Raw genomic sequence first — 56991 nt, forward strand, 5'->3', positions numbered from 1 at the left:
AGCGGGTGGTAAGCTTGATCCACTTAAAATTCGTGTGGCTGATTTATCAAAAACAGAACAAGACCCAATGTTAGCGAAGCTACGTAGTCAACTTCGTGCTCGCGGCATCTGTAAAAAGCCAAAAGAGAAATTTGGTATTACCTGCATTTATTCTATCGACAACCCATTTTCTAGTGCAGACGTCTGCCCATCAGCTGGCCTTCGCTGTGGTGGTTATGGTTCCGCAGTAGTGGTGACTTCAAGTTTTGCCATGATTGCTGTGGCTGAAGTTTTGAAAAAGCTCGATTTAAAGAAAGCCTAATTTAAATATTGAAAAGGCATGCGCTTATGCGAGTGCATGCCTTTTATTTTTGAGAGAAACTATTTAATCATATAGCTCTATAGTGTCGTGTTTGGGCTGTGTTGGAAGCTGCTGATCGTAAAATTTAAAACACCATAAAAGTAGAACAACGACAGTAAAGATGGTGAAACCTTTAAAATACTTCATGAATAATTCAATCAAGTGAGTGGTCTTGATAAAATTCTAGCGAAGGCAATCTATCTAATCTAATATAGAAAATAGACCTAATAATCTAATTTTGAGATGGTAATGCTCACATTAAAACAATTCCAATATTTTATAAAAATTGTAGAAGAAGGGAGTTTTACTGCTGCTTCAGAAAAGCTCTTTATTGCTCAGTCTGCTTTAAGTCGACAAATGAAGCTATTAGAAGAAGAAATTGATTTTCAGTTATTTGATCGCACTGATAAGAAAGTAAAGCTTACAACGGCAGGAGAGGTCTTCTATAAAAAAATAAAAAATAATATGCACTATTTAAATGAAATTATTGGAGTTTCTAAGAATATTGCTGAAGGAAAAAATCGCCAGATTAAAATTGCTCACTCGAGCAGTATTATTATGGATGAGAGAAAGATTCATATATTAAAAGAAATTAGCTTAGCCAATCATATAAATTTTGAGATAAATACTTTGTCGTCTGAGCATCAAATTCTAGCTTTAATGAATGGTGAAATTGATATTGGTTTTATTCGGCCGCCCGTTCGGCACACCTTAGAAGACATGAATGTTCTTAAATTATATGAAGAGCCTTTAATGGTAGCTGTCCATATTGATCATTCCAAGTTTACTAAAGAAGAAAAGGTTTATTTAAAAGAATTAAAAGATGAGCATTTTGTAGCTACACCTTATGCGGAAAGAGGGGGCTTAAGTTATTTGGTGGCAAATCTGTGTCTAGCTGCAGGATTTACTCCGCAAAAAGCCCCAATTCAGTCTCGTAAGGTTTCGCAGCTACAATTGGTTTCTGCAAATTTGGGAATTAGTATTGTTCCCCAAGAGTTTGAGAAAATATTGCCCCATCAGGTCAAGCTACTACCTTTGGCAGATTATTTGTCACTTTCAGAAGTTCAGTTGGTCTATAGAAAAGATCATGATGAAATGATTCAACGCTGTGCCGAGCAAATTCATCAAATGTTTTATCTTAAAAATGAATTAGCCTAATCTGTAGTAAGTATAAGTAACGCTATCATCTTTATAGACGTCATAACTGCTTTGTTTAAAGTCAGAAACCCATTCACTGCCTGTGTAACCAGCAATATGTCCATAAACGTGATTGCGGGTTCTATGAATGATGTAAATGTCGCCTTCTTGTGGCTCATCAAAAGCTGGATCAATTTCTTTATAGCCAATCTTTTTCAGGGTATCACCCCAATCAGATGCTGCAATTGGATGGTTTTCAACATCGGCACCAGCAGACTCAAGTGCAAGACGAATGCTACGTGCACAACGAGCTTTACTGCGTCTAGAGGTAACACTTTCTAATTTTGCTACGAATTTTTCTACATCTATGGCTGGAGGGGTGTTGCTTTCAGTGCGGTGATTATTGGGTTTCATGGTGAAGGGATAAGGAAGGCTTGGTGTGCTGTGTGATACAACAATCGCTGCCTGATTTGAATCCTGATACATATAGTTATCAGCTACTTGTCCGTCATAAATAATCATCGTGAAATCTCTACCCGTACTACCTATATCCGTATTTAGAAAATCACCACCTACCTGTGGCGTTCAGAGATACTAATTGCCCAAACTTAAAAGTTTTGTTTATGTTATGTAATAACGTATCTTTTTTCCAGTTTTTATTTCTGACTGAGAAAAAAAGCCTAGTTAAAAGGGTGGCTGAAATCAGTGAAATTTAATTACTTGATATTATTCATTTTAAATAATTAATCAGAGTTTAAATTTGAATATTTTGAGCCGACATTTGCGAATATACTCAAAATCTAAGTCTCTGATTTAAAATGCCACATTTTCTTACAATTTAAGGGCGCTGAGCGCGCTTAAACCTGATGCTCTTTTACATATTCTTCAGTACGAATGATGGCAGCTTGCATGTTTCGAATTGCATTCTCTACATCAGCTAAAGTTTTCGCATTTCCACCGCTCAATGCCTGACGCCATTTACGTGCACCCGGTAAGTTTTGAAATAAACCTAAAATATGACGGGTAATGATAGAGAGTGGTGCACCCTCAGCCATACGTTGCTCAATATAAGGCAGCATTTGTTCCATAATATCGAAACGGTCTGGTGCTTCTAAGTTCCAGAGTTGGCCGAGCTCAGCAAGTAGGTAAGGGTTGTGATAGGCTTCACGGCCAATCATCACGCCGTCAACATGCTGTAAATGAACTTGAGTTTCAGCAAAAGTTTTAATCCCACCATTAATTTCAATAGTTAGATGTGGACGTTCTTGCTTTAAACGGTAAACATCTTCATAGCGTAGAGGTGGTACTTCGCGGTTTTCTTTCGGAGACAAACCTTTCAATATTGCAATACGGGCATGGACGACAAAGTGTGTGCAGCCCGTTGCCGCAACAGTATCTACAAAGTGCAGCATTTCTTCATAAGACTGTATGTCATCAATACCGATACGATGCTTTACCGTTACAGGAATATTCACCGCTTTTTGCATGCTATGAATACATTCAGCGACCAAGTCTGGTTCTGCCATTAAGCATGCACCGATTTTATTATTCTGTACACGGTCACTTGGGCAACCTACATTCAGGTTGACTTCGTCATAGCCCCAGTCTTCAGCCATTTTTGTACAAGTGGCAAGTTCTTGTGGGTTTGAACCACCGAGTTGCAGTACGATCGGGTGTTCTTGAGCGTTATAGTCCAAGTGGCGTTTTGCATCGCCAAATAAAATCGCGCCTGTCGTTACCATTTCGGTATACAGCACAACGTTTGGGTTAAACAACCTTGCAAAGAATCGGTAATCCTTTGTAGTCCAGTCCATCATTGGGGCAACTGAAATACGAGGTTGTAACGATTGAAGTGATTGCATAATCAATAGACCCAAAAGTCGCTAAATTAAAGAAAGGGCAGCATTATACGGGGTTTAGCCTTGAATCGACAGAGGCTTTTAGCCGTATAATTTATAACCGACCTTGAGTTGGGGATAGAAAGATGATTTTTAACAAGTTAGGTTATGACTGAGTCAGCTGCTTTTTTTGTAAGAAAGCATCAAATTAGCTAATAGTTAATCGAAAGCCAAACTTATAGTATTAGTATGTAAGTTCAAAGAATAGAACTTATTTCTAAAAATAGATTTTATATAAATAATCAATCGTTTATCTAAATATATACTCATTAGGATAATTTATATATTCAAAACTGAATCATAGGCTTATAAAACAGTATTTAGACATTACTAGATGGGATAGGGTGTATTCATATTTTAGTAATTAATTTCTCTAAACTTTAATTAAAAATCTAAAAAAATCCAAAGTTTTGATAAATGTACGCAGCATAAATTTAAGTAATTGTGTAATATAAAGACCTTTATGTCTATTTTCTAATTTAAATTTAAGAATTATATGGTTGAGATCGAGTTGCAGCATGGGGTTGTTGGGGTAAAAGATTGATTCAATTAATACAAATTTTAATGATTCATTTGGCTTATTGGATTAATAGAATTGAGTTAAACCAGACGAAATTATTTTATTCAATATAAATAAGGCTACTTATCTGCCATATAAATATGCTTGGAAGCGCACCACATTGTGCTAGGTCATGCAAATTATTGAGTAGGTTAAAAAGATTCAGCTAAAAATATAAATTAAGACACGGGGAAATTCATGCAACAACTCATTACAGGTGCAAATCTCACTTTGAGCTGCCCGCAATTTGTTTTGAAAGTTAAAACAATATTACCTTCTGATATTGGTTTGGATGTGACTGCATATCTATTAAATTCTCAAGGGAAAGTTCGTGGTGATGCAGATATGATCTTTTATGGTCAAAAGCAAACACTAAACAGGAGTATAGAATTAATTGAAACTACAAATGACAGGTCTTATGTAGGCCAATTTAATATTAATACACAACTATTAGATCTTGATATTAATAAGTTTGCTGTATGTGCTACGGTCGATAGTCAAGGTGCACTTAATACAATTCAAGATATTGAAATTGAATTATGGGAAAAGGGGCAGCTCACTGCTACAGCGATTGTAAAAAGCGCTGAAAAAAAAGAAAAAGCACTCATTTTAGGCGAAGTTTATCGTTATAAAGATCAATGGAAATTCCGTTTTGTGAATCAAGGATTTAATGGTGGTCTAAAACCATTATCTGAATATTTTGGGGTTGAAATTAGCGATCAACCTATTAGTCCTGTTTTAGACACTCTGCCTAAAACTCCATCAGTCTCTCAACCCAAAATTAATTTAAATAAAATTACGCTAGATAAGCGTAATAGCCAGATTAGTTTACAAAAACAAGATCAAGACTTTGGTGAAATTAAAATTAATCTCAATTGGAATCAACGTCCTCAGCAGACTCAATCGGGTGGATTCTTTAAAAAGTTACTTAATCAAAATCAGGGAATTGACTTAGATTTAGGCTGTTTATTTGAGATGAAAAATGGACATAAATCAGTTATTCAAGCCTTGGGTAGTCAATTTGGTGATTTTGATAGTTTTCCATTTATTAAATTATCTGCTGATGACCGTACTGGCGCATTAAAAGAAGGTGAGTGGCTCAGGATTAATGGTAAACAGTGGCAACAGATTCATCGCGTAGTGTTATTTGCTTTTATTTATGAAGGTGTGCCGAATTGGGCAAAAACAGATGCTGTCGTGACAATTTATGTACCTGATCAGCCTCCTATAGAAGTTCGCTTGTCAGAAGGGCAACCTTTAGGTATGTGTGGGATTGTTGAGTTAGTAAATAAAGGCGGAAGTATTCAAGTTCAGCATCATGTACGTTACGTGCGTGGACATCGAGAATTAGACCAAGCATTTGGTTTTGGAATGCGTTGGGTTGCTGGTAGTAAATAAAATTTATCTATTTGTAAGTTTTTAAACTATTGAATTTAAAGTATTCAAACGAGGAGAAAAAATAAAATGGCAATTAGTTTAAATAAAGGTGGAAATTTATCCCTAAGTAAAACAGATCCTAATTTAGTTAGAGTTTTAATTGGATTAGGTTGGGATGAACGTGCAACTGATGGTGCTGCGTTTGATTTAGATGCGAGTGCATTTTTACTCACAGCTGGTGGTAAGGTTCGTGGTGACCATGATTTTATTTTCTATAATCAGCTTAAATCACAAGATGGTGCAGTAGAACATACAGGTGATAATCGTTCTGGACAGGGCGATGGTGATGATGAAACCTTACTGGTAAATCTTTCAAAAGTTGCACCTGAAGTTGAAAAAATAGCAATTACCGTAACGATTCATGATGCGAAAGCAAGAGGTCAAAATTTTGGTCAGATCGCAAATGCATTCATACGAGTAGTAAATCAGGATACAAATGTAGAAGTTGTTCGTTTCGACTTGGCTGAAGATTATTCAACAGAAACCGCAATGGTATTTGGAGAAGTCTATCGTCATAACGGGGAGTGGAAATTTAAAGCGGTCGGTCAAGGTTACTCTGGGGGATTGGCTGCAATGTGTCAACAGTATGGTATTCAGGTTGGCTAAAATTATCATTTCAATAAATAAATGATGAATACCGTTAAATTTTTATAAAAGGTAAAAAATGAAACATTTTCGTTTCTCAATTTTTTTTAGCATGATCTGTTTAGGATTGGCAGCGTGGTGGGGCTTTACTCATGGGCCAAATGCAGGGTTTTCAATGATGCTTAAAGCATTATTGATTACTGGTGTATTGGCCGTTATGGAAGTCTCCTTATCTTTTGATAATGCGGTTGTAAATGCTTCAGTATTACGGAACTGGGATGAATTCTGGAAAAAGATTTTTCTTACAGTAGGGATTCTGGTTGCTGTATTTGGTATGCGTTTAATTTTCCCTTTATTAATTGTTGGCGTAACTGCAGACATGGGAATGATTGAAGTTGCTAAGTTAGCATTAAATGATCCTAAAGCATATTCCGAGAAACTGTTAGCTCACCATGCTGAGATTTCAGCTTTTGGTGGCATGTTCTTGCTTTTGGTATTTTTGAACTTCTTATTTGATGATGGCAAAGATACTCATTGGTTCCACTGGCTGGAGGCACACCTATCTAATTTAGCTAACATCCCTGCAATGTCTGTATTTGTATCGCTCATCGCTCTACTTATTATGGCGGCATTTGTACCTGTAGAACAAAAGTTAATCGTGATTGTGGCGGGTATTTGGGGCATTGTAGTTTACATCGGTGTTCAAGTAATTGGTCACTTACTGGAAAGTAGTGATGATGAAACAAGTGAAGAACAAGCATCAGGGAAGTCTACTAATCTCGTTAAAGCAGGTATTGGTGGTTTCCTTTATCTTGAAGTTTTAGATGCTTCATTCAGTTTTGATGGGGTTATTGGTGCATTCGCGATCACGAATGATGTCGTCATTATTATGCTTGGCTTAGCAATAGGTGCAATGTTTGTTCGTTCAATGACCATTTATTTGGTTGAACAAGGTACGCTAGAAGCCTTTATTTATTTAGAACATGGTGCACATTATGCTATAGGCGCGTTGGCAGCAATTATGTTGTACACAGGGACAGGTGGACATGTTCCTGAGGTTGTAACAGGTTTGATTGGTATCGCATTTATTGCGTGGGCGGTGTTGTCGTCAATTGCTTATAGTAAAAATCAAATACAAACTTCATAAGAATTTTTGAAAAGACCATTTATATGGCTTTTATCAAACAAATGAAACAAACAATCAGTCAAAGTTTATAAGGAGTAACACATATGGCGATTAGCTTAACTAAAGGCGGTAACGTTAGTTTAACAAAAGAAGCACCTGGTATTACCAAAACAACCGTAGGCCTAGGTTGGAACCCACGTGTGACTGATGGGGCTGCTTTTGATCTTGATGCAATTGCTTTTTTAGTCAATGAAAATGGTAGAGTTCGTGCGGATCATGATTTTATATTTTTCAATAATTTAAAGTCTTCTGATGGTTCTGTTGTTCATAATGGTGATAACCGTACAGGAGACGGTGCAGGTGATGATGAAACATTAAGCGTGGACTTAAGTAAGGTTCCTGCTGATGTAGCAAAAGTAATCTTCGCTGTCACAATTTATGAGGGACAGACTCGTAGTCAGAATTTTGGCCAAGTTGCTAATGCGTATATTCGTGTAAGTAACGATGCGGGCGGTAGCGAAATTGCACGCTATGATTTATCTGAAGACAGTAGCACGGAAACGGCTATGATCTTCGGTGAACTTTACAAACATGGCAGTGAATGGAAATTCCGTGCAATTGGTCAAGGTTTTGCTGGTGGTTTAGGACCTTTAGCTGCATCTTATGGCGTTGCGGTTTAAGTTTGAAATTACATCAAGGCGACATATTTTGTCGCTTTGATGGCGAAAATTCTATACTTTATATAAAACAATTACGATTTTTTGAATTAAAATGATGAGTTGGGGAAAATCACATGGGTGCAAATCCAGTCAATCTTTATCTTAATCCTCGTAAAAAAGGGGAATGTTTTTCTTTGCCTTCTGAAGTGGCAACAATAAAAGCAGAATTTTATCAATTTGAATGTGATATTACAGATAAATTTGAAAACAGTTTTGATATTTGGGAAAATTGGGAACTTGATGCACAAAGATTTTTTTATAATAAATACTCTGATTATCGTTTTTATGTCAAGATGACATGTGATTATATCACTGAATATCATAAATTTTGTTGGGGGCAAACCACTTCTAATGCAGTTGAATTTAATCAGACTCTAACTAGAGGACGAATTCATCTTTTTGCAGGGAATTGGAAGCTATTTAAACAGCATACAATACAAGAATTATTAAATCATCCTGAAATTACACATCTGAATTTGGGCAAACATTCCCTAGCATTACAAAAATTCTGTATTCAAGATTTATTTAGAGAAGACGAAGATTATTTAGCTGCTAACTTAATGTATGTTGGGGTAGATGGTGATTCTGTAGGGAGTTATCAAAAAATATTGATTCAAGGAACAAAAAAGACAGATAAAAATACTTTAAAAGTAAGATGTTTGATTGATCGTGAAGTCGAGCAGATTTTAGCGGGATTTGAATATGCAATGACTCAGGAAAAATATCAAAAATTATTAAAAGCAACTAAGAAAAATGTTAAAGAACTAGATGAATTGTATCAGCACGTTTTAGCCTTTTTAAAAAATGCTCAAAAACAAGGGCAAGATATTCTTTATGTGCCAACTTCAACTAAATTAGATTTAGATAACTTAAAAAGTATCTAAGCACTTATGTTGTTTTGTTTCTAAATATGAAACAAAACAACATATAAAGAAATTTGAGGTAAAAGGATGCTGAATTTAATTCGCGGACAAAAAATAAAATTAACTGATCTCTTACAGGGGCAATCCTCTTTTTATATTCAGGTTCAATATCACGCGGATTTTGATCTAGATATTGCTACTTTTGGACTTGATTCACAGTATCGTTTAAGTGATGAACGATACATGACATTTTATAATCAACCTGAAACACCATGTCAGGCTGTATGTTTGTTAGAAAATCATAATAAATCTAATGAATTTAGAGTTGACCTTCAAAAGATTCCATTATCCATAAATCATCTGGTTTTAACTGCTGCAATTGACGGTTCTGCCATCATGTCTAAGGTGCAGAAAATAACTGTCAAAATAATGAATTTACAAAATCAGCCTATTGCTGAATTAGAACTAAATCATCATTTATTTGATCAGGAACGTGCCACAATGTTAGTTGAAATCTACCGTAAAGATGGATTTTGGCGACTGGCTGCGATTGGGCAAGGTTTTAATGATGGTTTAGCTGCATTAATTCGCCATTTTGGTGGGGAGGTCGCAGATGAAGACGTTGTACAGAAAGAGTCTACAGTGCAACAATCGAGTGTTGAGCTAAAGAAAAAACTGTCACTGGAAAAAGCACAGAAAACAGGTAACGCTTCAATTATTGATCTAACTAAAAAATCTCTGGTTCAGTTAGAAAAAAAGAATTTGCTTGGTGTAACGGCAAGAGTTGCACTGGTGCTTGATGCTTCAGGATCAATGGATTGGCAATATCGCCGTGGGGATGTACAAAAGGTGGTTGATCGTTTGATGCCATTGGCAATCCATTTCGATGATAACGGAAGTTTTGAATGCTGGGCATTCGCTGCAAAAACGATACAACTAGATGATGTTGTTTTAACGAATGTTAATAATTTTATTAATACAACTCATCAAGGCTGGAAAAATTGGTCGGTTGGAGCACGGTACAATGAAGAAATTCCAGCAATTGAAGCTGTAATTAATTATTTTCAGAAGTTTAATGATCAAATTCCAACGTATGTTTTGTTTATTTCCGACGGTGGGGTTGGAAGTCGTCGGCAAATGAAAAAAATATTATCTCAAGCGGCTACGCTTCCAATTTTTTGGCAATTTGTTGGAGTTGGAGGCCGTGATTACGGAGCACTTGAAAAGCTGGATGACATGTCTGGCCGTATTGTTGATAACTGCAATTTCTTCAATTTAGACCGAATTGATAGTGTGTCGGATGAGCACTTATATGAATTGTTATTGCAAGAATTTCCTGATTGGTTAAATGCTGCTAAGCATCATCGAATTGTTAGAGATTAATAAAGGTTAATGAAATGGCACACTTTAGTTTAGTGGGTTCACCCGAACCATTCTTACATGTTGCAATGCGTCGAGGGGATCGAATTTATTGTGAAAGTAATGCAATGGTTATGATGGAAGATGCTCTGGAGTTAAAGGGACGATTACAAGGTGGCTTAATGCAATCCTTATTCCGCCGATTTGCTAATGATGAATCTTTATTCCAGCAACATATCGAAGCTGTACGTGGAGATGGGGACTGCTTATTGTCTGCTTCACTAGATGGTGATATGCAGATTCTTGATGTTGGCGCAACTCAATATATCTTAAGTGATGGTGCATTTGTTGCCGCACACGAATCAGTCGATATCAAAGCAAGATTAAATACTAGTCTTGGAGGAGCTTTCTTTGGCAATACTGGTGGTTTCCTTGTTATGGAAACCAGTGGGCAAGGTCAAGTTGTGGTTTCTGGTTGTGGAACCTTGTTTGAACTAGAAGTAGAGCCGAATAAAGAGGTTATTATTGATAACGGGCACGTCGTCTGCTGGGATTCGCGTTTAAATTATCATTTATCTGTTTCAACTTCACAGAATAGTGGTTTTCTTGGCAACTTGGTGAATAGTGTAACTAGTGGTGAAGGCATGGTATTGCGTTTTTCTGGTGCTGGTAAAGTCGTCATTTGCTCAAGAAACCGGAACAATTTTTTACAGTGGTTGATGTCTAAATTGAACCGTCAACAGTCTCATTAAAAAATAAAAGTAATCATTTTTATAGTCCTCATTGGAAGATCCATAATATGGCAATTAATTTAGAAAAAGGTCAGAAAATCAATTTGCAAAAAGCAGATGGTAGTAGCCTTCAACAAGTTTTCTTGGGCGTTGGCTGGGATGTAGTAAAAAGTAAAGGTTTTTTTGGTTTTGGTGGCGGCGGTAATATTGACCTTGATGCTTCAGTCATTTTATTTGATGAAAATAAAAAAATGCTTGATGTTGTCTATTTTGGACAATTACAAAGTAAAGATGGGAGTATTCGTCATTCTGGAGATAATTTAACAGGCGCTGGAAGTGGTGATGATGAAGTGATTCGTGTCAACCTTAATCAAATTCCAGCGCAAGTAAAATCTTTGGTGTTTACTGTTAATAGCTTCCGCGGTCAAACTTTTGAGAAAGTGGAAAATGCATTCTGTCGTTTGGTTGATCAATCAAACAACCATGAAATTGCAAGTTATAAACTTTCCTCGCAAGGGGCGCATACAGGCCTGATTATTGCAAAAATTTATCGTCATAATGATGCATGGAAAATGCATGCAATTGGTGAAAATGTACATGGACGTACCTTTCAAGATATCGTTCCTTACGTTTTACCTCATATTTAATTTTGTATTTGACTCAGTAGCTTTTCCACCATTGTTCAAAGCAATGGTGGATTATAGAAAGATGATTTTTAACAAGTTAGGTTATGGCTGAGCCAGCTGCTTTTTTTGTAAGAAAGCATCAATCACGCTAAACAAAATACAAAACACAACGAGTCCCACACCAGCAAGGCATGTCATGCTCCACCCACCATGATTCCATGCAAAAATTCCTAATGCTGAACCGGCTGCGCCACCAATAAAGTAAGTGGTCATATAAATAGCATTAATACGAGATTTAGCATCTGGACGTAAACGGAAAATAATACTTTGGTTACTGGTGTGAACAAGTGCGAGTGCTAATTGAATTAAAGCAAATCCGATAACATAAGCGAAGAGTAGAGTTTGTCCGAAGTAGAAGCAGATCCAGCTGACTAAAAATAGCCCGCAGCCCATCCATGTAAGTAATTTTGTATAGCCTTGATCGGCATATTTACCAATATAGCGCGTTGATAATGCACCAAAAATACCAACTAGAGGAACGAGTCCGATAAATAGATCTGGCAAATGGTGTGCAGAGGTGAGTAGTAGTGCGATAGTGGAATACAAAATACTGACTGCTGCAAATGCGAAGGCACCAGTAAGCGCTCTTAATAATAGTCGCTTCTCTTGCTTTAAAAGCTGAGCCATAGAAACAAAGATTTGCCCATAGTTCATTTTCATACGCAATACATAAGGCAGGCGACTTTTTAAAGTAAATGCCAATAGCAGCATTAATATACCGCTGACGACATAAACGACTTTCCAATGAAAAAGATTGGAAAATAAGCCAGCTAGACTGGTCGAGAGTAGAATCCCGACCAATAACCCGCTCATTAAAAAGCCAATAATCTCACCCGTTTTTTCAGGTTTGACCGTCATAGTTGCAAGTGGAATAAGAACTTGGGCAGCAACAGAAAATAAGCCTGCTAAAATTGTACCGATCCAGAGCATAGGCAAGTTAACAGCAAACGCAGAAGTAAATAAGCCAACTGCGCAAAGCACCATTAAAAATGGAATAGCCTTAGCTTTATTGACGATGTCACCCATCGGAACAATAAAGAGTAGACCGAGGGCATAAGACACTTGAGCAAATGTTACTGTTAAAGCGGCTTGCGCTTGAGTTACTGCAAACTCTTGCTGAATAGAGTGAATTAGTGGTTGACAGTAATAATTCACACCTGCACATAAGCCACATGCTGCTGCCATCAACCAAAGCAAAGGTTTATTTTGACTGATATCTTCAGGGGTAGACATGATGTTCTCTCAGTTTTATTAAGTATATGCCATTGCTTCAACTTCAATAAGCATGCGTTCTAATGCAAGGCGTGGCACAGGAATGAGCGTGCAGGCTGGAAAAGGATGATTTTTCCATAGATTTTGCATGATTTTAATTAAAATTTGGTGTTTTTCATCCGAGTGGTCAACAATTAAAACTCTTAAAACCGCAATATCAGAAATTTTTGCATCTGCCGCAGTTAAAGCATGTTGAATGTTATTAAAAATTTGAGTGGCTTGTTCTTGAAAATTTGAGCTCAGCTCACCTTTTGAATCTTCACCACCTTGACCGGCAACATGAATAATATTGTTAAAATTTTGGACTACGGCAACATGACTGTAAGCATTCGGTGTTGGATTATATAAAGTAGAGGGATTTATGATTTTAAAAGTTTCTTTATTCATTGGAACTCAACCGTTCAGTAAAATTTAGATGAGTATCCAACCTCAACTTAAGTTGAGGTCAAGCAGATTTAGTGTTTTAGTCTTTTCTTTCTAAGCGTAATCATCATGACACCTACAATATTGAGTAGGCAGCCGACCCATTGCCACATATTAAGATGTTCATTTAAGAAAAGAACGGCAAGTAAAATTGTTAAAACCGGTCCAATCGATGCGATCATTGCAGATTGTGATGCGCCCAGACGTTCAATGCTTTGTATGAGCATAACGGTGGGTAATACGGTGACTAAAAAGCCTAAGCCGACCCCATACCAAATGACGCTTGAGGGAAGTTGTAATATAAGCTGAATAGAGTGAGGTGTACTCAAAGCGTAATGCGTTAATGCACCAATACAGGCGATAGTAAGCGCTAAGCCTGTGAAATTCCAAGAACCAAATTTTTTAATTAATGGTGGAGTTAGCAGTAAATAACCAGCAAAGGTTACAGCACTTGCAAATACAAAACTTGTTCCTAACCAAAAGTTGCCCTGAATTGGTGCATTGTTGTGCTCTTGAAGCATCACTAATACGGTTCCACCATAACTAAGAAAAATGGCGAATAAACTTTTTACATCTAATTTTTGTTTGTAGAGCAGGCTTGATGCGATCACGGTAAGTGTTGGATATAAAAATAAGATAATCCGCTCTAAAGAGGCGCTAATAAACATGAGACCCATGAAATCGAGCCAACTAGCGAAGTAGTAGCCTAATAGACCAGCAAAAATTAAAAGTAGCCAATCCTTCTTTTTTATGCCCTGATTATGATGCCTATTGAACCAGCAAATGAGTAGAAAGAACGGTAAAGCGCTTAACATGCGTAAAGCCATCAGGACTGTACCGTCTACTAATGGAGAAAGGGCATAAGTCTGTTTAATAAAGATTGCTTTTGTGCTGAATAGAAAAGCAGAACAAAGCGCAAAAAAAGACCCAATTTGAAACGAAGATAAAGAAATTTTCATATACAGGACTGTATAAGAGAGACTATTGTCTGTAAAAAAAGAAAATCTTCCTATATTACACTCTAAGTTAAATATCGTGAATCATCAGTTCAAAATATGGGTATTTATTAAATAAATAGTGGGTGGTATTTTCAAAAAGTTCAATTAGAATCCAAATTCTGTACAAAGAATACACATGGGGGAAACATTGCAGTTTGCAATGTTTTTGACAATGAGAAATTAGCTTGAGGAACGCTCATGCAGATCGGAATCCCAACCGAAACTGTCGTCGGTGAAAATCGTGTAGCTGCTACGCCAGAGACAGTAAAGAAGTTGATTAGCGCTGGTCATAGCGTTGTGATTGAACGTGGTGCTGGTGTAAAGGCTGCGTACATTGACAGTGCTTATGAACAGGTCGGTGCAACCATTACGGATGATGCCTATACGGGTAGTCAAATTATTTTGAAAGTTCGTGCGCCACAAGGCGGGGAAATTCAAAAACTTGCAGCAAATACAGCTGTTGTAGCAATGTTTGATCCTTATCGTAATACCGAGCTAGATCAATTTGCCAATCAGCAAGTATCTGCTTTTGCTCTGGAATTGCTTCCTCGTACGCTTTCTCGTGCACAAAACATGGATGTGTTGTCTTCTCAGGCAAACTTGGCTGGTTATAAATCAGTTTTGCTTGCTGCTGCCGAATATCAACGCATGTTCCCAATGCTTATGACTGCTGCTGGTACTGTGAAACCTGCACGTGTTGTGATTATGGGAGTTGGGGTTGCAGGCCTTCAGGCGATTGCTACTGCAAAACGCTTGGGTGCAGTTGTTGAAGCAACAGACTTACGTCCTACAGCCAAAGATCAAGTTGAGTCTTTAGGTGGTAAATGGTTAGACGTACCAATGTCTGAAGAAGAGCAACAACGTGCGGCAGATGCAGCAAAAAATGGTTATGGCTGGATGCCGGGTGAGCAATACATTAAAGACCAAGCTGCGATTGTAGATAAAGCTGTTTCTAATGCCGATATCGTGATTACAACCGCATTGTTGCCAGGTCGTGATGCGCCGCGTCTGATCAAAGCTGAAACTGTTGCCAAGATGAAACCAGGTTCTGTCATTTTGGATATGGCAGTTGAAACTGGCGGTAATGTTGAAGGTTCTAAAGTGGGCGAGACTGTTTTTACAGAAAATGGTGTGAAAATTTTGGGTGTTCCAAATATTCCAGCAACTGTAGCAACAGAAGCTTCTGCTTTATATGCACGTAACGTTTTTAATTTCGTAGAAACTTTATTCGACAAAGAGAAAAACTTTGCGATTAATCAAGAAGACGAAATCCAAAAAGCCCTATTGGTCACTCATGGCGGTCAAGTGCTGCTTAAGCGTGGTTAAGGAGATTTCTCATGGTTGAAACTATTACAATTTTCGTCCTTGCCATCTTCGTAGGTTATTACGTTGTTTGGGGTGTTACACCAGCTTTGCATACGCCACTTATGGCAGTAACTAATGCATTGTCATCAATTATTGTTGTTGGTGCGATGTTGCAAACTGTAGGTCTACCTGTTTTAGGTGTAGATGCGAATGTTGCATTTCAAAGTGTGAATGTGGTGAGTGTACTCGGTGCAATTGCAGTATTTTTAGCAAGCATTAATATTTTCGGTGGCTTCGCAGTAACTGCGCGCATGCTGGAAATGTTCAAGCCTAAGCAAAAGAAATAAGAGGGCTTTGACATGGAATTTATTCAAGCAAATGCAAACTGGTTGTACCTTGTAGGCGCAATCCTCTTTATCTTGACACTTCGGGGCTTGTCTGGCCCTAAAACAGCAATTCAAGGTAACCGCTACGGTATGATCGCAATGGCGATTGCTGTTATAACGACCTTCTTTGTTGCCAACAACCCAGTCATCTGGATGATCGTTGGGGCAATGGTGTTAGGCGCAATCGTGGGTATTGCACGTGCACGTACAGTGCCAATGACACAAATGCCTGAAACTGTTGCGCTTATGCACTCATTGGTGGGTTTAGCTGCTGTCCTTATTGCAATAGCTGCAATTTTACATAACAACCAATTAACTGCACTGTTTGCTCAAAATGAAGCGGCTTTGACTGCAGCTGGCGTACAACATGCACACATGAGCAAGGTTCATCTATTTGAATTGTTTGTAGGTTGTTTCGTTGGTGCGATTACCTTTACTGCATCTGTGTTCGCATACGGTAAATTGGCTGCGAAAAAATGGGCTAAAACAATTTCTGGTGCATGGGTTAAACCTGTTCAAGCACTTATCTTTATTGCGATGTTGGCTTGTGGTTTCTACTTCTTTACAACTGGCAACATGACTGCTTTCTGGGCAATGACAGCACTTGCACTTGCATTTGGCTGGGTATGGATTGCACCAGTAGGTGGTGGTGATATGCCTGTAGTTGTATCGCTTCTTAACTCGTTCTCTGGTTGGGCAGCAGCAGGTATTGGTTTTACCCTTGAAAACAACATGTTGATCGTTGCTGGTTCGCTTGTAGGTTCATCTGGTGCGATTCTGTCGTACATCATGTGTAAAGCAATGAATCGTTCAATCATCAACGTATTGTTTGGTGGTGCGATGGGCGGTGCGGCAGTTTCTACAGCTGCTAAAGGTGAACAAGTTCAACGTAACTACCGTTCAGGTTCTGCTGATGATGCTGGCTTCTTAATGTCAAATGCAGACAGCGTTGTGATTGTACCGGGTTATGGTATGGCGCAAGGCCGTGCACAAAATGCTGTAAAAGAATTGTGTGAACTTTTGAAAGAACAGGGTGTAACGGTTCGCTTTGCAATCCATCCGGTTGCAGGTCGTATGCCTGGTCATATGAACGTACTACTTGCTGAAGCAGACGTAGCATATGAAGACATCTTGGAAATGGATGAGATTAACTCAGATTTCCCAGCAACTGACGTAGTACTTGTCATTGGTGCAAACGACGTTGTAAACCCAGCTGCAAAAGATGACCCAAGCTCACCGATTTATGGTATGCCGATTCTTGAGGCTCATAAAGCGCGTACAATCATGGTGATTAAGCGTTCTATGGCAACTGGTTATGCAGGCCTTGATAATGACTTGTTCTATAACGAAAAAACAATGATGATCTTTGGTGATGCTAAGAAAGTTGTTGAAGATATGACTAAAGCAATTAACGGTACAGGCCACTAAGTTGCTTTGATACAAAAAACCACCTTCGGGTGGTTTTTTGCTTTTTGAGATTTAAAGAAACTTTTCTACTAAGTCCATTGATTGTTTGTAGAGATCACGTGCCAGTTGCTGGTTTTTGGCATGTGAAGATTTCCAGTCAGGCATATGCGCACTGACATATTTGCCGTTGTGGTTTTGCCATGAGTCTCCAATCGCCATCTCTGTTATGAGCTTTGCCGGAACTGAAGTTGGCACTAAACCTACTTTCATGGCTGCATAAACTGGTTTTGGTAAATCACGATAAATATCAGAAGCAACCCCACCAGGGTGTAATGCATTGTTGGTAATTGTGCTACCAGCTAATTGTTCAGCTAATGCATTACTGAATAGTAAGTTTGCAAGCTTGGATTGCCCATAATAGAACAGGGGGTTGTAAAAACCTTCTGCACGAAATTTATTAGGTTTAATTGAACCAACCCAATGAGCAATAGATGCAAGATGAACAATACGCGCTTGAGGGGATTGTTGTAAAACTGGGAGTAACTTTTGAGTAAGTAAGAAATGACCTAAATAATTAACGCCAAATTGCTGTTCGAAACCATCTACTGTGAGCTGTTTTGTTTTTGCAAATAACCCAGCATTATTAATAAGTACATCAAGATTGCCATATTTATCTGCAATTTCATCTGCAGCTTTTTTAGTTAACTCAAGACTATTCAAATCAAGAGAAACGATATCGACTTGCCCTTGGTCAAGTGAGCGCAGTTTGTTTTGTGCTTCTTGAGCTTTTTGAGGGTTTCGACACGCCAAAATGACATGTTGTCCTTGTTTTACAAGTTGTTCTGCTGTGGCAAAGCCAATTCCTGTGTTGGCGCCCGTAATGAGTATTTTCACTTTTTAGTGCTCCAGTTATGCTATTTATTGATGAGACTTTAAGAATGGTTATAGTGCTGTAATTTTGACAATTTGTCATGTCAAATTTAAAGATGGCTGATGACTGACAGCTTTTGGACTTTCACTTAATCTCTATAATCAAAAAATGGAGGTATTTATTTTTATTTAATTTGATGGAGAGGTTATATTGGCTATTTTTTACTTTAACTGGATGCTAAGAATGATAATATTTGATTGATATATAGTAATTATTTAAGGAATTTAAGTGGTTAAAAAAATAATATTCTTTTTAATCTCATTTATCAGTTTTTTCTTTTCATCGGTAACTTTGGCAGAGCCTCTTGAGGAAGTAAGTGAAAAATATGCAAATTGTTTGATGGGGCAAGTTGGGGCTCAAATAAAAATGAACAAAGATGAAAATGATATTGTTGAAGATGCTTTCTATAAATGTAGACAAGAGGAAAAGGTATGGATGGGGGTAACTGATATAAAAAAATTGGCGGGTGATGATTATAAAAATATAAGTGAGGAGCAACTCAAACTAATTTCTGAGCTACAAAGTGATATCGTAAAGAAAATGAAGATAAATATGACTGAGGAAATGCTTAAAGTTATTCGAGAAGAAAGAAAAGTTAGTACACAATAAACTGTAGCTGGTAATGAAAAATAGCACCTTCAAGAACTAAAAAAGCGGCTCAAAAGAGCCGCTTTTTTTAAAAGCAAAAATTTTATGCGACTGACTCTGGGGCAGTACGCCATAAGCTTTCTAAATCATAGAATTTGCGGGCTGTCGGTAGCATCACGTGTACTACAACAAAGCCAAGATCAATTAAGATCCATTCGGCATCTCGTTCGCCTTCAACGCCAATCGGGCGGAAACCAGCTTTTCGAGCTTCTTCTGCAACATTATCAGCAAGTGCTTTGACGTGACGAGTAGAAGTACCACTCGCAATAACAATAGCATCAGCAACGTTGCTAATAGAGCTAACATCTAACTGTAGAATATCTTTTGCTTTTACATCAACTAAAGCGTCATGGACGACTTTGAGACAAGCTTGTACGTCTTTATTTGAGGTGTTCATTGCGAAATCGTGAGAATTAGACACGCTGGGCGATGGTTCTAAATTCATATAGGGTATATTTTCCTGACAATTACTCACTATCTAATATAGTGGTTTTCACTCAGAATTTCAAACGAAACTAGTAACAGTTTATATATTTACATCATCGGAAAAATATTTGTTTTTCCATGTAAATGACTGATTTGACCCGTTTTTAGGTTTGTATTCTGCCGCAATGTAGCCCATATAAGCACTTTGTTTGATCCAAGAAAATATTTGTTCGTAAGGAATCTGGGCTGTATCGGGTTCATGGCGTCCTGGACAATCTGCGAACTGAATGTGACCAATTTGGTGAATATTTTCTTGTAACCCTTCAAGTACATCTTCACCCATCATCGCCATGTGGTAACAGTCATATTGCATTTTTAAAGCAGGGTGATTGACTGCTTCTAGCATTTCTTGAGCTTGAGCAATGTTCTGTACTAAAAAACGTGGCATATCTGTGCCATTAATCATCTCAAATACAGGTTCAATATCGTGTTCTGTGAGTAAGTCACAGGCCAGCTTTAAGTTGCTTGCAAGAGTTTTAAGGCAAGGAAGTAAATCTGAATCTTGAGGTTGCTTACCTGCCAAAATATTGACACGTGGTACTTTTAAAGCGGTGGCATAACGAATAGCTAATTCTAATGCTTCACGAAATGCTTTTTCTTGGCCTGGTACACCTGCCAAACCATTTCCACCTTGCATAAGGTCTCCAGCAGGAACATTAATTAAGCATAAACTGAGGTTATAGCGTTCAAGTTGGTCTTGAATATCGGAAATGGTAAGTTCATATGGGAATTGGATTTCTACATGTTCAAAGCCCTCTGCATGGGCTAATGCAAAGCGTTCAATTAAAGAAACTTCGGTAAAAATCATGGATAAGTTAACGGCAAGACGACCCATATACAAACTCCTTTTATTATTGCTCTACTACTTGAATCATAGTAGCTAAATCTTTCTCGGCAAAGCCATTTTTTTGGTGAGTTTGTAGCTGTAATAGAGCTTTTTGTGCAACAGGGATGTCTAAATTAACATTCTTAGCTAATGTTACCGCGTTGTTAAGATCTTTAGATAATGTTTGAACTTTCCACTGAATAGGCTCGAATGTATGAGTTGCCATGCGTGGCGCAAGTATTTGAAAAGGTTTTGAGTCGGCAAATCCACCAGCTAGAGCGGGGGCGAGTAATGTCGTGTCTACACCTGCGCGGTCTGCTAGTGCTACAGCTTCCGCGATAAGAGCGCTATTCGCTGCCACAATGAGCTGATTGCAAATTTTAGTGGCTTGGCCAGTACCAGTATCACCCATTCGTGTTACACGTTGGGAAAGTACATTATAAACAGGGCTTAAAGCTTCAATAGTTTGGGCATCTCCACCTGCAAAAATGACAAGTGTGCCTTGTTCAGCACCAGCTGTACCGCCCGAAACAGGAGAGTCAATCCATGTCACGTGTTGTGAAGCAGTAGCTTGAGCGAGTGCTTTTGTTGCAGCAACAGACAAACTTGAGAAGTCCACAATAGTTTGACCAGCTTTTAAGTGAGGTTGAATTTGTTCAAATACAGCTTGCACAGCTTTATCGTCAGCTAAACAAGTTAAAACTACAGGGTGTTGTCCGATGTTCGAAAGATCGAGAGCATGTGCGCCGATATCAATAAGTTCTTCACAAGCAGATGCTGTTCTGTTCCAGACAGCAACTTGAAAACCTGCTTGAATAAGACGGCTAGCCATACGGCTTCCCATAAGCCCTATGCCTAAAAAGGCAATAGGTGTATTACGATCAAAATTCATCTTCAAAGCTCTTATCTATATTGGCGTGGTAAAAATTTAACTTCCGGATGTTTGTCTTTTTTACGAGCGAGTTTGCTATTTTTACCAAGTAATAGTTTAAGTTGCCAGATTTTTTCTAGACGCAATGATTTTTCTGGTTGATGTTCCATTGCATCTAATACACGTTTTGCAGCAGTCAATGCATCTGGTGAGCGTTGTAGCATTTCTGAGGCAATCGCATTCGCTTTTTGTAATGGATTTTCGTTTAAGTGCGTTACAAGGCCAATATCTTTTGCATAATTTCCGTCAAACACACGCGCAGTTAAGGTGAGTTCTTTGGCAAGGTCTACACCAATTAAACCTTTAAGTGAGCGGGTAAGCCCCATGTCGGGTACTAATCCCCAGCGGCTTTCCATAATTGACATTTTGGTTTCTGGATGGGCAATACGGATATCGGCAGCCAACGCAAGTTGCATTCCCGCGCCAAAGCAATAACCTTCAATCGCTGCAATCACAGGTACAGGCAAGTTTTGCCAAATCAAAAATGCTTTTTGGAAAAGGCTTTGTCCTGGTTTTACAAGCTCCCAAATCGCAAATGCAGAATTTTTAGGATTGTTGAGGTCAGATAAATCAATTCCGGCACTAAATACTTGTGCTTCGCCAGTCAAAATTACACAGCGGATCTCTCGGTCTTTTTGTATGGCTTTAGCCGTTGAAACAAGTTCTTTGAGGAGAGCGAAACTCATGGCATTACGTTTATCCGGACGGTTTAGATAAACTGTCGCAATGCCATTATTCTTTTCAATACGTAAAAGTGCCATGAAATTCCCGCTTATTTTTTTATCGATAAGCGGAGCATAACATGGCTGTAAATTGGAAACATGACAGGTCAGTCATGCCTTTTTTACAGGTTCTTTTTAGTCCGGTATAACTAAAATTTGGTGAGCTGCACTCTCTACTTCTTTAATGACAAGTCCTAATTCATTGAAGCGCTGTGTAACTTCTTCAATAAATCCATCGTCAGCTCTACGGCGCTCTTTGCGTAACTTAGAAACAAACTGTTCAAAGTCACCAGTAACTTGTTGAAGTTTCGGTGTGCCAACATAGCGAGTTGCACCATAGAGGCGGTGTAATACATGCTCAAGTTGAGGGAAGTCTTCAAGTTCAATGAGCTGCTGCATTTCATCTAGCTCGGTTGGGAAACTGTCCACCAACATTTTAAGTAAGTCTTGGGCAAGGTCTTCTTTGTTTGCTGCCAATTGTAGACTTTGCTGCCAGTTTAATATTTCTGGGTCTAGTGCCTCAGCAACAACATGATGATCTTTATCTAAGGCTTGTGCAGTGAAATTGTTTTTAGTCCATTGCGTTAAAATCTGAATGATTTGCTCCATTTGAATTGGCTTGGTGACATAGTCATTCATACCCACTTTAAGAAGCTTTTGTTTTTCATCGGCAAGGGCATGGGCTGTTAATGCAATAATTGGAAGCTGCATTTCTCCATCTAGCGTTGATTCTAAAGAGCGGATCGCGCGAGTAGTATCAATGCCTGACATAACCGGCATTTGAATGTCCATAAACACCAAATCAAACGGTTTAAGCTTTTGATCAATGCGTTCTTGGATGATATTCAGCGCTTCTTGTCCACTTAAGGCTTTAGTGGTTTTAACATTTAACTCACCTAATAGTGCCTCTAAAACGATTAAATTCGGTAAGTGATCATCGACCGCTAAAATATGTAAGCCCTGACCATTAAAGTCTTGTTGTTCTTCTTCAAAAATAGGTTGGTCACTTAATAATTGAATAAGTCCACTGCGGCTTAATGGTTGATAAAGAGGGCGAGCACGATATTCGGTGAGCATGTTTGGCTCAAGTGTCATTTGGTAGCCGTAAACTGCTAGGTTACCTTGATAACGGCTACGAATTTCTTTAAGTAGAGCTTCTGTGTCACCGCTATGATCAACAACAAGCCATGTATTATCTTTCTGGTCGAGGTGTTTTAAGCGGCTAAATAAGTCCAAAATCGATTGAGTTTCGATATGTGGAACTTGATAATTTTCAAGATAGTAACGTAAAACACTTGCCGTTGCTGGATGTGCTAAATAAGACACGACTTGTAAATGTTCGAAGTGAGGATGTTCTATCTCATGTTCTTCATCTACAGCAAACTGTGCAGTAAACCAGAATGTTGAACCTTTTTCTGTTGGCGCACGCTCTTGGTTATCTTCAAAACCAATTTGACCATGCATGAGGTGAACCAGTTGTTTGGAGATCGCGAGACCTAAGCCTGTACCACCAAATTGACGTGTAACAGATGCATCGCCTTGCGAAAACGACTCAAATAATTTTTTACGGTCTGTGCCGCTTAAACCAATACCACTATCTTGAACACTAAAATGAAGTAAGCATTGACCAATGTCATCATGCTCCATACGGACACGAACAATAATTTCACCATCTGGCGTGAACTTGATTGCATTTGAAATTAGGTTGGTCAAAATTTGTTTAAAGCGTAAAGCATCCCCAATGACTTCTTGAGGAATGTTGTCTGCATAATAAAATGCCATGGCAATATGCTTTTGGGCAGCCAAAGGTGACAACATGTCCATGACATCGAAAATGGCTTCTTCTAAATCAAACGGTGCTGTTTCAAGTTCTAGTTTACCTGCATCAATTTTTGAGAAATCTAATACATCGTTAATTAATGCCAATAAGTGGGCAGAAGATTTCCGAATAGTTTGTAGATAGAGATTTTGTTCGTTACTCAGGTTTTGTTGGCGAAGTAATAAATGAATAAAGCCATCAATACTGTTAAGCGGCGTACGAAGCTCATGACTAATATTGGCAAGGAAAACGGATTTTGCCTGATTTGATGAAATGGCTTGGTCACGTGCCTGACGGTAAGTAATGTTTTGAACTTCTAAAGTGTCTAATGTTCTGCGTAAGTCTTCTTCGGTTTGTTCTGTATGTTCTTTAAGCTCTAAAAAACTAAAATGTAAGCGTTTTACTACGTTTGCAATATCACGTTGGAGTAATCGTAATTCGCCTGTACTGTTAATGATCATGTGCTGATCTAAAGTATCTGCATTAAGTCGTTGTAATTGCATTCGAATTTCGTACATCGGTGCAACCCAGCGGCGAGAGAAGAAATTTAGGCAGAGCAAAAGCAAGAGTAGCGTCATTAGGCTGGTAATGACTAAAGCAATCAGAATACGATAGCGTGCTAGCTCTAATGGCTGATTGTCCATTTCAATCACAAGCCAAACAGGAGTTTTTCCTGTGGTATTAGTAACTCGAATACCATAGATATTGTTATGGTTGTAAGAAATAGGGCCGAAGAAACTACTGCTTTGTGTAAAGTTCGGCCAGTAACGATTATCTCGATAACCCACACTTAAGTATGTTTGACCATTGCTATCAATTAAAGCAGCACGCTTTAAATCTTTTTCACTGAACATGCTTTGCATAATGTTTTGTGCATGATCATATTCATCGGGTTTTAGCTCTACCAATGTGTAGAGGTTTTTGGCAATTTCATTATAACGAGCCAAAATAGCCGAAGCGTGATGGAGCTGCTGTTGTTTGGCCGAATGAGATGTTTCAGTTAAAACCAGAAATGCGCCAACCCCTGTTAAAATCATCATGGGCACAAAAATAAGAGCAATCAATTGCCCATATGCATGATTCAGACGTAAGCGTTTCGATAAGGTTTTATTGAAATTAGACATGGCTACATCAGATTGATCTCTCTGTAGGGCATATTATCACGCTTTATTTTAAAACAGACGGCATTTTATAACTGACCGTGCTTTAATCACTTTTATTAAAAAGCATAGTGAAATGGGTGCAGTACCGATCATTTTTTCATACAATAGTGCCACCCCGATTTAGGTGTTGATCATGAGTAATACACAACCTGATTTTTTAGCCGACGAATTTTTGTTAGATCACTATGTAGGTAAAACACCTCTAGTCCGTTTGCAGCGCTTGGCTTGTCATACGCAAGCAACGGTTTTAGCAAAATTGGAAGGTAATAATCCAGCAGGTTCTGTAAAAGATCGTCCCGCCTACAACATGATTATGCAGGCAGAAAAGCGTGGTCAAATTAAACCAGGCGATACGTTAATTGAGGCAACTAGCGGTAATACAGGTATTGCGCTGGCTATGGTTGCGGCAATGCGTGGCTATAAAATGAAACTTATTATGCCAAATAACATGAGCCAAGAACGTAAAGATGCGATGCTGGCTTATGGTGCAGAACTGATTGAAGTGACTCCCCAACAAGGTATGGAAGGCGCACGTGATTTAGCTTTGCAAATGGAAAAAGACGGCAAAGGTCATGTTCTAAATCAGTTTGGTAATCCTGATAATGTCGAAGCTCATTACCTTACAACAGGCCCTGAAATCTGGAAACAAACTGGTGGTAAAATTACTCACTTTGTAAGCTCAATGGGTACAACAGGTACCATTATGGGTGTTTCAAAGTATTTAAAAGAACAAAATCCGGACATTCAGATTGTGGGTTTACAGCCAGCAGACGGATCAAGTATTGCGGGTATTCGTCGTTGGCCAAAAGAATATTTACCCACAATTTTTGATAGCAGTCGTGTAGACCGAATTATTGATATTCCTCAAATTGAAGCTGAAAAAACCATGCGTAAATTGGCACGTATGGAAGGTATTAGTGCTGGTACATCTTCAGGTGGTGCGGTTTGGGCATCAATTAAGATTGCAGAAGAAAATCCGGATGCTGTTATTGTTTGCATTATCTGTGACCGTGGCGACCGCTACTTATCTACAGGTTTGTTTTCAGTACAGGACGATAACTCATAATTGAGAGAAAGAATGCGTTTCCCAACTTTGGTTTTTGACATTGAAACTTTAACTGATTTAAAAGCGGGAGCGCATTTATATCATCTTGATTTGCCAGAGGCAGATGTCGAACAGGCACTCACCAAAATCCGCCGTCAAGAATCAGGCATGGATTTTCAGCGTTTACCATTGCATGAAATTGTTTGCATTTCAGGTTTATGGGTTGATGAATCGGGCTTTCGATTATTTTCATTTAGTCGAGAGCACTATTCAGAGGCTGAAATTTTACAGAAATTTTTATCTATTTTTGATAAGCGCCACCCGACTTTAGTAAGTTGGAATGGTTCACAATTTGATTTGCCGGTTATTTTGTTCCGTGCCATGTATCATGGTCTTTCTGCGCCGGGCTTGTTTGATCAAGGTGAGCTTGATAGTCAAAAACGTTTTAATAATTACCAAAACCGTTATCACCATCGTCATATTGATTTAATGGATGTTATGGCAATGTTTAATGGTCGTAATTTCCAAAAGCTTGACGATATCGCCTGCATTTTAGGTTTGCCGGGTAAGCGTGGTGAATCGGGTTATCATGTTCCTGAATATGTTCGTAATCAACAATGGTTAAAATTAACCAGTTATTGTGAAGGTGATGTACTCAATACATGGTTCATTTATTTGCGTTGGCTAGTACTAAAAGGCCAATTAAATGCAGATGAACATAATCATTGGATTAGTTCGAGTATTGAATATTTACAAACTATGCCTCAACAGGCCGATTTTCTTGAAGTGTGGCAACGTACTTCGAAATACACCGAATTTACGTCTCACTATTTTAATCCTTTAGATTTTTAGGTTCATTCTTTGAAACAGCAAGCCAAATCTCGCAAAGCTCAACAACCAGAATATATTTTTCAGGTTGAAACTCTTTCTCATGAGGGGCGAGGAATTGCGCACTATGGTTCTCATCCAGATCATCCGGCAGATAAGCATGGTAAAAAAGTGTTTATTCGTTATGCGTTGCCTGGAGAAATGGTAAAGGCTCAAATCACGCATGAAGCTAAACGTCTTGAAGAAGCTGAAATGATTGAGCTTTTAGCTGAACCTTCACCAAATCGTGTAGAGGCAGTTTGTCCTCATTATCGTATTTGTGGTGGTTGTAGCATGCAGCACATTCATCCAGATGAGCAAATTCGCTTAAAGCAAAATGTACTCCAGTCACATTTACAACACTTTGCGGGTATTCAACCTGAACAATGGTTAGAGCCAATTCGATCTTTACAAAGTGATTATCGTCGTCGAGCGCGTATAGGTGTGCGTTATTTGCCAAAACCGGATCGTTTGATTCTAGGTTTCCGTGAGCATCATAGTAATCGTTTAACTTCTATCCATACTTGTAGTGTTTTGGATAAAAAGTTATCAGATAGTCTGCCAGAATTGCGTAATTTACTCCAAAGTCTAAAGGGCAAAGCACATATTGGTCATATAGAATTAGCAAAAGGTGATAATGAAACGTCTTTATTGGTTCGTCATGTAGAAAAATTAAATAATTCTGATGTCAACCAATTAAGACAATTTGCGTTACACAAAGGCTGGCAATTGTATTTACAACTCAAAGGCCCTGAAAGTCTTCGTCGTATTGATGAAGAGCAAGGTGCTATGCGCTTACATTATGCTTTAAATGCATTTGAGGTAAATTTTGCTTTTTCGCCATTGGATTTTACGCAGGTCAATGCGACAGTAAATGAACAAATGGTACAATTGGCATGTGAATTGCTTCAATTACAAGACGGTGAAAGGGTGCTAGATCTGTTTTGTGGATTAGGTAATTTTTCGCTTCCACTTGCACGATGTGTTGGTGCAAATGGTCAGGTTGTTGGTGTGGAAGCTAGTGAAGAAATGGTGCAGCGAGCAGCAGACAATGCAAAATGCAATAATTTGGTGCAAGCAACCTTCTTTTCACAAGATTTAACAAAAGATTTTTCGCATCATTCTTGGGCAAATCAAGGATTTGATGCATTATTGATTGATCCTCCTCGTGCCGGTGCATATGAAATTATGCAGTATGTACCAAACTTTGGAGCAAAAAGAATCGTTTATGTATCATGTAATCCAGCAACACTAGCAAGGGATGCCGGTGTTTTGGTTCAACATGGGTACCAGTTAAAAAAAGCAGCGGTTATGGACATGTTTACGCATACAGAACATGTTGAATCAATTGCTTTATTTGAAAAAATTCAAGAGATAAACGATTAAAAACATGAGTTACATATCTAGGAGAATGGTATGGTCACAGTACGTGAACAGTTACCTGAACAACTAACTGAGTTGTCAGAGGAAACGACTGTAGAGCATGCCGCCGAAACACAAGTCGGTTTAGCCTCATGGTTGGATCGGGTTCGTGAAATATTAGATGGGGCAGAGCTTAAACAACTCGAAGAGGTTGCGCATTTAACCCTGCAAAAAGAGTTAGATTCAACGGTTAATCATCGTTCCAATACATTTGCTACTGGTGTTGGAATGGCTGATATTCTGGCGCATTTACATGTAGATGAAGATACTTTATCTGCTGCGATGCTTTATCGTAGTGTTCGTGAGGACATTACTGATATAGAAGAAGTGAGGCGCAAATTTGGTGAGCAAGTCTATAACCTTGTCAAAGGCACTTTGGCAATGGGTAAGCTTTCAGAGCTCATTGAAAAAAATAAACGATTAGAAGACCATTTTAATAATAACCAGCGGGAACATTTAAGCGGCATTTATAAAATGCTGATTTCTGTGACGGAAGATGTTCGTGTTGTTTTAATTAAGTTAGCCGAGCGTACTTATTCTTTACGAGAGCTTGCAAACTCATCACGTGAGCGTCAAGAGCGTGTCGCACGTGAAATTCTAACTATTTATTCTCCATTAGCGCACCGTTTAGGTATCGCACAGCTTAAGTGGGAACTCGAAGATTTAGCTTTCCGCTATTTGGCACCAGACCGTTATAAAGAGATTGCTTCTTTACTCAATGAAAAGCGTTTAGAACGTGAACATTATATTCAGTTCGTGATTGATCGCTTAAAGAATGAATTGGCGTCTTACGGTATTGAAGCTGAAATTACAGGTCGAGCAAAGCACATTTATTCGATTTATCGAAAAATGAAAAGTAAAAACCTGAGTTTCGATCAGCTTTATGATATTCGTGCCTTACGTGTGTTGGTCAATAGCGTACCCGAGTGTTATCACTCATTAGGTATTGTTCATCAAATTTGGCGTCATATTCCACACCAGTTTGATGACTATATTACCAACCCGAAAGCAAATGGTTATCGCTCATTACATACTGCTGTAATTGCTGAAAATAAATCTTTAGAAGTACAAATTCGTACTCATGAGATGCATGATGAAGCAGAATTAGGCGTGTGTTCGCACTTTAACTATAAAGAAGGCTCAAAGAATACCGACCATTCTTTTAACCATCGTTTACATTCGCTTCGTGCTGTTTTAGAACATTACCAAGAACGTAATGAAACCACAGTACATCAAAATGAAGACGAGACAGAAGGCTTTGATCAGCTTCAAGACTTTGAAGGTTTTGAAAAGATTTATGTTTTCAGTCGTGATGGTGATATTAAAGAATTACCACGTGGTTCAACTGTTTTAGACTTCGCTTATCATGTACATACAGAGGTAGGGAATAAATGTTATGCAGCGCGTGTTAACCAGCGCTACGTGCCATTAACCTATACGCTAAAAACAGGTGAGCAGGTTGAGATTTTAACCAAGAAAGACCGTGAACCAAACCGTGACTGGTTGGTGAACTCTCTAGGTTATATCAAGACATCTCGTGCACGTGACAAGCTACGTCACTGGTTCAGGCAGCAAGATCGTAGCAAGAATCTTGAAGTCGGTCGTGAGTTGCTGAACAAAGAATTGTCTCGATTGGCGATTCACCCGAAGAGTATCGATCTCAACGACTATTCATCACATTTTAATGTGAAAACAGGCGATGATATTTTGGTTAATCTGGTTAGTGGCGATATAAGTCTGCATGCCTTGATTAACCAGATTAATCGCCAAATGCATCTTGATCAGGATGAGCCTGAACTGGTACTTAAGCCAACATTAAACCCGCGTGCCAGCCATACTTTGTCTGCACATGGTATTTTGATTGATGGTTTAGACAACGTAGAGCTACATATTGCTCAGTGTTGCCAGCCAGTCCATGGTGAATCAATTGCGGGATATATCACGTTGAATCGTGGCGTAAGTATTCACAAAGTCTTGTGTTCTGATTATCAGCGCATGATCAAGCAAGAGCCAGAACGTGCTGTTGAAGCTGATTGGGAAATGCAGCCAACTCGTGGTCAAAGTGTTCAAATTGTAGTTGAAGCTTATGATCGTCGTGGTTTGCTCAAAGACTTAACTCAAGTGATTTTCTCTGACCAAATTAATATCCGTCAGGTAAATACAATTTCTGAGGCTGATGGTATTGCCAATATGAAGTTGCTCATTGAGGTGAAAGGTTTGGCTCAGCTTTCACGTTTGTTGGCTCGTTTAGAGCAGCAACCGGGGATTATCAGCGCACGACGCATGATTCAAGGTGTTTAACTAAATTGAGAAGAAGGCCGTCAATTGACGGCATTTTTTATTTACCAATGAATTGGTTTTTCGCTAGAACCAGCGGGAAGATCAGCATCTGATAAAGGAGAAGAATTTACTTGATTATCAAAACTATCCGGATTCTGAGAAAAGTTCGGTCTTAAAGATAAACCACGTAATACATCATTAACCACTTGATCTGCAAAAATTTCTGCACTAGATGGAAGAGTGTCTTGGGTAACTAAATTACCGATATTTGTTTGAAGTGGTTGCTTGATAGAACCAGCTGCTGCAATTTTACCTGTATTTACTTCGATTACACGCCAATTGAGTTTGATCGCATCTCGTTCAGCGGAAACTGCACCGTAGAAAGATTGACCTTGTACAGTACGAGCCTCATTAATTCTACCTACAAGGATATAGTCCGCACCTACTTTTTGGGCTAATCTTGCCATTTCTGCTGGAGCACCATCCCATGCAAGGAATGCATTTTCTGTTGCCATTTCATCAACATAGTCCCGACTCACTAAGCTGAGCTGTTTTGAATTTACCATTTGTGTGCCAATGAGGTCCGCTACTTCTTGCACGAACTCATATGGATTTTCCTCTGAAGCTAAGTTAAATTTTGACTCAACAACTTGAAATGGAAAAACAGCAATTCTACGTAAATGTTGATCAGCTACACTTGATTGATATTTAGCAATATAAGCTCGAACCCGGGCTTTGTAGTTTTTACCTGAACCTGAAACGCTGAGAACTTGAAAGCGATTGATAGCGCCGGATGATTCTGTTTGAACACTAAAAACAGGTGAGCTTTTACCTTGATATGACCAATGCTGATTTGTCATGACCATATTAACTTCTTCGGCCATTCCTACTTGTGGGCTGACTTTGGTTCCATTTACAGATTGGGCTGCGGTGAGTAAAGCTTCTGCAATAGCTTGTTGTTGTGTTGGTCCACTACCAGAAGCTTCTTTCATAACTTCTTGTAAAGCGGCAAAACTTGAGGTTGCAGTTAGACTTAATAGAACTGCACAAAATATTGTTCTCATAAAGGCTCTTTTTATTCATATAGCATGGCAACAGGTAAAAAGTGCCATGCTAGAAAGTAATTAACTAGAAATGCTTATAAGCCGAAAGTTGATTTCTTTGCAGATTTACGAATTTCTTTTTCACTGGTCCACTCCACAATACCAGTTTTTAAATTCAGTAGTTTTAAAGTGAATTTGTAGTAAACATCACTTTTTCCACCTGAATTTTTTACAATGCTAGATAAATTACCATTTAGCATATATTCAGCACCAATCTGTGAACCAGCTTGTACAGCTGTGCGTTTATCTACCATTCCACTACGTTGTTGATAAGCCATTTGATCTGCAACAGCACCTACAGAAGTCATATCTACAAAACGGAATTTGCCAGAATTAATTAAACGGTTTTGAATGGTATCGGTGATAGATTCAGTATCGATATGTTCTTGGGATTTATTCTTGATCTTATCAACGAATAAAACTGGACGACGATTTTTAGTCATATCAATAATTGGTGGGAAAGCCAGCATGTCATCCACCATTTTTGTGGAAATTTGCTGTAAGTCTGTAGAACCAAAATCTTTGGTTAATGTTTCAACAGATTGCGCATCGCCATAACTAACACTTTGTGAAGCACAGCCTGAAAAAAGTGCAGCACTGCTGATGGTCGTAATCAGTAATAGTGATTTAAATTTCATTTAAATATCCTGTTTCTATATTCCAAATAATATTGTGAATTTTATGCAGGGAAACTAAGGATAAAAGTTTAATTTCCCATGGGGGTTAGTCTTTTTTCATATAAATCAAAACATCAACTGCACCAGGATTAGGAGCAACCGATTGGACTGTTTTAACTTCGCGACCTTGTAATGAAATAGGTTTCCAAATAGCACCTTCTGGATTGATCTCCGTTCCTTCTGCATCAAACCATACAATTTTGTATTGGAAACTTTGCGCATAGAACCAACCATTCTTTAGGGCAAGAGATGCTCGTTTAATATCACCTAGAGTCGTCATGTTGACTCGACTAACACCAATACGCGTAGCTAAAATAGGATTATTAGTTTGGGTACGTACCGCACTATTACCTGTAGTAGGGTCAGTTTTTGTTTGCAGAGCATTAGGAGCTGTACAACCTGTAAAAAGTACAGATGTAATTGTGAATAGACTCAAACAAATTATGGTCTTTTTCATTTTGAGAATCCTTTAATAATTAATGAGTAATTGAAAAACTATCTGTTAAAATTTCTTGATTTGCATCAATGCCATGAATAAAGACGGTTTGATTTGGTTTAACATCAATGCTGATTTCTTGAACCGTATAAGCATTTCTAAGCTGGATAGTATGTGTACCTGCGGGTAATGTGATGCGAGCAAATTGAGCATTACCTGGTAATGTATTCCACGCACGTACATCGGCTTTTTCTGAAGCAGTGTTGTAAATATTTCCAGCAATTTGACCGATAGCGCCGAGACGATTTCCGAGTTCTTTTTGAACCATATATTTTGCTGTCGTGCGTGTAATCTGCGTAGCCATATTGGCTGCTACGTTTTCTTTTAGCGTTTTTACTGCTAAAGCACCTATATCTGTTAATGTCGATGTATTCGTCACAGATCTACCATTTACTAGAACCTGAAGACTTGCTGGGCTGCTATAAGTAGAGGGGTTGTAACTAGCAAAAGAAATATTGACCAAACCATCTGGAGTTGGGAGAGCAAGAGTATTCGAGATTTTTTGCGGTACTAAACCCTGTTCTAGAAAAATAACAACGGGATACTGTCCAGATTTTTTATTAGAAGCTGAATCTAAACGTTTAACATCATTTTTAATAAATTCATTGGGTTGTAATTCATAAGCTTTTTTGAAATCGACGAGAGCATCATTTTCTTCTCCCAAAGCTTCCCAAAGTGTCGCAGCCATATAAAAGGCGTAAGCATTTTGATAGGTGTTTTTAACTTTCCCAGCAATTGTATCTAATCCAGCGAAAGCTTCATCTAGACTCTCGGAAGTATCTGTTCCAGCTTTCTGTTTAGCTTTTTCTGTTTCTTTAGTATGGGCAAGTTCAATTTCTCGTTGAATACGTTGAGCAATACGCATTTCAACTCCTGCACTCTCGGTATTATTCAGTGCTATAAAATTAATTGCCTGATAGACATGTGCTAGTACTTGTTCATACTCTGGAATTTTATAAGGAATCACACTGTCATTGCTCACAATTGAAAGAGCTTTGAATCCAAGTTCAGAGGCACTTATTTTCGCTTTATTATTGCGCTGTTCTAATAAGACAAATGCAGCTTCAAAAGATTTTTCACTTTCTTCATATTGATGGTTTGTCTGTTGTAATCGGGCTTTTTCAAGTAAGTAAAGTGCAGCATCACTTCCTTTCGCTTTTTTATCTAAGAATTTGAGCGTTTCTTCTGTAATTGGTTGTGTGACATTTGCACGAAAATTCTGTGCGGTTTGGTTGTAGTCATCAAAAAAGCCAGCGTGTGTGATTGAAGCAAGGGGAGTGAGTAAAAAAATATTAAGAAGTGTTTTATGGAGTTTAAAATGTCCTTTTTGGGGAATAATTTTCACAAAAAACACCTATAAGTTTACAAAAATAAACGCAATATAATTTTATAAACTAACCATTTCAATCATTTTTTTTATTATTAAATCTTTATTTTTTTAATAAAATTATTTATAAAGTCTTATGGAATATAGCTTTGAGTTCTATTTTAAAAATATTTTTTAATGATTTATTTGTTTGTAAAACAAACTAATTAAAATAATTTTATGTAAATCAAAGAAAATGAAAGTATATTTTTTATGCATCATAATTTTAAATAATTTCATAAAGTAGAATAGGTGTTAAATTAATGAAATTATTACTTTTAATTAGTCTACTTTTTAAACATTGGAAGGTTTTTCTAATTAATACAATTTATCTAAATAAATAATCTATAAAAAAGGCCATCAATTGACGGCCTTTTTTATAAGCTACTTTCTCGATAAATAAATATTAGTTAACCGATTTAAAAACTGTGGGCTTATTGTTGAGAGTTGATAAAGCAATTTGGTTTTTATACCAACTGGAGTGTGCGTAGGTGTCCAGAAATGAGCTTTTTTCTCGACAAGTGAAAGCACCTGTTGAGCAATATCGTTGGGTGTTAAATCGACTCCCATGTTTTGAATACTGCCAGCATCCATATTATTGACCATCGCAGTTTGTACAAATAACGGCATCACATCTAAAACACGAATACCATATTTTTTCCATTCCACATCTAAACCTTCGGTAATTCCTCTAACTGCAAATTTACTGGCCGAATAAGAAATGAGATCAGCTTGTCCGTAAATTGCAGAAGCTGATGAGAGGTTGATGACTCGTGCAAAAGAAGCTTGTTTTAAATAGGACAGTGCAGCATGGCAACCGTTAATTACACCGTTTACATTAATATTGATTGTTCTTTGGTGTGAATTGATATCGATGTGTTCAAAGGCCCCAGAATATAAAATTCCTGCGTTATTCACCAAAATATTAAGCTCGCCAGCCCAGTCGGTAAATTCTTTTAATATAAGTTGCCACTGGCTGTAATCACTAACATCTAAATAGCCAGCGCATGCATTGGGACCTAACTCTGTTGCTAAGCTTTGAGCAAGTGATTCGTTAATATCATAAATGCCTACTTTATATCCTTGTTTATAAAATACTCGTGCAATTTCTGCTCCAATACCTTGAGCTGCGCCACTAATCAGAATGCTATGTTTCATCTTTTTTTCTCTTTATCGTTACAATATGACGAATGATTTGCCGCTTTAATTTTGATCCTAGCAAATTAGAATTGTAAATTTACTGACCGACTTTTTAAACTTGAGGGTTACCATGGATAAATTGCTTAAAATTATGCAAGAGCTACGTGAAAAATGTCCGTGGGATCAAAAACAAACCCCAATGTCACTAACTAAATATGCGATTGAAGAAGCATATGAAGTCGAAGCTGCCATTCGTCAGGGCGATATTGATGAGATTCGAAATGAGTTGGGTGATTTGCTACTACAAGTTGTATTTCAATCACAAATGTTTAGTGAGCAAGGGGCGTTCAATTTTCAAGATGTAGTTAAGGCAATTAGTGAAAAATTAATAAGACGTCATCCACATGTGTTTCAAGCTGATCAATTTAATAACTTAACACCCGAACAAGTCAGTGAGCTATGGAAACAAATTAAACAACAAGAAAAGCAAGGCAAGCCGCAATCAAGATTAGATGAAATTAAACATGGTCCTGCACTGTCTCAAGCACAGGAAATTCAAAAAAATGTTGCAAAAGTCGGTTTTGATTTCGAAACAGTAGAAGATGCTTATGCAAAACTAGAAGAAGAACTCGGTGAGTTCAAAGAGGCGCTCAAAAGTCAAAATATTGATGAAATTCAAGACGAATTTGGAGATTGTCTGTTTTCATTAGTCAATGTAGGACGTAAACTTAACATTTCAAGTGAAACTTCACTTTTATCAACCATACATAAATTTAGAAGTCGTTTTGCTTTTATTGAAGAGCAAGCCATAAAACAGCAAAGAACATTAGAAGACATGACTTTGTCCGAGATGGATGAATTGTGGAACCAAGCAAAACGACAATTACATTCAGGGGAAAAACGACATGCGATACAGCATGAGAATTTGGAAAAATAATTGTTTTATTTTAATGATGTTGTGCTTAGGCGTAATTTCACCTTCGGTTTTTGCTCAATCTTTTGATCAAAACTTTCAGGAATGGAAGGCTAAACAGCAGATGTACGACCAAAAGTTAAAGGTCTCTAAGCCTTCTCATTCATATGGTTCTAAAAATTCTTATACTAAGAGTTCTAATGACTCTACAGGGCAAATTCACTTGAATCAGGCCACTGTAAATGAGTTTCAGCAGTTAAAAGGCGTAGGTGAGAAAAAGGCGCAAGCGATTGTAGAATATAGACAGAAGAACGGAAGTTTTAAAAATATTGACGAAATTAAAAACGTCAAAGGAATCGGCCCCGCTATTTTTGAAAAAAATAAATCGCGTTTAGCCTTATAAAAGTTCTGTTCGTCAATTATCATTTCCTGCGCAATCTAAAGAGAATCAAATTGCCCTTTGTGTGTGTTAGAGCTATGATTAGCGACAACTTGTTATTTACGTCCTGACGTAGGAGACAGCGTCTTTTGCAAACCTTGCGAGCGTCAAAATGTGGTTTGTCCACAGCCCAACTTCCTTCTTCGATTTTAGATGTGATCGATAGTCTGAACAAAGCAGGCTATGAGGCTTATATTGTTGGGGGTGGTGTCCGTGATTTAATGCTAGGACTCAATCCTAAAGATTTCGATGCAGTCACCAATGCAACACCTTCTCAAATTAAAGAAGTTTTTGGTCGTCGATGCCGAATTATTGGTCGTCGATTTGAATTGGCACATGTCTATTCAGGGCGTGAGCTAATCGAAGTTGCGACTTTCCGTGCCCCTCCTAAAAAAGCAGTCACCAATGCTTCCGGCATGATTTTGCGTGACAATAACTGGGGAACAATAGAGCAGGACTTTGCTCGACGCGATTTTTCTATCAATACGCTTTACTACCAACCACGTAAGGGTATTGTGCTCGATTTTTGTAAAGCAATTGATGATGTCAAAAATAAGACTTTACGTTTATTGGGTGATCCTGCACAACGTTTTGAAGAAGATCCGGTGCGTATGCTACGGACATTACGTTTTGCAGCGAAGCTAAATTTCAAGATTGACTCAAATATTCTCGATATTTTTGATGTTGAGATGACACAATTGCTGCGTGATGTTTCTCCGCACCGTTTATACGATGAGTCTCAGAAGCTTTTCACAATGGGTCATTTGGCACGTGTATTACCAATGCTAATTGAATTTGGCGTGTGGAAGCAGCTTTTTGCTGATATTCGTCCAGATCTGACGCCATTTATTCAACGCGCTGCAAAAAATACAGATCAACGTATTCAAATTGGTAAAACCATTAACCCAGCATTTTTCTATGCGGTTTTATTGTGGCAGCCATTTTTAGAACGCTGTGATTTTTATTTAACAAAAGGTGTGGTTCCAGCAGAAGCTCGTGCGCAGGCCGGTTTAGATGTTTTAAAACGTCAAGCCACACGTACAGTCATTCCTCGTTTTGCTGAAACTTTTATTCGTGAAGTTTGGGAAATGCAAACCCGATTGCTTAATCCAAAGCCACAGCAAATTGAAGCATTGGCAAGCCATGCGCGTTTCCGTGCAGGTTTTGACTTCTTATTACTTCGTGAAAAGTCAGGTGATGACACAACGCAAGGAATGGGGAGTTGGTGGGATGCTTACCAAGAAATGTCAAATGACGAAAAAGAAGCTGCGATTAGCCAATATAATCGTCAAAAAGCGAAAAGTCGTCGTAAGGTTGCTGCTGAACCGATTGAAAGCAATAGAGTTGATGTAGAAATTGAGCCATTGGTAGACGTTCCAGAACCTCGAAGCCGTCGTGGTAAGAAAGAACGCTCACGACAAGAGCAGTCTGTTGATCGCTTTATGGAAAAATCTTCTGCATCACAAGCTAACATGACGAGTGATCACCCCATTTTAAAGCGCAAGCGGGTACAACGTGATTTGAGCCAAGTTATTTTTGGGCCTACACAATGACAGTAACCACGTATATTGGCTTAGGAAGTAACCTAGGTGACTCACGCCAGATTTTGTCTGAAGCAATAGCTAAGCTTAAATCTATTGGTGAAGTGAAGGTCTCCAAACTGTATCAAAGCCCACCCATGGGTCCTCAAGATCAACCTAACTATCTAAATGCAGTCGCTCAGCTAAAAACCGAGTTACTTCCGCTTGACTTACTTGACCAGCTCCAGCGCTTTGAACAGGAAGCTGGGCGTGTGAGACTACGTCATTGGGGTGAGCGAACTTTAGATCTTGATCTACTGATTTATGGCAATGAAAAAATACAAAATGAGCGCTTAACTGTGCCGCACGTAGGAATACTGCAAAGAGATTTTGTTGTGATTCCTTTATTAGATTTAGATGCTGATTTACATATTAATGATCAGCCACTTAAAAATTTAGAACTCTTACAGCAGCCGACGCTGACTGTACTTGCTGATGAGTCTTGGGCTTAAGCCTGACTTATACGTTCTGCAAACTCCTGTAGAGGATACCATCATGATTAGTCTTAGTGACTTAAGAAAATTTAAAGCCGAAGGACGTAAGTTCTCTTGTCTAACTTGTTACGATGCAAGTATGGCAAAAGCAATGGAACTTGCTGAAATTGATACTATCTTAATTGGTGATTCTCTTGGAATGGCAATTCAAGGTCGTGATTCAACGTTACCTGTAACTGTTGAAGACATGGCTTATCATACGGCGGCGGTGCGCCGTGGTAACCAGCATGCATTGATTATGACTGATTTACCATTTATGAGTTATGCCACTTTAAACGATGCTTTGCAGAATGCGAAAACAGTTATGCAAGCTGGTGCCCAGATGATCAAAATCGAAGGCGGTGCATGGCTAAGTGAAACGGTACAAGTGTTAACGCGTAATGGTGTACCTGTATGCGTTCATTTAGGTTTAACACCTCAATCTGTGCATGTATTTGGTGGTTATAAGTTACAAGCTAGAACACGTGAAGCTGCGGATCAACTGATTGCTGACTGTACGGCTGTTGTTGAAGCTGGAGCGGCGGTACTATTGCTTGAATGCGTTCCAGCACAACTAGGCCAAGAAATTGCTGAGCTGTTCCCAAATACTCCAGTGATTGGTATTGGGGCAGGTAATGCGACTGACGGTCAGGTATTGGTTGTACAAGACATGTTAGGTTTGACGTTTGGCAAGGTTGCACGTTTTGTGCGTAACTTCATGAAAGAACAGTCTGGTGAAACAGCTATTTTAGATGCTTTTAAATCTTTTCATGCTGCTGTACAAGATCAGTCGTTCCCTGCCAAAGAACATACTTTCAATGTTGAGCTGTAATTCATGAAAACAGAAACCACTATACAAGGCTTAGCTGCTTCTTTAAATCCTGCTAGAGCTGCACGTAAAATCATTGGTTTTGTCCCAACTATGGGAAATCTACATGAAGGCCATCTCACACTTGTTCGTGAAGCGAAGAAGTTATGTGATGTTGTGGTTGTAAGTATCTTTGTGAATCCGACCCAATTTGGTCCGGGTGAAGATTTTGACAACTATCCACGTACTTTGGAGCAAGATAGCCGTCTACTTGCAGATGTTGGCTGTGACATCGTTTTCGCACCTTCAGTCGAGCAAATGTATGGTACACAGCCTCGTTTAACTAACATTAGTGTTAGTCAAATTACGGATGACTTGTGTGGTAGTTCACGTCCAGGACATTTTGACGGTGTAGCGCTGGTTGTCACAAAACTCTTTAATATTGTGCAGCCAAACTATGCTTTCTTTGGTCAAAAAGATTATCAACAGTTAGCTGTAATTCGCCAGTTTGTTCAAGACTTAAACATTCCGTTAGAAGTTATTGGTGTGCCTATTGTTCGTGCGGCAGATGGTCTGGCATTGAGTTCGCGTAATGGTTATTTGACACCTGAACAGCGTCAAACGGCACCAGTCATCTATCAAGGTCTAAAGCAAGCTGAAGAACAATTACATCAGGGTAAGGATTTGCAACAAGTCTTGGCAGATTTAAAAACGTTGTTGACAGACAATGGTTTTGTTGTGGATTATGTGGAAGCTCGTCAGTCAAATCTGTTACCTGTTACTCAATTTGATCGTAATATTGTGTTGTTTGTTGCGGCTAAGTTGGGTGGGACACGTTTAATTGATAATTTACAAGTTGCCTTTACATCTCAATAATACATAAAAGGACAGCCATGCCATGAAGCGTATACTTATCGTGACAGGACAGTCTGGTTCAGGAAAATCTTCAGCTCTTCAAGTGTTGGAAGATTTGGGCTATTACTGTATTGATAATTTACCTTTGGCATTGCTGCCTGAAATTGTGGCAAAGCTAGATCATGAAAATAATCTTGAACAACTCGCTTTAGGTGTAGATGTCCGAAGTACACGGGCAGATATGCAGGAGTTCGATCATGTTTTTGAGCAACTACAAAAGCATGGTACGGTTGATGTGATTTACCTGACGACACAAGATCAAGATTTAATTGCTCGATTTAGTGCTTCACGTCGCCCGCATCCGTTGGCGAACCGTTTCAAAAGCCTTTTACAGTGTATTCATGAAGAAAAGCAGTTGCTGATTCCAATTCAGTTCCGTGCCACTGTTCATATTGATACCACAGATAAAAGTGTTCATGATTTAAAACATATCTTGCTGTCAAAATTAGGGCAGTCGGATAACCTGATTGTTATATTGCAGTCATTTGGTTATAAACATGGCATTCCTTTAGATGCTGACTATGTTTTTGACGTACGGCATTTACCAAATCCACATTGGGATTTAGAATTACGCCGTTTTTCTGGTTTAGATGAGCCAGTAAGACAGTTTTTAGAAGCAAGTCCGCAAGCAAATGAAATGTTTGAGGACATACACCACTTCTTAAAAAAATGGTTGCCTGCATTTGCTGAAGGGCATCGTCACTATATGACGATTTCAATAGGTTGCACAGGCGGCCAGCATCGTTCAGTTTATATGGTAGATAGACTAAAACAAGCACTTGAGGCAGAATGGACTGTTCAGGTCTTACACAGAGAAATGAAGCACTGGTCATGATAGACACAACTGTTGATGTAATTAATAAACTCGGTTTACATGCACGTGCATCAGGAAAACTGATAGAGGTCACTACGAAGTTTCGTTCGTCAATTCAGATTGGTAAGGGCGATCATTTGGTAGATGCAAAGAATATTATGTCGTTACTGATGTTAGGTGCAGGTAAAGGGACCACTTTACGTTTGGTCATTGATGGCGCTGACGAAGAACAGGCATTAAACGAAGTACAGGCGTTATTCGCCGCAAAATTTTATGAGGCAGATTAATCGTGGCACGTCGTCCCCAGCGTTATACTGAAGAAGATTTTGATTCTTTAGAAGGACGTGCAAGTAAAACCGAACAGAAAAAAGCAGTTCAACGTATGGCTGCTTTAGGTGAGCAGTTAGCACAACTTTCTATCAAACAAATTCAAAAACTTCCAGTTGATGAGCGTTTAATTGATGCTCTTTTAGAAGTCCAGAATATTAGTTCGTTTGAAGCGCGCCGTCGCCAGTTTCAGCGTGTTGGTAAACTCTTGCGTAATGAAGATGAGACAGTCATTTTGTCTTATTTGACACCTCAACAAGGTGCGAAAAAGCAAGCTCAACTTATGCGTTGGGTAGATCGTATGATTGAACAGGGTGATCCTGCAATCAATGAGTTTAGCAAAATTTATAATGCATCAGAGCGTCATACTTTGCGTCAACATGTGTTAAGAATTAACCGTGATAAAACTCAGCAAGTTGCAGAAGCAGATCTTGAAGTATCTAAAAAGAAGTTTATTAACTACGTGCAACAAATTGCTTTATTGTCAGATCAAGGCTAATATCTTTCAAATAAAAAAAGCGACGTTCAATACGTCGCTTTTTTATTTGAAAATATTTAAACGCGCTCCTTTGCCCATTCACGCAAGATAAATTTTTGTAATTTGCCTGTTGATGTCTTTGGAATTTCGGTAATGACCACATCCTTAGGAACTTTAAAGCGAGCAAGCTCTTTTTGGCAGTGTGCAATAATTTCTTCAGGAGTTGCTGTAGCACCTGTTTTTAATTCAATAAATGCACATGGTACTTCTTGCCAACGTTCATCGGGTTTTGCCACAACAGCAGCTGTTAAAACTGCAGGATGCTTATATAAAACGTCTTCTACCTCTAAAGATGAAATATTCTCTCCACCGGAAATAATAATATCTTTGGAACGATCCGTAATTTTTGCATAACCATCTGGATGACAAACTGCTAAATCTCCAGTGTGGAACCAACCACCTGCAAATGCCTCTTCAGTTGCTTTTGGATTTTTTAAATATCCCTTCATCACAATATTGCCACGGAACATAATTTCTCCCATGGTTTCACCGTCATTTGGTACAGGTTGCATCGTTTCAGGGTCTAGCACTCGCATACTGTCCTGAAGCGGGTAAGGCACACCCTGACGTGAATGTAGTTGTGCTTGTTCTGTAATAGAAAGATCGCTCCATCCTGCTTGAGAGGCACAAAGCGCGGATGGTCCATAAGTTTCAGTTAAACCATAAACGTGGTTTACATTAATTCCAATATTTCGCATACCTTCAATCACGGCGACAGGAGGTGCTGCTCCCGCAACCATAACTTCTACATGATGTTCTAAGTTCGGCTGTTTTTCTTTAGGTAGGTTAATAATCATGGACAGCACAATTGGAGCACCGCAGAAATAATCCACCTTATGTCTTGCAATAAGTTGCATAGCCAGTTCAGGGTCAACTTTGCGTAAGCAAATATTGGTTCCACCACTGGCTGCAATACTCCATGCAAAGCACCAGCCATTACAATGGAAGAGAGGAAGCGTCCATAAATAAACGGCTCGAGGTTTCATGCCACAGGCTAGAATATTGCTCGCTGCATTTAAGTAAGCCCCACGGTGGTGATAAACCACCCCCTTAGGGTTGCCTGTTGTCCCAGAGGTGTAATTTAAGCTAATCGCATCCCACTCATCTTGCGGCAAATGCCATTCGAAATTAGCATCACCTTGAGCAATCCATTCTTCATATTCAAACGAACCAAGAAATTGATTTTCACCCTCATATTCTTCATCAGCCACATCAATCACAATAATACGTTGGTTAGGAATCAGTGAGAGAGCTTCTCTGGCTAAATTAACAAACTCTGGGTCAACTAAAAGTACTTTAGTTTCAGCATGCTCTAGCATAAAGGCGATGGTTTTAGCATCTAAACGAGTATTTAATGTATTAAGAACAGCTCCAGCCATAGGTACAGCAAAATGCGCTTCGATCATTGCGGGTATATTGGGCAATAATACAGAAACAGTATCATTTTTAGTAATACCTAATTGTTTAAGCTGAGAGGCAAATTGCCGACAACGCTGATAAGTTTCTTTCCACGAAATATAGCGATTGCCATGAATAATCGAAGCCTGTTCCGGATATATATAAGCTGCCCGTTCTAAATACCGCAAAGGGGATAACGCAACAAAGTTTGCTTGTGTACGTGGTAATTCATCGTATGCACTAACCATGTGAAACAACTCCATGTTCTATTTTTTAATTCATTCTTTGAAAATATGACTTAATATTAATCAAAGCATTAATGCTTTAGTCTTAAGCAGAAATACCCCTCAGTCAGAAAATGAGCACAAATGCTATTTCCATCATGTTAAATCAGTTCTGATGAATAATTATCCTATTTATGTATTTCTTAAAATTTATGAGAAACACTTACGAAAGTCACTTATTGCTGTTTACCGTATAACCAACATCTATTTATGATTTTATGAGCACAAAGGTTTTCACTTGGCGTGAACAAGTGTAAAATCTTTCTGGTTTTTAATTTTGATTTACACCGTTTTTATATTTTGGGGTTCGCCTCGATCATAATCTCGCGGTGAAATGCTCCTTCGTATAGGGCATCACTCCTTAAGGATTTTTTTTATGCCAATTATCACATTGCCAAATGGCGATCAAAAAAGTTTTGATCACCCTGTATCTGTTATGGAAGTCGCTCAAAGTATTGGGCCTGGTTTAGCAAAAAACACCGTTGCTGGACGAGTAAATGATCGCCTAGTTGATGCATGTGACTTAATTACCGAAGACTCGACCTTACAAATTATCACTCCAAAAGATGAAGAAGGTCTTGAGATCATTCGCCATTCTTGTGCACACCTTGTAGGGCATGCTGTAAAGCAGCTTTTCCCTGAAGCTAAAATGGTGATTGGTCCAGTCATCGAAGAAGGTTTTTATTACGATATCTGGATGCCACGTCCTTTCACATTAGATGACATGGCAGCGATCGAAGAGCGTATGAAAAAGCTCATCGACCAAGATTACGATGTTGTTAAAAAAATGACACCACGTGATGAAGTCATTGCTGAATTTACTGCACGCGGTGAAGAATATAAATTACGCTTGATTGCAGACATGCCTGAAGAAACACAAATGGGCTTGTACTACCATCAAGATTATTTAGATATGTGTCGTGGTCCGCACGTACCAAATACTAAATTTTTAAAATCATTCAAACTTACAAAAATCTCTGGCGCTTACTGGCGTGGTGATGCGAAGAATGAACAGCTTCAACGTATTTATGGTACTGCTTGGGCTGATAAAAAACAGTTAGCAGCTTATATCAAGCGTATTGAAGAAGCTGAAAAGCGTGACCACCGTAAAATTGGTAAAGCGTTAGACTTGTTCCATATGCAAGAAGAAGCACCGGGTATGGTGTTCTGGCATGCAAACGGTTGGACTATTTATCAAGTACTAGAGCAGTACATGCGTAAAGTTCAGCAAGACAATGGTTACCAAGAAATTAAAACTCCACAAATCGTAGACTTTACGCTTTGGGAGAAATCTGGCCATGCAGCAAACTATGCAGAAAACATGTTTACGACTCATTCAGAAAGTCGTAACTATGCTGTAAAACCAATGAACTGTCCTTGTCACGTTCAAGTGTTCAACCAAGGATTAAAATCTTACCGTGATTTACCAATTCGTTTAGCTGAGTTTGGTTCTTGTCACCGTAATGAACCATCTGGTTCTTTACACGGTATTATGCGTGTTCGTGGCTTTACCCAAGATGATGCACATATCTTCTGTACTAAAGAACAGATCGGAAAAGAGGTTGCAGACTTTATTAAACTCACTTTAGATGTTTATAAAGACTTTGGCTTTGAAGAAGTTCAAATGAAGTTGTCTACTCGTCCGGAAAAGCGTGTAGGTGATGATGCACTTTGGGATTTAGCTGAAAAATCTTTAGCAGATGCTTTAGATGAAGCTGGTCTTAAATGGGAGTTGCAGCCGGGTGAAGGCGCATTCTATGGTCCAAAGATTGAGTTCTCTTTAAAAGACTGTCTTGGTCGTGTATGGCAATGTGGTACCATTCAGTGTGACTTCAACTTGCCAGTTCGTTTAGACGCTTCTTATGTAACTGAAGAAAACGAACGTGATCAGCCTGTAATGTTGCACCGTGCAATTCTTGGTAGTTTTGAGCGTTTTATTGGTATACTAATTGAACACTACGCTGGTTTTATGCCGCCTTGGTTATCACCTGTACAAGCATGTGTCATGAACATTACCGATGCTCAAGCTGAAGCAAGTGAGCAAGTTGTGGCAAAACTCAAGGAAAATGGCCTTCGCGCTATTTCTGACTTGAGAAATGAAAAAATCGGATTTAAGATTCGTGAGCGTACTCTAGAGCGCATTCCTTACCTGTTAGTTCTTGGTGATCGAGAAGTTGAAGAAGGTACAGTGAATGTACGTACTCGCTCAGGAAAAAATTTAGGTACTATGTCAGTGGATGCTTTCATTGACTTAGTGAAATCTGCCGTCGCCGAACGTGGCCGGTATATTGTGGAGTAAGAAAGATTAAACAGCCTGACCGTAACCAACAACAAGGTGCAAAGAGTAACCGTCCAGCAATTAACGATGAGATCCGTGCAAAAGAAGTACGCCTCGTCGCTGCTGATGGTGAGCAAAAAGGAATTGTTTCATTAAATGAAGCACTGCGTGCTGCTGAGGATGCAGATCTTGACCTTGTTGAGATTGTCGCAAACGCTGAGCCGCCTGTTTGTAAAATCATGGATTACAACAAGCACTTGTTTGACCTGAAACAGAAGCAAAAAGATGCCAAGAAAAAACAGCATCAAGTGCAAGTGAAGGAAATCAAACTACGCCCAGCAACTGATGTAGGTGATTATCAAGTTAAGCTTCGTGCTATTTTGAAGTTCCTTGAAGAAGGCAACAAAGTCAAAATCACCTTACGTTTCCGTGGTCGTGAAATGGCTCACCAACAACTTGGTTTAGCTCAATTACAAAAAATTGAAGCAGATGTAGCTGAGTTTGGGGTTGTAGAGCAAGCTCCGAAAATGGAAGGTCGACAAATGGGTATGTTACTTGGACCTAAAAAGAAAAAGTAATACTCAAAAAAAGCACTGCAAAAGCAGTGCTTTTTTTTGCTTGTCATTTTGTGGTTTAGTTCCTTTAAAGTGCGATTTAATAACTTTTTGAACCAAAGTTATTCTCAAATTTTATGTGTTTTTTGGTGTTGGAAATATTATTGTATTACCCAAAACATGATATAACGCAAGACGCAGTCATGATAACGATGAATAGGAAAATAGAATGATTGATCTATATTATTGGGGCACACCCAATGGACATAAAATCACAATTGCCTTAGAAGAAATGGGACTGGATTACACTCTTTATCCAATTAATATTTTAGAAAATGATCAATTTCAACCCGACTTCCTAAGAATCTCTCCAAATAATAAAATTCCTGCAATTGTTGATCAGGATGGTCCACGTGGTGAGCCAATTTCAGTATTTGAATCAGGCGCAATCTTACAATATTTAGGTCGAAAAACTGGCTTGTTCTATCCAACTGACGAGCAAGAGCGAGTTGAAGTAGAACAATGGCTCATGTGGCAAATGGGTGGTTTAGGCCCGATGTTAGGACAAAATCATCATTTTAACCGTTTTGCACCAGAGAAAATTCCTTACGCCATAGAACGTTATTTGAATGAAACTAAACGCCTATATAGTGTATTAAACAAACAGCTTATAGGGCAAAAGTTTGTTGCAGGCGAATACTCAATTGCGGATATGGCAATTTTACCTTGGATTTTGCGCTATGAATGGCAGGGTATTCAATTAGAGGACTACCCATATGTACAAGAATACATTGTTCGCTTGACAGCACGTCCTGCGGTACAAAAAGCATTATCAATTAAAGTCATCTAATTTTAGTTGATAGGTAATAAATAAAGTGAAAGGTAGTTTGGTTTAATTAGAATGCTAAGTTACTTTTTACTTTTTTTGAGTGCTTTTGGGGCTGCTACATTATTACCGCTACAATCAGAAGCTGTACTCGCTGCTTTATTATTAAAAAATCAACATTCCGCTTTTCTTCTCATTTCGATTGCTACTTTCGGAAATGTACTTGGTTCATGTGTGAACTGGTGGTTAGGTTTAAAAATAGAACAGTTTAAACATAAAAAATGGTTCCCAGTTTCTGAAAAACGTTTAGAACAAGCTCAACGTTTTTATCATAAGTATGGCTTTTATTCGCTGCTTTTAAGTTGGACACCTGTGATTGGTGACCCTATTACTTTGGTTGCTGGCTTATTCAAAGAAAATTTTTGGCGCTTTTTATTTATGGTTCTTATTGCTAAGGCTGGGCGTTATATTTTCATTTATTGGGTAATTACAGACTTTATTTAAAGTAAAAGCATCCGAAGATGCTTTTATTAAAAGGATTTAATTAGTCTTCTGAGCTTTTGGTAATGTCGACTTTAAATAGGTCGTTGGTTTTTAACCAACAGAACGTGACCACTGCAAGTGTCATACAACCACCAAAAATAGTCGCGGCAATCGTTCCCAAATATTTAGCTGCTAGGCCTGATTCAAATGCACCCAATTCATTACTAGATGAAACGAACATTCCATTTACAGCCGCAACGCGACCACGCATATTTTCTGGCGGGAAAATTTGCAAAATGGTCTGTCTAACAACAACTGAAATACTGTCACAAGCACCTGTCATCGCCAGTGCAAATAGGGATAACCACATATTGTTTGAGAAAGCGAAAAGAATCGTAAATATACCAAACCCAGCAACTGCGAGTAGCATGTTACGCCATGCGTGTTGAGTTGGAGGAAAACGAGTCAAAGCAATCATGGTAATGAGTGCACCAATAGATGGTGCTGCACGCAGATAACCTAAGCCTTCTGGTCCCACTTTTAAAATATCTTCTGCAAAGATAGGCAGTAGGGCAATCACACCTCCAAATAAAACAGAGGCAAGGTCTAGAGAAATAGCCCAGAGAACTATTTTGGTTTTCCATATAAAGCGGAAACCATCACCTAAGCTTTCTAATACATTGGTAGTTTCAATTTTAGGAAAGCTTCGTTTTTGTAATAAATTAATGAGAATAAAACAGATGCTGAGTAGGGCTGCAACACTAAAAAGACTGGTTTCTCTACCTAAGTAAGCAAGCATAAACCCACCTAGCATAGGCCCAATAATCACGCCACTTTGCCAACCAATCGTTGTCCATGTTGCGCCATTGGCATAAAGCTCGCGTGGAATTAAGAATGGTTTCAATGATGTGGCAGAGGGATTGTAAAACCCACGTATGGTACCTAAGCCAAAAATCACTGCATAAATACCCCAAGAAAGGAAATTTACACTGATATGACCTAAACCATGCAAATGAAACAGCAGCCACAAAACTAAAGGTAGAGGCACTGAGAAAAATAAACAGATTTTCATAATGACCTGTTTATTAAATTTATCAGCAAAATAGCCACCCCAAAGCGATAGGGCAATAAATGGAATGGCTTCTGCTAATCCAATTAAGCCTAAAGTTAGAGGGTCTTTGGTAATTTGATAAAGTGAATAAGCAACAATAATTTCTTGAATCAAAATTGCTAACGTTAAGCAAAATTGATTAATGGTAACAATAGAGAAATCTCTATAGCGCAGTGCAGCGAATGCATCATGTTTCTGCATTTGAAATATCGTATGTTGATAATTTGAACATATTATAGAGTGAAATAAGCCACGATGCTGAATTTATTAGCAATGACTACCTTCTAAAAAATGATATGAATTTTTTAGTTTGTTAAGTTGGTAATCCAAAAAAATGCTAAGAGTAGTTTTAATTTTAGTCAGCATGCTATAAAATACGCGCTTCCTTACCTGCAGGTCGATTTTGCAATGGTGCGATCGCGCCGAACAGGTGCCTAAAAGAGGTTACTATGGCTAAGTTAAAAACTCGCCGTGGTGCAGCTAAACGCTTCAAAGCGACTGCAAACGGTTTTAAGCGTAAACAAGCGTTCAAGCGCCACATCTTGACCAAAAAATCTGCTAAACGTATCCGTCAATTACGCGGCTGTGTAATGGTTCATGTTTCTGACATGAATTCAGTTCGTCGTATGTGCCCATACATCTAAGGAGATTATAAATGGCTCGTGTAAAACGTGGTGTAGTGGCTCATCGTCGTCACAAAAAAATTCTTGCTCGCGCTAAAGGTTACTATGGTGCTCGTTCACGCGTTTACCGCGTAGCGTTCCAAGCGGTAATCAAAGCTGGTCAATACGCTTACCGTGACCGCCGTCAAAAGAAACGTCAATTCCGTGCTCTATGGATTGCGCGTATCAATGCTGGTGCTCGTCAAAACGGTTTGTCTTACAGCCGTATGATCGATGGCTTGAAAAAAGCTCAAGTGATCATCGACCGTCGCGTATTAGCTGACATCGCTATGCATGATGCAGTAGCATTTGCTGCTTTAGCTGAAAAAGCTAAAGGCGCATTAGCTGCATAAGCTTAGAGATTCAAAGAAAGACCGCTTTTTAGCGGTCTTTTTTATTTTTAGCGGTTCTATTTTAAAAAGAGAAAATAATCAGAGATAAATGATGAAAGACGAAAAATTTTTAAATGATTTAATTCAAAAAGTGCAGCAAGGTCACCAGTATAAATACTTATATTTCTGGGGACATACTCCTAAACAAGCTGATCTTGTTGATAAAAGCTGTTTTAGCCAGTGGTTCCCTGCGCAATTTAAGGTGGAAGGTGTCGAGTACTTTACTGCTGAGCACTATATGATGGCGCAAAAAGCAAAATTATTTAATGATAAAGAAATTTTTGCACGAATTTTGCAGGTTAAACATCCGAATGAAGCGAAGCAGCTAGGCCGTAAAGTGCGTAATTATGACGAACAGATATGGCAAGAAAATCGTTTTGACATCGTGGTGCAGGCGAATTTTGCTAAATTTTCACAGCATCCTGAATTGAAAAAATTCTTATTGGCAACGAAAGACCGTATTTTGGTTGAAGCATCTCCAGTCGATAAAATTTGGGGTATTGGTATGGCGCAAGACCATCCACACATCCAAGATCCATCTCTATGGCAAGGTCTAAATTTGTTGGGATTTGCTTTAATGCATGTTCGAGAGCAGTTTTTAACTGAGTAGGTGCATGTGAGACTAATCAATACTTCATTCTAAAAAGTAGTGACGTGAGGGGAGTGAATTGAAACCATTAAATGACACAGATATTCGTATAGCAACATTTAAGGATGCATTATCTATTGCAGAAGTACATGTGCAAGCTTGGAAAGAAACCTATACCGGTATGGTTAAGCAAGAAATATTAGATGAGCTTAACGTACTAGATAAAGAACAGTTATGGAAAGAGATAAGCAGAAGTCCTAATCATAAGTTATTTATCTATACTGAAAATGGAGTAGTAAAAGGCTTTCTCGATGGTTATTTAAATCCAGAAAATAATGTTGCTGAAATTCTTGCTTTTTATCTTTTAAAAGAAGTTCAAAAACAAGGCATAGGTCGTGAGTTATTTCAAAAGTTCTATCAATGCGCTTTAAATCAAGGTTATGCTTTTATTCGTTTAGAGGTTTTTAATAAAAATCCGAGTCGCTTCTTCTATGAAAAAATGGGAGCAAAGTTAATTGCTGAAGCCGAACTACCAGAGTTCGGCTTCGGAATAACAGAGTTGCTTTATCAATGGGAACTTTAATCAAGATTAAAGCCCAAAATAATAAGCTAAGGCACAAATAATAATGGTTAAAATAATGAGCTTGATTACACCTGTTCCACCAGTTTTATGATGAGGTGCTTTTAAATGAGTTACGGACTCATTTGTTGCATCAAAAGGAGAGGGTTTCTCAACAGGTTTTAATTGAGCAGTTTGATAATGATTGGCAGCTTTAACAATCAGCTTTGCAAACAGATCATCAGTTTTATGGGTAAAATTTCTTAAGTTAATAATTTGTTCTTGGTCTAAGTCTTCCCCTAAAGGATCATTTGCGGCGCGTTTCTTTTGCTCCAAATAATCTAATAAAGCTTGGGTGCGGTAGAGGAGTTGGTGTGCACAATCAGCTGGATAATTTTCAGGAATAAGAGCAAGAGTTGGTTGATGATCTATTGAGATTTGATGAGTTGACCCATCAAAATATTTTTTCTCAAATTTAGGTTCTTCAAAACCTGCTGCATACTTACTTCGAAATAACTCAGATTCCATAAAGTCAGCAATTTCATCCCATTGAGGTGCTTTTAAGTCAGCATCAACTTTCTTAGATAATTTTTCATTCAGTTCAAAACGCCAGAAAGTTTCTAAACGTAAATCACTACGCTGATTTAAAGGTGGCTCAAATTCATTATCGCTGCTGTACCATTCGGCAAGCTCATGGCCAAAAATCCATGCGATTTTTTTATTGTTTTGATGGCTCACAATAAAATGGGTATAGGGTAAAAGTTCTACATTATTATTTGGATTCTGCTCTTCATTTAAGATGGTTGATAAGTGAAGAGAGATTTGGGTTGTTCCCTGTTTTTTGAGTGCTTCTAGCCAAACTTGGAAATGTTGAGCAAGTAAATGCTGTGAAATTAAGTCACGAAACTGAAAACTATGTTGGTCAAAAATATGATGTTGTCGCCATTCGTTGAAGCTTGAATTCTGGCGAAGGTATTCATTACCGTAGGTCACAAGTGTAAGTTGTTGTTTCCAAATCTGATTGAGCGCCATAATAATTGATCTCATTGACGATAGTATTATTTTATACGTTTTATCTTTTTGTTGCCTAATACATTTTTCATGATGGATAAACTTCATCAATACGGTGAAAAACTGTTAGAATGCAGTGTTTTATTATATTTTTAAATTTGTTGCTTTGAGAGTTAATATGTCACTGGAAGCCCTGACCACAGAAGCGCTTGCTGCCATTGCAGCAGCTCAAGACCTTGTTGCACTTGATCAGGTGCGTGTGCAATTTACAGGGAAAAAAAGCCAGCTTGCAGAACAATCGAAAGCATTAGGGAAAATGGACCCTGAAGAACGCAAAGTACAAGGTGCTGCGATTCATGCTGTTCGAGAAACAATTAATAGCGCTTTAACTGAGCGTCAAACGGCATTACAACAAGCTGCGCTAGCGCAAAAACTAGCAAATGAGACCATTGATATTACTTTACCAGGTCGTGGACAGCGCATTGGTACAGTTCATCCTGTTACTCAAGTACAAGAACGTATTTGCCAGTTCTTTACTAAAGCTGGTTTTACAGTTGCAACAGGACCAGAAGTTGAAGATGACTATCATAACTTTGAAGCATTAAATATTCCTGGGCACCATCCTGCACGTGCCATGCACGATACTTTCTATTTCGATGCAAACCATTTGTTGCGTACGCATACTTCTGGTGTGCAAATTCGTACCATGGAAACAAGCCAGCCGCCAATTCGTATTGTATGTCCGGGCCGTGTATATCGCTGTGACTCAGACCAAACGCATTCGCCAATGTTCCATCAAATCGAAGGTTTGTACGTTGCTGAGAACACCAGCTTTGCTGAATTAAAAGGTTTATTAATTAACCTACTGAATGAATTTTTTGAGAAAGATTTAAAAGTACGTTTCCGCCCATCATATTTCCCATTTACAGAGCCTAGTGCAGAAGTGGATATCATGGATGAGCGTGGACGTTGGTTAGAAGTATTAGGCTGTGGCATGGTACATCCAAATGTATTACGCGCTGCAGGTATTGATCCTGATAAATACAAAGGCTTTGCTTTTGGTTTAGGGGTAGAGCGTTTTGCAATGTTGCGTTATGGCATCAATGATTTGCGTATGTTCTATCAAAATGATGTGCGTTTCTTACGCCAATTTGCCTAACATTTTTTCAGGATTAAATAAGGTTTATAAAGATGAAGATTAGCGAAAATTGGTTACGCACATGGGTTAACCCAGCAATTGATAGTGATACCTTATCTGATCAGTTGACTATGCTTGGTCTTGAGGTAGATGAACTAGCACCTGTTGCTAAGCCATTTACTGGAGTTGTGGTTGGTGAAGTTCTAACAGTTGAACAACATCCAGATGCAGATCGTCTGCGTGTAACAACAGTGAATATTGGTTCAGGTGAACCGCTGCAAATTGTATGTGGTGCTCCTAACGTTCGTGTTGGAATGAAAGCACCTGTAGCAACTATTGGCGCAGTATTACCAGGCGATTTTAAAATCAAAAAAGGTAAGCTTCGTGGTGTCGAGTCACAAGGTATGTTGTGCGGTGCTTCTGAAATCGACCTTGAAGATAAAATCGATGGTTTGCTTGAGCTACCTGCCGATGCTCCAGTAGGGGTAAACATCCGTGAATACTTAAAACTTGATGATAACGTCATCGATATCAGTATTACGCCAAACCGTGGTGACTGTTTTAGTATCCGTGGTATCGCTCGTGAGATAGCAGTAATTAACCTACTGCAAATGAATGAGCCTGAAATCAAGTCAGTTGATGCGACAATCACTGATGAGAAAAAAGTAGTGATCAGCACGGATGGTGCTCCACGCTATTTAGGACGTGTAGTTAAAAATGTGAATGTGAAAGCTGCTACTCCTGAATGGATGGAACAAGCTTTAGCACGCTCAGGTATTCGTACACACAGTATTTTAGTTGATGTAACGAACTACGTCCTCATGGAATTAGGCCAGCCAATGCATGCTTTCGATTTAGCTAAAATTGAAGGTACTGTAGAAGTTCGCCAAGCTAAGCCGCAAGAAAAGTTGCAACTTTTGAATGATCAAGAAGTTGAGTTGCAAGAAGATATAATGGTTATTGCGGATGACCAGAAAGCTTTAGCAATCGCAGGTATCATGGGTGGTTTAGCATCAAGTGTAACTGATGATACAGCTGATATCTTCTTGGAGAGCGCATTCTTCGCTCCACTTGCGATTGCTGGGCGTGCTCGCCGTTTTGGTTTACATACAGATTCTTCGCAACGTTATGAACGCGGTGTAGATTTTGAATTGCCATTAATTGCGATGAATCGTGCTTCTCAGCTCATTAAAGAATTAGCGGGTGGTGAGTTTGGTCCTATCACTGTAGCTGAAAAAACGGATTTACTTCCAAAACGTGAAGCTATTGAACTTAAGCAAGCTCAAGTAGACCAATTATTGGGATATCAAGTTGCTGCTGATTTCATTACAGATGCTTTAACTCGACTAGGTTGTAAAGTAACTGTTAAAGCTGAAGGTGAGTGGAGCGTTATTCCTCCATCACATCGTTACGATATGGCAATTTATCAAGATTTGATTGAGGAAGTTGCACGTATTGATGGTTATGACAATATCCAGATTAGTCTACCAAGCATGGATGTTCAGCTTGCTAAGTACCAAGATCGTTTTGAAATTGCACAGTTACGCCAAACAGTAGTTACTTTGGGCTACCAAGAAGCAATTAGTTTTAGCTTTGCTGATGCAAAACTTGAAAAGCAATTGAACCCACAAGTAAATCCATTAATGCTCGCAAATCCAATCTCAAGTGATTTGGCAGCAATGCGTAGCACTTTGCTTTCTAGCTTAATTCCTTGTGTACAATATAATTTAAACCGTCAGCAAAGCCGTGTGCGTTTCTTTGAGCTTGGTTTGCGTTTTGATTATCAAAATGCTACGTCTATTCAAGACTTAAAGCAAATCCCGACATTAGCTTTAATTGCTGTAGGTTCTCGTGAACCAGAATCATGGCATGCTAAGCCACAGCCAATGGATTTCTTCGACTTCAAAGGTGAAGTAGAAGAAGTTTTAGCTGCTGGACGTGTCAAAGTTGAATATGTACGCTCAGAGCGTGCTTGGTTACATCCGGGACAGTCAGCTGAAATTTTAGTTGATGGTAAATCAATTGGTTACCTAGGCCGTTTGCACCCATCTTTAGAAAATGAGCTCGATTTGAGCACAACTTGGGTTGCTGAGCTTGATCAGGCAGCAGTTTTGCAATCTTATGTATCTAATTTTACAGAATTATCACGTTTTCCTTCGGTTAGACGTGATATTGCGCTTTTAATCTCTGATAATATAAATGTTAGAGATATTCAGCAGTTAATCGAAAAAACTGGTGGAGAGCTTTTAGACTCTACTTGGTTATTCGATGTGTATACGGGGCAGGGTGTCGAAGAGGGTAAACGCTCATTAGCGTTTGCACTACTATGGCAACATCCTTCACGTACGCTTGAAGATGCTGAAATTAAATCTGGTATGGACAATATAATCCAAGTGTTGGAAAACACTTATCAAGCGACATTGAGGGCCTCATGACAGCACTAACTAAAGCAGACATGGCTGATCATTTAAGTGAGTTAACCAGCTTAAATCGCCGTGAAGCAAAACAAATGGTCGAGTTGTTCTTTGACGAAATTAGCCAAGCGCTGATTGCGGGTGAGCAGGTTAAGCTTTCTGGTTTTGGTAATTTCGAACTAAGAGATAAACGCGAGCGTCCAGGACGCAATCCTAAAACAGGTGAAGAAATTCCAATTTCTGCTCGCCGAGTAGTGACCTTTAGAGCAGGTCAGAAATTTAGACAACGCGTTGGAAATGAGCAGATCGATTGATCTGCTTTTTTTTTATTTATAATTTTTAATGGTTTGGAATAAAATATATTTTATAGGTGATAAATATAATTTAAATAATATATAACGTAGCTATTGTTTAAATTATAAAATTTAAGCATAAAAAAAGAGGACATAAAGTCCTCTTTTTTATCTAATCTAGAGTATAGATTAGTGTGCAGCAGAAGCAGCAGGTGCAGAAGCAGCAGCTTCAGAAGAAGCAGCAGCAGCGTCAACAGCTGAAGCAGCAGCAGTAGCAGCTTCAGAAGCAGCAACAGTAGCTTCAGAAGCAGCAGCTACAGCTTCAGAAGCAGCAGCAGCAGCAGGAGCTTCTTCTTTCTTAGAACAACCAACGAAAGCTAAAGTAGCAGCAACAGCAGCAGCAACAGCGAATTTTTTGAATAACATGGCATCACTCTCACAAAAAAAATTTGAGATTAAAAAAACCTAAGTTAGGCTGTTTGGCTTTTATTATTCCTAAACGTAGCTAGGTAACAACGCATGGAGCAGTCTAACTGGTCTGCCGCTATGCTATCACTGCGCATGTTGAAATACTACTGCCACCTGTCAAAAAAGCGCAGAAAAAATCAAAAAACAGGCTGTTTTTTAACAGAAAAAAACAATCAATTAGTTTGAATATATTGGAAAAGGTGTGAATAAGCTATTAAAAAACCTAATTTTTTTAAATTAAAAATATTTGTTTTCAAAAGCTTAAATATATTCTTACATAGAAAATAACAAAATGTATTTTTGTGTAAAGCTTGTCAACCAAATAAAAAAGCTACTCAATAGAGTAGCTTTTTTGAAGGATAATAAAATTAATTAAGTTGAAGCTTTACGTTTCATTTGATCAAAGAAATCATCATTTGTTTTGGTTTCTTTCATACGATCAAGTAAGAATTCCATAGCAGCCAACTCATCCATAGGGTGAAGAAGTTTGCGGAGAATCCAGACTTTACGTAATTTATCTTCATCCATTAAACGTTCTTCGCGACGTGTGCCAGACTTTTTGATATTCATG

At 38.5% G+C, this 56991-nt stretch carries 61 protein-coding genes and 1 pseudogene (2 of these 62 running past the window's edge); 40 read left to right on the forward strand and 22 right to left on the reverse strand.

What is annotated here, in order from left to right; translation table 11 throughout:
• On the forward strand, window positions 1-301 hold the end of the coding sequence (locus ABFY81_RS13805; protein WP_004883258.1) for a tRNA threonylcarbamoyladenosine dehydratase. 461 nt of this gene lie to the left of the window's left edge; the window shows 301 of its 762 coding nt (coding positions 462-762); its start codon lies beyond the left edge, outside the window; its stop codon occupies window positions 299-301.
• 63 nt (window positions 302-364) lie between these two features.
• Here ABFY81_RS13805 and ABFY81_RS13810 read toward each other — a convergent pair whose 3' ends face one another.
• Window positions 365-487, reverse strand: coding sequence for a hypothetical protein (locus ABFY81_RS13810; protein WP_077162730.1), 123 nt, complete (start codon window positions 485-487; stop codon window positions 365-367).
• Window positions 488-583: 96 nt separating this feature from the next.
• On the opposite strand from ABFY81_RS13810, the gene ABFY81_RS13815 reads away from it, so the two are divergent.
• Complete coding sequence (locus ABFY81_RS13815) at window positions 584-1498, forward strand: LysR family transcriptional regulator (protein WP_347913984.1); 915 nt, start codon at window positions 584-586, stop codon at window positions 1496-1498.
• Here ABFY81_RS13815 and ABFY81_RS13820 read toward each other — a convergent pair.
• The gene (locus ABFY81_RS13820) at window positions 1490-1999 is read right to left on the reverse strand and encodes a hypothetical protein (protein WP_004698691.1); all 510 of its coding nucleotides are present in this window, start codon (window positions 1997-1999) and stop codon (window positions 1490-1492) included. The two genes, ABFY81_RS13815 and ABFY81_RS13820, sit on opposite strands and share 9 nt — an antisense overlap.
• Window positions 2000-2334: 335 nt before the next feature.
• Window positions 2335-3339, reverse strand: a complete 1005-nt coding sequence (gene dusA, locus ABFY81_RS13825) for a tRNA dihydrouridine(20/20a) synthase DusA (protein ID WP_347913985.1) — start codon at window positions 3337-3339, stop codon at window positions 2335-2337.
• Window positions 3340-4132: 793 nt separating this feature from the next.
• On the opposite strand from dusA, the gene ABFY81_RS13830 reads away from it, so the two are divergent.
• From ABFY81_RS13830 to ABFY81_RS13865, 8 genes are all read left to right on the forward strand, one after another.
• Window positions 4133-5332 carry a TerD family protein gene (locus ABFY81_RS13830; RefSeq protein ID WP_347913986.1) on the forward strand — a complete coding sequence of 400 codons (1200 nt, stop codon included), beginning with the start codon at window positions 4133-4135 and terminating at the stop codon, window positions 5330-5332.
• Window positions 5333-5398: 66 nt separating this feature from the next.
• Window positions 5399-5977, forward strand: coding sequence for a TerD family protein (locus ABFY81_RS13835; protein ID WP_039254901.1), 579 nt, complete (start codon window positions 5399-5401; stop codon window positions 5975-5977).
• 58 nt (window positions 5978-6035) lie between these two features.
• Window positions 6036-7103 carry a DUF475 domain-containing protein gene (locus ABFY81_RS13840; protein ID WP_019458109.1) on the forward strand — a complete coding sequence of 356 codons (1068 nt, stop codon included), beginning with the start codon at window positions 6036-6038 and terminating at the stop codon, window positions 7101-7103.
• Between the two features lie 83 nt (window positions 7104-7186).
• Entirely contained in the window at window positions 7187-7762 is a 576-nt protein-coding gene (locus tag ABFY81_RS13845) for a TerD family protein (protein WP_019458110.1), read from the forward strand.
• Window positions 7763-7875: 113 nt separating this feature from the next.
• The gene (locus ABFY81_RS13850; RefSeq protein WP_347913987.1) at window positions 7876-8685 is read left to right on the forward strand and encodes a hypothetical protein; all 810 of its coding nucleotides are present in this window, start codon (window positions 7876-7878) and stop codon (window positions 8683-8685) included.
• A 66-nt stretch (window positions 8686-8751) separates the two neighbouring features.
• A complete protein-coding gene (locus ABFY81_RS13855; protein WP_347913988.1) occupies window positions 8752-10047 on the forward strand; it encodes a VWA domain-containing protein in 1296 nt (431 codons plus the stop codon).
• A 14-nt stretch (window positions 10048-10061) separates the two neighbouring features.
• On the forward strand, window positions 10062-10775 hold the full coding sequence (locus ABFY81_RS13860; protein ID WP_347913989.1) for a TIGR00266 family protein: 714 nt from the start codon (window positions 10062-10064) through the stop codon (window positions 10773-10775).
• Window positions 10776-10822: 47 nt separating this feature from the next.
• Window positions 10823-11401 (forward strand): TerD family protein, encoded by a 579-nt coding sequence (locus ABFY81_RS13865; RefSeq protein ID WP_151761241.1) that lies wholly within the window; start codon window positions 10823-10825, stop codon window positions 11399-11401.
• A gap of 81 nt (window positions 11402-11482) precedes the next feature.
• Here the strand turns inward: ABFY81_RS13865 and ABFY81_RS13870 are convergent, their stop codons facing one another.
• The 3 genes from ABFY81_RS13870 to ABFY81_RS13880 form a co-directional block, all read right to left on the reverse strand.
• Complete coding sequence (locus ABFY81_RS13870; protein ID WP_100191988.1) at window positions 11483-12673, reverse strand: MFS transporter; 1191 nt, start codon at window positions 12671-12673, stop codon at window positions 11483-11485.
• A gap of 18 nt (window positions 12674-12691) precedes the next feature.
• Entirely contained in the window at window positions 12692-13099 is a 408-nt protein-coding gene (locus ABFY81_RS13875; RefSeq protein WP_347913990.1) for a Rid family hydrolase, read from the reverse strand.
• Window positions 13100-13167: 68 nt separating this feature from the next.
• Window positions 13168-14094, reverse strand: a complete 927-nt coding sequence (locus ABFY81_RS13880; RefSeq protein WP_347913991.1) for a DMT family transporter — start codon at window positions 14092-14094, stop codon at window positions 13168-13170.
• A 237-nt stretch (window positions 14095-14331) separates the two neighbouring features.
• Between ABFY81_RS13880 and ABFY81_RS13885 the strand changes: the two genes are divergently transcribed.
• Genes ABFY81_RS13885 through ABFY81_RS13895 form a run of 3 tightly spaced genes read left to right on the forward strand, consistent with a single transcriptional unit; the run spans window position 14332 to window position 17252 of the window.
• Complete coding sequence (locus ABFY81_RS13885) at window positions 14332-15459, forward strand: Re/Si-specific NAD(P)(+) transhydrogenase subunit alpha (RefSeq protein WP_004698636.1); 1128 nt, start codon at window positions 14332-14334, stop codon at window positions 15457-15459.
• A gap of 11 nt (window positions 15460-15470) precedes the next feature.
• Entirely contained in the window at window positions 15471-15785 is a 315-nt protein-coding gene (locus ABFY81_RS13890) for a proton-translocating transhydrogenase family protein (protein WP_000230434.1), read from the forward strand.
• Window positions 15786-15797: 12 nt separating this feature from the next.
• Entirely contained in the window at window positions 15798-17252 is a 1455-nt protein-coding gene (locus tag ABFY81_RS13895) for an NAD(P)(+) transhydrogenase (Re/Si-specific) subunit beta (RefSeq protein WP_347913992.1), read from the forward strand.
• 51 nt (window positions 17253-17303) lie between these two features.
• On the opposite strand, the gene ABFY81_RS13900 is transcribed toward ABFY81_RS13895, so the two are convergent.
• Window positions 17304-18125 (reverse strand): SDR family NAD(P)-dependent oxidoreductase, encoded by an 822-nt coding sequence (locus tag ABFY81_RS13900; protein WP_347913993.1) that lies wholly within the window; start codon window positions 18123-18125, stop codon window positions 17304-17306.
• Window positions 18126-18390: 265 nt separating this feature from the next.
• On the opposite strand from ABFY81_RS13900, the gene ABFY81_RS13905 reads away from it, so the two are divergent.
• The gene (locus tag ABFY81_RS13905) at window positions 18391-18771 is read left to right on the forward strand and encodes a hypothetical protein (RefSeq protein ID WP_346791044.1); all 381 of its coding nucleotides are present in this window, start codon (window positions 18391-18393) and stop codon (window positions 18769-18771) included.
• An 82-nt stretch (window positions 18772-18853) separates the two neighbouring features.
• On the opposite strand, the gene rsfS is transcribed toward ABFY81_RS13905, so the two are convergent.
• The 5 genes from rsfS to ABFY81_RS13930 form a co-directional block, all read right to left on the reverse strand.
• Window positions 18854-19255: a ribosome silencing factor gene (rsfS, locus tag ABFY81_RS13910; protein ID WP_001047580.1), complete on the reverse strand. Its 402-nt coding sequence runs from the start codon at window positions 19253-19255 to the stop codon at window positions 18854-18856.
• Window positions 19256-19336: 81 nt separating this feature from the next.
• Entirely contained in the window at window positions 19337-20131 is a 795-nt protein-coding gene (locus ABFY81_RS13915) for a TIM barrel protein (protein ID WP_019458119.1), read from the reverse strand.
• 16 nt (window positions 20132-20147) lie between these two features.
• Window positions 20148-21014 (reverse strand): NAD(P)-dependent oxidoreductase, encoded by an 867-nt coding sequence (locus ABFY81_RS13920; RefSeq protein WP_151740674.1) that lies wholly within the window; start codon window positions 21012-21014, stop codon window positions 20148-20150.
• An 11-nt stretch (window positions 21015-21025) separates the two neighbouring features.
• Entirely contained in the window at window positions 21026-21814 is a 789-nt protein-coding gene (locus ABFY81_RS13925; RefSeq protein ID WP_004698630.1) for a crotonase/enoyl-CoA hydratase family protein, read from the reverse strand.
• A 96-nt stretch (window positions 21815-21910) separates the two neighbouring features.
• A complete protein-coding gene (locus ABFY81_RS13930) occupies window positions 21911-24718 on the reverse strand; it encodes an ATP-binding protein (RefSeq protein WP_019458122.1) in 2808 nt (935 codons plus the stop codon).
• Between the two features lie 172 nt (window positions 24719-24890).
• Between ABFY81_RS13930 and cysM the strand changes: the two genes are divergently transcribed.
• The 4 genes from cysM to ABFY81_RS13950 are packed head-to-tail and all read left to right on the forward strand — an operon-like array spanning window position 24891 to window position 30392.
• Window positions 24891-25823: a cysteine synthase CysM gene (cysM, locus tag ABFY81_RS13935; RefSeq protein ID WP_016803785.1), complete on the forward strand. Its 933-nt coding sequence runs from the start codon at window positions 24891-24893 to the stop codon at window positions 25821-25823.
• A 12-nt stretch (window positions 25824-25835) separates the two neighbouring features.
• The gene (locus ABFY81_RS13940; protein WP_019458124.1) at window positions 25836-26654 is read left to right on the forward strand and encodes a 3'-5' exonuclease; all 819 of its coding nucleotides are present in this window, start codon (window positions 25836-25838) and stop codon (window positions 26652-26654) included.
• A 9-nt stretch (window positions 26655-26663) separates the two neighbouring features.
• Window positions 26664-28055 (forward strand): 23S rRNA (uracil(1939)-C(5))-methyltransferase RlmD, encoded by a 1392-nt coding sequence (gene rlmD, locus ABFY81_RS13945; protein ID WP_347913994.1) that lies wholly within the window; start codon window positions 26664-26666, stop codon window positions 28053-28055.
• A gap of 30 nt (window positions 28056-28085) precedes the next feature.
• A complete protein-coding gene (locus ABFY81_RS13950; protein ID WP_004698623.1) occupies window positions 28086-30392 on the forward strand; it encodes a bifunctional (p)ppGpp synthetase/guanosine-3',5'-bis(diphosphate) 3'-pyrophosphohydrolase in 2307 nt (768 codons plus the stop codon).
• Window positions 30393-30433: 41 nt separating this feature from the next.
• Here ABFY81_RS13950 and ABFY81_RS13955 read toward each other — a convergent pair whose 3' ends face one another.
• From ABFY81_RS13955 to ABFY81_RS13975, 5 genes are all read right to left on the reverse strand, one after another.
• Entirely contained in the window at window positions 30434-31435 is a 1002-nt protein-coding gene (locus tag ABFY81_RS13955) for a CsgG/HfaB family protein (RefSeq protein ID WP_347913995.1), read from the reverse strand.
• A 74-nt stretch (window positions 31436-31509) separates the two neighbouring features.
• Window positions 31510-32112, reverse strand: a complete 603-nt coding sequence (gene lpoB, locus ABFY81_RS13960) for a penicillin-binding protein activator LpoB (protein ID WP_039251132.1) — start codon at window positions 32110-32112, stop codon at window positions 31510-31512.
• 85 nt (window positions 32113-32197) lie between these two features.
• On the reverse strand, window positions 32198-32608 hold the full coding sequence (locus ABFY81_RS13965) for a DUF1425 domain-containing protein (RefSeq protein ID WP_347913996.1): 411 nt from the start codon (window positions 32606-32608) through the stop codon (window positions 32198-32200).
• Between the two features lie 19 nt (window positions 32609-32627).
• The gene (locus ABFY81_RS13970; protein ID WP_347914015.1) at window positions 32628-33986 is read right to left on the reverse strand and encodes a hypothetical protein; all 1359 of its coding nucleotides are present in this window, start codon (window positions 33984-33986) and stop codon (window positions 32628-32630) included.
• A 411-nt stretch (window positions 33987-34397) separates the two neighbouring features.
• A complete protein-coding gene (locus tag ABFY81_RS13975; RefSeq protein ID WP_347913997.1) occupies window positions 34398-35171 on the reverse strand; it encodes an SDR family oxidoreductase in 774 nt (257 codons plus the stop codon).
• A gap of 112 nt (window positions 35172-35283) precedes the next feature.
• Between ABFY81_RS13975 and mazG the strand changes: the two genes are divergently transcribed.
• From mazG to yjgA, 9 genes are all read left to right on the forward strand, one after another.
• The gene (gene mazG, locus ABFY81_RS13980) at window positions 35284-36090 is read left to right on the forward strand and encodes a nucleoside triphosphate pyrophosphohydrolase (protein ID WP_347913998.1); all 807 of its coding nucleotides are present in this window, start codon (window positions 35284-35286) and stop codon (window positions 36088-36090) included.
• Window positions 36059-36469, forward strand: a complete 411-nt coding sequence (locus ABFY81_RS13985; protein WP_077166044.1) for a ComEA family DNA-binding protein — start codon at window positions 36059-36061, stop codon at window positions 36467-36469. Before mazG ends, ABFY81_RS13985 begins: the two co-directional genes overlap by 32 nt.
• A 125-nt stretch (window positions 36470-36594) precedes the next feature.
• Window positions 36595-38058, forward strand: a complete 1464-nt coding sequence (pcnB, locus tag ABFY81_RS13990) for a polynucleotide adenylyltransferase PcnB (RefSeq protein ID WP_068934874.1) — start codon at window positions 36595-36597, stop codon at window positions 38056-38058.
• A complete protein-coding gene (folK, locus tag ABFY81_RS13995) occupies window positions 38055-38537 on the forward strand; it encodes a 2-amino-4-hydroxy-6-hydroxymethyldihydropteridine diphosphokinase (protein ID WP_004698604.1) in 483 nt (160 codons plus the stop codon). Before pcnB ends, folK begins: the two co-directional genes overlap by 4 nt.
• A 43-nt stretch (window positions 38538-38580) precedes the next feature.
• Window positions 38581-39390, forward strand: coding sequence for a 3-methyl-2-oxobutanoate hydroxymethyltransferase (panB, locus tag ABFY81_RS14000; RefSeq protein WP_004698602.1), 810 nt, complete (start codon window positions 38581-38583; stop codon window positions 39388-39390).
• 3 nt (window positions 39391-39393) lie between these two features.
• The gene (panC, locus tag ABFY81_RS14005) at window positions 39394-40242 is read left to right on the forward strand and encodes a pantoate--beta-alanine ligase (protein WP_004698600.1); all 849 of its coding nucleotides are present in this window, start codon (window positions 39394-39396) and stop codon (window positions 40240-40242) included.
• A gap of 22 nt (window positions 40243-40264) precedes the next feature.
• The gene (rapZ, locus tag ABFY81_RS14010) at window positions 40265-41116 is read left to right on the forward strand and encodes an RNase adapter RapZ (RefSeq protein ID WP_019458134.1); all 852 of its coding nucleotides are present in this window, start codon (window positions 40265-40267) and stop codon (window positions 41114-41116) included.
• Window positions 41113-41382: an HPr family phosphocarrier protein gene (locus tag ABFY81_RS14015; protein ID WP_019458135.1), complete on the forward strand. Its 270-nt coding sequence runs from the start codon at window positions 41113-41115 to the stop codon at window positions 41380-41382. Before rapZ ends, ABFY81_RS14015 begins: the two co-directional genes overlap by 4 nt.
• A gap of 2 nt (window positions 41383-41384) precedes the next feature.
• Window positions 41385-41921 (forward strand): ribosome biogenesis factor YjgA, encoded by a 537-nt coding sequence (yjgA, locus tag ABFY81_RS14020; RefSeq protein WP_347914000.1) that lies wholly within the window; start codon window positions 41385-41387, stop codon window positions 41919-41921.
• 56 nt (window positions 41922-41977) lie between these two features.
• On the opposite strand, the gene ABFY81_RS14025 is transcribed toward yjgA, so the two are convergent.
• Window positions 41978-43606 (reverse strand): acyl-CoA synthetase, encoded by a 1629-nt coding sequence (locus ABFY81_RS14025; RefSeq protein WP_347914001.1) that lies wholly within the window; start codon window positions 43604-43606, stop codon window positions 41978-41980.
• 412 nt (window positions 43607-44018) lie between these two features.
• On the opposite strand from ABFY81_RS14025, the gene thrS reads away from it, so the two are divergent.
• The 4 genes from thrS (at window position 44019) to ABFY81_RS14045 (ending at window position 47804) form a co-directional block, all read left to right on the forward strand.
• A complete protein-coding gene (gene thrS, locus ABFY81_RS14030; RefSeq protein WP_019456642.1) occupies window positions 44019-45941 on the forward strand; it encodes a threonine--tRNA ligase in 1923 nt (640 codons plus the stop codon).
• Window positions 45942-45946: 5 nt separating this feature from the next.
• Complete coding sequence (gene infC, locus ABFY81_RS14035) at window positions 45947-46498, forward strand: translation initiation factor IF-3 (protein ID WP_077162708.1); 552 nt, start codon at window positions 45947-45949, stop codon at window positions 46496-46498.
• Window positions 46499-46703: 205 nt separating this feature from the next.
• Window positions 46704-47324 carry a glutathione S-transferase N-terminal domain-containing protein gene (locus ABFY81_RS14040; RefSeq protein ID WP_004698586.1) on the forward strand — a complete coding sequence of 207 codons (621 nt, stop codon included), beginning with the start codon at window positions 46704-46706 and terminating at the stop codon, window positions 47322-47324.
• Window positions 47325-47375: 51 nt separating this feature from the next.
• A complete protein-coding gene (locus ABFY81_RS14045; protein ID WP_004698584.1) occupies window positions 47376-47804 on the forward strand; it encodes a YqaA family protein in 429 nt (142 codons plus the stop codon).
• A 40-nt stretch (window positions 47805-47844) separates the two neighbouring features.
• Here the strand turns inward: ABFY81_RS14045 and nreB are convergent, their stop codons facing one another.
• Window positions 47845-49095 (reverse strand): nickel resistance MFS transporter NreB, encoded by a 1251-nt coding sequence (nreB, locus tag ABFY81_RS14050; protein ID WP_134262295.1) that lies wholly within the window; start codon window positions 49093-49095, stop codon window positions 47845-47847.
• A 141-nt stretch (window positions 49096-49236) separates the two neighbouring features.
• Here nreB and ABFY81_RS14055 point away from each other — a divergent pair.
• From ABFY81_RS14055 to ABFY81_RS14075, 5 genes and pseudogenes are all read left to right on the forward strand, one after another.
• A pseudogene (locus ABFY81_RS14055) lies at window positions 49237-49332 on the forward strand (hypothetical protein); the annotation flags it as partial.
• Window positions 49333-49343: 11 nt separating this feature from the next.
• Window positions 49344-49538, forward strand: a complete 195-nt coding sequence (rpmI, locus tag ABFY81_RS14060; protein WP_002054552.1) for a 50S ribosomal protein L35 — start codon at window positions 49344-49346, stop codon at window positions 49536-49538.
• 11 nt (window positions 49539-49549) lie between these two features.
• A complete protein-coding gene (gene rplT / locus ABFY81_RS14065; RefSeq protein ID WP_000124858.1) occupies window positions 49550-49909 on the forward strand; it encodes a 50S ribosomal protein L20 in 360 nt (119 codons plus the stop codon).
• 91 nt (window positions 49910-50000) lie between these two features.
• Window positions 50001-50558: an NADAR family protein gene (locus tag ABFY81_RS14070; protein WP_151741747.1), complete on the forward strand. Its 558-nt coding sequence runs from the start codon at window positions 50001-50003 to the stop codon at window positions 50556-50558.
• Window positions 50559-50616: 58 nt separating this feature from the next.
• Window positions 50617-51120 (forward strand): GNAT family N-acetyltransferase, encoded by a 504-nt coding sequence (locus ABFY81_RS14075; protein ID WP_347914002.1) that lies wholly within the window; start codon window positions 50617-50619, stop codon window positions 51118-51120.
• Between the two features lie 6 nt (window positions 51121-51126).
• Here ABFY81_RS14075 and ABFY81_RS14080 read toward each other — a convergent pair whose 3' ends face one another.
• Window positions 51127-52128, reverse strand: coding sequence for a hypothetical protein (locus ABFY81_RS14080; protein ID WP_347914003.1), 1002 nt, complete (start codon window positions 52126-52128; stop codon window positions 51127-51129).
• Window positions 52129-52285: 157 nt separating this feature from the next.
• On the opposite strand from ABFY81_RS14080, the gene pheS reads away from it, so the two are divergent.
• From pheS to ABFY81_RS14095, 3 genes are read left to right on the forward strand one after another with little or no spacing between them, the layout of a single operon-like run.
• On the forward strand, window positions 52286-53266 hold the full coding sequence (gene pheS / locus ABFY81_RS14085; RefSeq protein ID WP_002054514.1) for a phenylalanine--tRNA ligase subunit alpha: 981 nt from the start codon (window positions 52286-52288) through the stop codon (window positions 53264-53266).
• A 32-nt stretch (window positions 53267-53298) separates the two neighbouring features.
• Window positions 53299-55680 (forward strand): phenylalanine--tRNA ligase subunit beta, encoded by a 2382-nt coding sequence (gene pheT, locus ABFY81_RS14090; RefSeq protein WP_347914004.1) that lies wholly within the window; start codon window positions 53299-53301, stop codon window positions 55678-55680.
• Window positions 55677-55973: an integration host factor subunit alpha gene (locus ABFY81_RS14095; RefSeq protein ID WP_000126166.1), complete on the forward strand. Its 297-nt coding sequence runs from the start codon at window positions 55677-55679 to the stop codon at window positions 55971-55973. The genes pheT and ABFY81_RS14095 overlap by 4 nt, the downstream gene beginning before the upstream one ends.
• Before the next feature lie 168 nt (window positions 55974-56141).
• Here ABFY81_RS14095 and ABFY81_RS14100 read toward each other — a convergent pair whose 3' ends face one another.
• A complete protein-coding gene (locus ABFY81_RS14100; protein ID WP_019456649.1) occupies window positions 56142-56378 on the reverse strand; it encodes a hypothetical protein in 237 nt (78 codons plus the stop codon).
• A gap of 93 nt (window positions 56379-56471) precedes the next feature.
• On the opposite strand from ABFY81_RS14100, the gene ABFY81_RS14105 reads away from it, so the two are divergent.
• On the forward strand, window positions 56472-56606 hold the full coding sequence (locus ABFY81_RS14105) for a hypothetical protein (protein ID WP_081400256.1): 135 nt from the start codon (window positions 56472-56474) through the stop codon (window positions 56604-56606).
• A gap of 186 nt (window positions 56607-56792) precedes the next feature.
• Here ABFY81_RS14105 and rho read toward each other — a convergent pair whose 3' ends face one another.
• Window positions 56793-56991 carry the 3' end of a transcription termination factor Rho gene (gene rho, locus ABFY81_RS14110; RefSeq protein WP_001054522.1) on the reverse strand. The gene runs 1070 nt beyond the window's last position, so only the last 199 of its 1269 coding nucleotides appear in the window; its start codon lies beyond the right edge, outside the window — the gene reads right to left on this strand; it ends in the stop codon at window positions 56793-56795.

Source organism: Acinetobacter sp. WA-87 (genome assembly GCF_039938935.1).
GTDB classification, from domain to species: Bacteria; Pseudomonadota; Gammaproteobacteria; order Pseudomonadales; family Moraxellaceae; genus Acinetobacter; species Acinetobacter seifertii.

Bases quoted from the DNA above. Each gene is read 5' to 3' on its own strand.
- lpoB (WP_039251132.1), bottom strand. From the start codon at position 32,112: ATGAAATTTAAATCACTATTACTGATTACGACCATCAGCAGTGCTGCA.
- rapZ (WP_019458134.1), top strand. From the start codon at position 40,265: ATGAAGCGTATACTTATCGTGACAGGACAGTCTGGTTCAGGAAAATCT.
- ABFY81_RS13885 (WP_004698636.1), top strand. From the start codon at position 14,332: ATGCAGATCGGAATCCCAACCGAAACTGTCGTCGGTGAAAATCGTGTA.
- ABFY81_RS13920 (WP_151740674.1), bottom strand. From the start codon at position 21,014: ATGAATTTTGATCGTAATACACCTATTGCCTTTTTAGGCATAGGGCTT.
- ABFY81_RS14040 (WP_004698586.1), top strand. From the start codon at position 46,704: ATGATTGATCTATATTATTGGGGCACACCCAATGGACATAAAATCACA.
- ABFY81_RS13830 (WP_347913986.1), top strand. From the start codon at position 4,133: ATGCAACAACTCATTACAGGTGCAAATCTCACTTTGAGCTGCCCGCAA.
- dusA (WP_347913985.1), bottom strand. From the start codon at position 3,339: ATGCAATCACTTCAATCGTTACAACCTCGTATTTCAGTTGCCCCAATG.
- ABFY81_RS13985 (WP_077166044.1), top strand. From the start codon at position 36,059: ATGCGATACAGCATGAGAATTTGGAAAAATAATTGTTTTATTTTAATG.
- ABFY81_RS13855 (WP_347913988.1), top strand. From the start codon at position 8,752: ATGCTGAATTTAATTCGCGGACAAAAAATAAAATTAACTGATCTCTTA.
- ABFY81_RS14105 (WP_081400256.1), top strand. From the start codon at position 56,472: ATGGAGCAGTCTAACTGGTCTGCCGCTATGCTATCACTGCGCATGTTG.
- folK (WP_004698604.1), top strand. From the start codon at position 38,055: ATGACAGTAACCACGTATATTGGCTTAGGAAGTAACCTAGGTGACTCA.
- ABFY81_RS13840 (WP_019458109.1), top strand. From the start codon at position 6,036: ATGAAACATTTTCGTTTCTCAATTTTTTTTAGCATGATCTGTTTAGGA.
- ABFY81_RS14095 (WP_000126166.1), top strand. From the start codon at position 55,677: ATGACAGCACTAACTAAAGCAGACATGGCTGATCATTTAAGTGAGTTA.
- ABFY81_RS13860 (WP_347913989.1), top strand. From the start codon at position 10,062: ATGGCACACTTTAGTTTAGTGGGTTCACCCGAACCATTCTTACATGTT.
- thrS (WP_019456642.1), top strand. From the start codon at position 44,019: ATGCCAATTATCACATTGCCAAATGGCGATCAAAAAAGTTTTGATCAC.
- ABFY81_RS13865 (WP_151761241.1), top strand. From the start codon at position 10,823: ATGGCAATTAATTTAGAAAAAGGTCAGAAAATCAATTTGCAAAAAGCA.
- ABFY81_RS13845 (WP_019458110.1), top strand. From the start codon at position 7,187: ATGGCGATTAGCTTAACTAAAGGCGGTAACGTTAGTTTAACAAAAGAA.
- ABFY81_RS13880 (WP_347913991.1), bottom strand. From the start codon at position 14,094: ATGAAAATTTCTTTATCTTCGTTTCAAATTGGGTCTTTTTTTGCGCTT.
- rpmI (WP_002054552.1), top strand. From the start codon at position 49,344: ATGGCTAAGTTAAAAACTCGCCGTGGTGCAGCTAAACGCTTCAAAGCG.
- ABFY81_RS14070 (WP_151741747.1), top strand. From the start codon at position 50,001: ATGAAAGACGAAAAATTTTTAAATGATTTAATTCAAAAAGTGCAGCAA.
- nreB (WP_134262295.1), bottom strand. From the start codon at position 49,095: ATGCAGAAACATGATGCATTCGCTGCACTGCGCTATAGAGATTTCTCT.
- ABFY81_RS13925 (WP_004698630.1), bottom strand. From the start codon at position 21,814: ATGGCACTTTTACGTATTGAAAAGAATAATGGCATTGCGACAGTTTAT.
- pheT (WP_347914004.1), top strand. From the start codon at position 53,299: ATGAAGATTAGCGAAAATTGGTTACGCACATGGGTTAACCCAGCAATT.
- panC (WP_004698600.1), top strand. From the start codon at position 39,394: ATGAAAACAGAAACCACTATACAAGGCTTAGCTGCTTCTTTAAATCCT.
- ABFY81_RS14025 (WP_347914001.1), bottom strand. From the start codon at position 43,606: ATGGTTAGTGCATACGATGAATTACCACGTACACAAGCAAACTTTGTT.
- ABFY81_RS13975 (WP_347913997.1), bottom strand. From the start codon at position 35,171: ATGAAACATAGCATTCTGATTAGTGGCGCAGCTCAAGGTATTGGAGCA.
- ABFY81_RS13955 (WP_347913995.1), bottom strand. From the start codon at position 31,435: ATGAGAACAATATTTTGTGCAGTTCTATTAAGTCTAACTGCAACCTCA.
- ABFY81_RS13875 (WP_347913990.1), bottom strand. From the start codon at position 13,099: ATGAATAAAGAAACTTTTAAAATCATAAATCCCTCTACTTTATATAAT.
- rplT (WP_000124858.1), top strand. From the start codon at position 49,550: ATGGCTCGTGTAAAACGTGGTGTAGTGGCTCATCGTCGTCACAAAAAA.
- mazG (WP_347913998.1), top strand. From the start codon at position 35,284: ATGGATAAATTGCTTAAAATTATGCAAGAGCTACGTGAAAAATGTCCG.
- ABFY81_RS14080 (WP_347914003.1), bottom strand. From the start codon at position 52,128: ATGGCGCTCAATCAGATTTGGAAACAACAACTTACACTTGTGACCTAC.
- ABFY81_RS13965 (WP_347913996.1), bottom strand. From the start codon at position 32,608: ATGAAAAAGACCATAATTTGTTTGAGTCTATTCACAATTACATCTGTA.
- ABFY81_RS13850 (WP_347913987.1), top strand. From the start codon at position 7,876: ATGGGTGCAAATCCAGTCAATCTTTATCTTAATCCTCGTAAAAAAGGG.
- pheS (WP_002054514.1), top strand. From the start codon at position 52,286: ATGTCACTGGAAGCCCTGACCACAGAAGCGCTTGCTGCCATTGCAGCA.
- ABFY81_RS13930 (WP_019458122.1), bottom strand. From the start codon at position 24,718: ATGTCTAATTTCAATAAAACCTTATCGAAACGCTTACGTCTGAATCAT.
- ABFY81_RS13895 (WP_347913992.1), top strand. From the start codon at position 15,798: ATGGAATTTATTCAAGCAAATGCAAACTGGTTGTACCTTGTAGGCGCA.
- panB (WP_004698602.1), top strand. From the start codon at position 38,581: ATGATTAGTCTTAGTGACTTAAGAAAATTTAAAGCCGAAGGACGTAAG.
- ABFY81_RS13810 (WP_077162730.1), bottom strand. From the start codon at position 487: ATGAAGTATTTTAAAGGTTTCACCATCTTTACTGTCGTTGTTCTACTT.
- ABFY81_RS13820 (WP_004698691.1), bottom strand. From the start codon at position 1,999: ATGATTATTTATGACGGACAAGTAGCTGATAACTATATGTATCAGGAT.
- ABFY81_RS13815 (WP_347913984.1), top strand. From the start codon at position 584: ATGGTAATGCTCACATTAAAACAATTCCAATATTTTATAAAAATTGTA.
- ABFY81_RS14045 (WP_004698584.1), top strand. From the start codon at position 47,376: ATGCTAAGTTACTTTTTACTTTTTTTGAGTGCTTTTGGGGCTGCTACA.
- ABFY81_RS13835 (WP_039254901.1), top strand. From the start codon at position 5,399: ATGGCAATTAGTTTAAATAAAGGTGGAAATTTATCCCTAAGTAAAACA.
- ABFY81_RS13870 (WP_100191988.1), bottom strand. From the start codon at position 12,673: ATGTCTACCCCTGAAGATATCAGTCAAAATAAACCTTTGCTTTGGTTG.
- ABFY81_RS13915 (WP_019458119.1), bottom strand. From the start codon at position 20,131: ATGGGTCGTCTTGCCGTTAACTTATCCATGATTTTTACCGAAGTTTCT.
- ABFY81_RS14015 (WP_019458135.1), top strand. From the start codon at position 41,113: ATGATAGACACAACTGTTGATGTAATTAATAAACTCGGTTTACATGCA.
- ABFY81_RS13950 (WP_004698623.1), top strand. From the start codon at position 28,086: ATGGTCACAGTACGTGAACAGTTACCTGAACAACTAACTGAGTTGTCA.
- rsfS (WP_001047580.1), bottom strand. From the start codon at position 19,255: ATGAATTTAGAACCATCGCCCAGCGTGTCTAATTCTCACGATTTCGCA.
- ABFY81_RS13940 (WP_019458124.1), top strand. From the start codon at position 25,836: ATGCGTTTCCCAACTTTGGTTTTTGACATTGAAACTTTAACTGATTTA.
- ABFY81_RS13890 (WP_000230434.1), top strand. From the start codon at position 15,471: ATGGTTGAAACTATTACAATTTTCGTCCTTGCCATCTTCGTAGGTTAT.
- ABFY81_RS14100 (WP_019456649.1), bottom strand. From the start codon at position 56,378: ATGTTATTCAAAAAATTCGCTGTTGCTGCTGCTGTTGCTGCTACTTTA.
- cysM (WP_016803785.1), top strand. From the start codon at position 24,891: ATGAGTAATACACAACCTGATTTTTTAGCCGACGAATTTTTGTTAGAT.